Below are 56,599 nucleotides of genomic sequence, written 5' to 3'. Positions count from 1 at the left end.
GCGCTGTATGTGTATTTGGAACAATTTGATTTATACGAGCGAAAGAAAGGAGGGATCACGATGCGGAGTGTGATCGATTATATCGAAAAGAAAGCTTATTTGAAATTTGAGAAAAAGGACAAGGAGTACAACCGGCAGCTAGAGGAAAAAGACCGTCAGTTAGAGGAAAAGGACCAGCAACTTGGTCAAATGACTTCAACTCTTGTCGTCTTAGCCCAACAGAAAATGGTTTCGGAAGAACTAACGGCCGAACAGGCATGCGATGCTCTTGGATATTCGGATGCCATTCGCAAGCTTGTGCTTCCATACCTTGTCAGCTGATCAAAGATGGATTTTATGAAAGTGGAAGGGTGGATGCTTCCACTTTCAATGCGTTTGAGAAGGGAGGGAATGCGATGCGATGGACTTTTTCGTGGGCCGGCCTTGTCTTTTTGGCAATGCTGATCGTGCCCAATTTGCTGTGGACAAAAGTTCGTCCAAAAGGATACGACCAACTGGAACAGCAGGAAAACCGCGTTCTTGTCGCGCTGGAACGAATCGGACAAGTCGCGATGAGTGCTTGCGCGCTTTTTGAAAACAAGTCGCCCCGTTCCTGGCTGTGGCTAGTCGTCGTGTTTGGATGCATGGGCTTGTATGAGCGGTACTGGATCCGCTATTTTCGAAGTCACCACACGCTACAAGACTTCTATCGGGATCTGGGGATGATCCCGATACCCGGCGCCGTTTTGCCAGTCGCGGCGGGTTTCAGCCTGGCGGTATATGGACGCAATCCGTTTTTGTTGGGAGCGACAGTGATCTTCGGCATCGGACATGTCGGAATCCATTGGAGGCATCGACAGGAAAGAAAATAACAAGCATCAAAAAAAGATTGTGTGGATTTCTTTAAACACACAATCTTTTCCTTTATTATGGCTATCGCTTTTTATTCATCGCCCTCAGCTTCACAATCAGAACGATTTCCACGACAGCCAGTCCGATCGAAATAAAAACAGGCTAGCGCCGGATCGTGAATCCAAGCAGAGCGGCGATGAAGATGAGCAAATAGACGAGGACTTGTTCATTCCGTTTCACTTATTTCTCTTTTTTCTGCCGCTCTTTGGCGGTCACGATCAAATCCCTGATGTCAAAAGGCGTCGTGTCTTCCTCCACTTCGTACACGTTGACAAACGGCACGTCCTCCCTGGTACGAAGCGGAAATTCCGACTTGGCCGTCACGTCGTTCCAGTCGCATTCGATCTTGCCGATATACATGTTCGGCACCCCCTTCCGGCTTTCCAGCGGAGTGATTGGCCGGTCGTTGCACACATAAAGCAATTCGTAGCCGCGCCGGAACGTTTCATACTCGTCTTTGGCGTCGACAAGCCTCATCACGCCTTTGGCGATGACACTGCGATAGTCGTGCCGGTGGCCTTTGTACGGCCGGTCCGGAAAATCGTTGAACGCGCTGAACTCCAGGCAGACGCGCGGGTCCTTGCGCAGCAAATCCACTTTTTTGCCGCGCTTCATGCAGTGCACGTACACGAGCAGCTTCTCGTTTTTGATCTCGAAGCCGTAGTTGACCGGCACGACGTATGGATAGCCGTCCTCGTCGTTCATCGCGATGTTCACGTGCTGAAACTGCTTCAGCATTTCCTCAATCAAGACCGGGTCGAATACTTCCCGTTCAAAATGGATCATTTTTTCGTTCCTTTCTTTTTCCTTGGTTTCTTTTCCGGCAAGTCGTTCCACATGCCCGCCAGCAAAGCTGCGACGCGCTCCTTGTTGTCAAAGTCGTCGAAGACGTGCATCAGCTGTTTCGAGCCTTCGTACGGATAGTCGAGCGGTTCGCCCTGGAGCATGGCATCCGATGTCGGCGTGCGCTTAAGCAAACATTGCTCGTCGCACAAGTCGCCGATGAGCTTGTCGTTAAGATACAGGCAGTACTCGCCCATCATCGACCGCACCCGGACGGCTCCCGCGATGGAAAACGACTCGATCACATAGTCGCAAAACGCTTTGGATGTCGCCATTGTATTCCCTCTCTTTCTTTTTCCATTGTATCAAAATCTCACTCTTTCGTTGCAATGAAAAACAAAAAGGGGTATGATGCAAATGTTGATAAATCAACTTTAAAGGAGGGCGAGTATGATCACCCGATTTGAACGCTTCACACTGATCCTTTTCGAAATCATGAAATACTGGAACAAGATCGCTAGCGACATTATGAAAGGCGAGGGACTCAAAGGCACCCACGCCTTGTACATTATCACGCTGTCCCGCTTTCCGGATGGCGTCACCGCCGCCAGGCTCAAGGACATTTGCCAAAAAGACAAAGCCGAGATTTCCCGGTCGCTTGCCACGCTTGAAGCCAAAGGGTTCGTCCACAAAGCCGGCCGCTACAACGCCCAGGTCAGGCTGACCGAAAGCGGCCAGGCGCTCGCCAGGCGGCTCAACACGATCGCGCACAAAGCCGTCGACCAGGCGGGATCCGCTTTGGACGAGGACGAGCGCGAAATCATGTACAAGTGCCTTGGCTCGATTGCCGCCAACCTGCATTCCATCAGCAAGGAGGACCTCACCCGATGAACCCGATTCAAAAAGGCGCGTGCCGCCTCGTCCAGCAGGCGTTCCACATCGCGATGCCGATCCTGCCGTACCGCGATCCGGAATGCTTTTCCTCGCTCAAGGACGCCGAAAAGCTGTTTAACGCATGGAGCGGGCGAACGGTTCTTGTCGTGACTGATCCGTTGTTAGCGAAAAGCGCGATGGCCGCCACGCTCATCGACGCGCTGTTTTGTCAAAACGTGTCGTGCGTGCTGTACGACAAAACGCAAGCCAATCCGAAAGTGTCTGACGTCGAAGCGGCGCTCGAACTGTACCATCAGTACGACTGCTCGGCGCTCATCGCCCTGGGCGGCGGCTCGAGCATCGACTGCGCCAAAGCTATCGGCGCGCGCGTCGCGTTTCCAAACAAGCCGTTGTCCAAACTCAAAGGATTGCTGAAAGTATACAAATCCATACCGCCGCTTGTTGCCATCCCGACGACCGCCGGCACCGGCAGCGAGGTGACGCTGGCCGCGGTCATCACCGACGAGCGAACGCATCACAAATACACGATCAACTCGTTTACGCTTATTCCAAAATATGCCATTCTCGATCCTGAGCTGACGCGCACTTTGCCGCCGCATTTGAGCGCGACGACCGGCATGGATGCGCTGTGCCACGCCGTCGAGGCGTACATCGGCCGCTCCAACATGAGCAAGACGCGACAGTACGCCAAAGAGGCGGTGCGATTGATTTTTGAAAACATTGAGCGGGTGTACGCGGATGGAAACGACATGGTCGCCTGTGAGCACATGCTGCGCGCCTCGTTTTTGGCCGGCAAGGCGTTCACGCGCGCGTATGTCGGCTATATTCACGCCATCGCCCACGCCTTAGGCGGCCAGTACAATATTCCCCACGGGTTGGCCAACGCCATCATCATGCCGTACATGCTCGAACGCTATGGGCAAAGCGTCCATAAGCCGCTACACGAGCTGGCGGTGTGCGCCGGATTGAGCACGCCATTGGAAAGCGACGCGCTCGGCGCCGAAAGGTTCATCCAGGCGATTCGCTGGCTCAACGTGACGATGGGCATCCCGGCCACGATCGGGCAGATCCAGGAAGAGGATATCCCGACGATGGCCCGTCACGCGGCCAGGGAAGCCAATCCGCTTTACCCGGTGCCGTCGCTTTTGGACGAAGGCGAGCTGGAAGCGATGTTTTACCGATTGAAAAATTTGGAAGTCCGCCAAAAAGAGCGGGCCTGGACCCAGCCAATTCCGGCTTATCGGCCGCGCTCCTCGGTTTAATCGCGTGCCTGCCGCCGGCTCACCACGCCACATAAGGAATGTCCCTCATTTCCGGCGTGGGGCGGCATGTACAAGACGAGGTGCAGGAAGCCTTTCGACAGCTTCTTGACGGATAGCCAGTTGGATGAGAAATCGTTGTTTCGCGGTTTCTCTTTTTTTGTTGACTCTCCTGTTGGGGGAGGGACTACAATGAGGATGCTTAAGCGAAAGAGGTGCCTTATGATTTCCATTGGAAAATTTTCAAAGACATGCCACGTCAGCGTGAAGACGTTGCGGCTATACGACCAGCTCGGCTTGCTGAAGCCTGTGTACATCGACGAAAACACAGGGTATCGCTACTACGAGCCCGATCAGCTGGACACGATGATCGCGATACAGCGCTACAAGCGCTTCGGCTTCACGCTGGACGAAATCAAAACGATGCTCGATCGTCCCGCCAAGGAAAACGTAGACACGTTGCTCGTCAAACAAGCCGCGCTCCTCGTGCAAAAGCGGGAGCTGGAAATGGCTTTGCGCGATCTTCACATTTTGATCGAGCGTCTGGAAAGGAAAGAGGAAATGCCACAAAACACATTTGAAAACTACACAATCGACGAGCTGGAGCAAAAACCGCTTCCAGTATACGGGCTTCGCAAAACAATGGGGATCGGCGACTTTGGAACCGCCTATTCCGAAATCTTCGAGAAGCTGTACCAAAACGGCGTCAAGGACTTTGGCTTGACTGGATCCCGCTATTTCGACCAGGAGTTCGACGAAGGGGCCAGCGACATCGAAGTGTTTGTCGAAGTCGATCCGGCTCTGGCCAACGACACGATCGAAGGCGGCACGATGATCCACACGACGCACAAAGGGCCGTATTCCGGCTTGCCGGAAGCGTACGCCGCCATCGTGAAATGGATGGAGGAAAACGGATACGAGCAGGCGGGCGCGCCCTACGAGCTGTACACGAAGTGCGGCGTGAACCGCTATCCGTTGGATCAGTGGGAGACGGACATTTATTTCCCGGCTCGAAAAAAAGGCGAATAGGAAAACGAAACAAAGGAACGGATTGAAAAATCGGTTCCTTTTTTTAGGGGGCGTCGGGTATAATAAAAAAACAGGAGGAATGGATAAAATGGATAAAACAATCACATTGGTCGCCACCGATCTCGATGGCACCTTGTTGAACAATAAAAAACAAGTCACGCCGGCGACAAGAGCGGCGATGAAGCAGCTCAAAAACCACGGGATCCTGTTCGGCATCGCGTCCGGACGACCCGTCGAGTCGGGGCAGATCCTCGTCAAGGACTGGGGGCTTGAATCGGACATCTCGTTTTTGATCGGGATGAACGGGGGCGTCATTTACGATATGCGCACCGGACAAAAGGAGCAGTTCCATCTCATGGATGGCGAGCTCATTTTGGAAATCATGGACCACTTCAAGGACATGGACGTGATTTTCCAGGTCATGGTCGGCAACGACCGCTACGTGAACAAGTCGACCGAGGAAACAAGGGCGCACGCCAAACTGTTCGGAGAAAACGAGATCCTCGTCGATTTGAAAGAATTCGTCAAAGGACGGAAAGTGAACAAGCTCATTTTGTACATGGATCCATCGTACATGGACGCGGTGAAGGCGCGGGCCGCGACGTTCTCGAATCCGAAGTACACGAGCTTTGCGACCGCGAACAACTTGTACGAGTATGTCGATCCTGCCATCAACAAAGGCTTTGGCATTCAGAAGATTTGCGAGCATTTCGGCATCACGCCGGACCACGTCGTGGCGTTCGGTGACGCGAGCAACGATAAGGAAATGATCGAGTATGTCGGCTGCGGGGTGGCGATGCAAAACGCCAGCGACGACATCAAGGCGGTGGCCGACGTCGTATCCGAGTACACCAACGAGCAGGACGCCCTGGCGCACTTTGTCAACGACTGCATTTTACCGGCCAATCCGGACCGATTGGAGCGTGACGCGAATGTCAAAATGGGATGACGTGTACATCGGCTTGTGCCAGACGATTTTAAGCGAGGGGCGCGAAGTCGCCAACCGGACCGGCGTCAACACGATTAAGATCCCGACGTTCCACTTCACGCTGGACGTAGGCGAGGAGTTTCCGATCCTGACGACCAAGCAGCTGTTCATACGGCAGGCCGTGCTCGAAATGCTTTGGATCTACCAGGCGCAATCCAACGAGGTGACGTGGCTGCAAGAGCGCAACGTGCACATCTGGGACAAGTGGATGATCGACGCCAACGGAGACTGGCGCGACGAAAACACGGGCGCGGTGCTCAAGCATTTCGACCCGTCCATGGCGGGCACGATCGGCACGGCGTACGGCTACATCGTGCGCAAGTACAAGCTCATCGACAAGCTGATCGACTCGCTCAAAAACGACCCTGAGGACCGGCGACGCGTCGTGTCGCTTTGGCAGGATGCCGAGCTGGATACGGCCGTGTTGCCAAGTTGTGTTTGGAGCTCGGAATGGGACGTGACGGACGGCAAGATCAACGTGCTCGTCCACCAGCGCAGCTGTGACGTGCCGCTCGGCCTGCCGTTCAACGTGACGCAGTACGCGGTGCTGCTGTGCATGATCGCGCAAGTGACCGGCTACAAGCCCGGAACGCTGTCGTGGTCGATCAAGGACGCCCACATCTACGTCAACCAGGTGGACGGCGTTCGCGAGCAAATCGCCCGCTACGAGGCGAAAGGCTCGCTGCCGGCGCCAAAACTGTGGCTCAATCCGGACGTAACGGACTTTTACGATTTCGATTCGAGCGCGAAATGCGCGGATGTCAAGCTGGAAGGCTACGAGCATATGGGCAAGATCTCGTTTGCCCTGACACAGTGAGGTGATCCGATGAAATTGATCGAGATCGCGGCGATCGGGCAAAACCGGGAGCTTGGAAAAGGTAACGCGATGATTTGGCATTTGCCGGCGGATTTGAAGTTTTTCCGCCAGCAGACGCAGGGACACGCGATCGTCATGGGGCGAAAAACGTTCGAGTCGCTGCCCAAAAAGCTGCCGGGCCGCCACCATATCGTCATTTCGTCGACGATGCCCGCCAGCGAGGATGTCGAGGTGTTCGAAAGCCTGGACGCGTTTTTCGACGCCTACAAGCACCACGACCAGACGGTGTACGTGATCGGGGGCGGCATGCTGTATGGAGAGCTGCTGCCGTATTGCGACGAGCTCGTCCTGACGCACGTCGAGGCGGCCGATCCGCAGGCGGAAGTGTTTTTTCCGGCGTTCGACCTGGATGATTTTGTGGTCGAGCCGATTGACGAAGGTGTGGATGGCGGTCTGGCGACGCGCCACGTGCGGTATATCCGCAAAAAATAAGAAAAAAAAGGGAGGGAAATACGATGGGAAACATGACAAAGGAAATGTACGAACAACGGATGGAGCAGGAAAAGGCGAAACGGGAAATCGTAAAAAGCGATCCGAACCGGCTGCGCTTTCACTTGCAGCCGCCGGTGGGCTGGCTCAACGATCCCAACGGGCTGTGCCAGGTGGATGGCGTGTACCACATTTACTACCAGTACTCGCCATTCGAACCGCTGGGCGGCACGAAGCTGTGGGGTCACTACACGACGAAGGATTTCGTTCATTTCAAGGACCACGAGCCGTTTTTGTACGCGGACTGGCGCTATGACGAGCGCGGGGTGTACAGCGGATCCGCGTTTGTGGAAGATGGTATGATCCACTTCTTTTACACGGGCAACGTGAAGCTGTTCGACCGGGACGACTATGACTACTGCAACAACGGCCGGGAACAAAACACGATCCATATGACGAGCAAAGACGGTTTTTCGCACACCGAAAAGGAGCTGGTCATGACGAACAGCGACTATCCGGCGGACATGTCGACCCACGTACGCGATCCGAAGATTTTCAAAAAGGATGGCGCGTACTACATGGTGCTGGGGGCCCGGGACGTCGACAGCCACGGGCTGCTGCTGATGTATCGTTCCACCGATTTGAAAGACTGGACGTTGTTTGACCGGCTGACGATGCCGGACTTTGGCTATATGTGGGAGTGTCCGGATTTGTTCGAGCTGGACGGCGAGCTGTTTCTCGTGTTCTCGCCGCAAGGTTTGGAAGCCAAAGGCTGGGACAACCGCAACGTGTACCAGACGGGCTATTGCCGGCTGGACTACGATTTCGACACGAAGGAATACGCGTTTTCGCTGTTCCAGGAGCTCGACCGGGGCTTTGACTACTACGCGCCACAAAGCTTTTTGGACGAGCAAGGACGCCGCATTCAGTTTGGCTGGATGGGTATGGGGGACGCGCCGTACACGAACGCACCGACCATCGAGCGTGGATGGCAGCACGCGCTGACGCTACCAAGAGAGCTGCGCGCCAAAGACGGACATTTGTACCAAACGCCAATCGTGGAAATCGAGCAGCTTCGCCAGGAGAAATACGAGTCCTCAATCGCGGATTTCGCGGATCCGGGCTTTGGAAAAAGCTACGAAATGATCGTGACGTTTGCGCAAAGCGCGCCGTTTTCAATCACGGTGGACGACGAGGCGACGTTGGCCTACGACGGCAGCGTGCTGCGGCTGATGATGAACGAAGGCGGCTATGGACGCGACGAGCGCGGCATCGAGATCGACGCGGTGAAAAATATCCGCCTGTTCAAAGACACGTCCTCGCTGGAAATTTTCGTGAACGACGGCTGGACGGTGTTCTCTTCGCGGGTTTATTCAACAGGAGAGCCAAGCGTGCGCATCGAGGCGCAAGGCGAGGGAACCGTGACGATGTATGCGCTTGACTCGATTGAGATGGAAAATGCGTAGCGAGCTGGCGGAGTTTCAGGAATATGTCGGCCGCTATGATTTGACAGACGACAAGGTCCGGTTGAAAGTCGTGCACACGATGAAAGTGTGCGCGTTGATGGACGAGCTGGCCCAATCGCTTGGACTTAGCGAACGGGAGAGAGATATCGCGTATGTGACCGCACTCTTTCACGACATTGGCCGGTTCGAGCAGCTGCGCCGGTATGGCACGTTTGTCGACTATCAAAGCGTGGACCATGCCGATCTGGGCGTGCAAATCCTCAAAGAGGAAGGGTTGCTGGATGGCTTTGGCGACGAGGAGAAGGAGCGGATCCTGACGGCGATCGCCCTCCACAACAAGTACGAGCTGCCCATGCTGGACGAGAAGACCCTGTTGCTGGCGCGCATGATTCGGGACGCGGACAAGTGCGACATCTTCCGGGTGTTCGCTTCGAAAGATTTGACGAGCGCGACGTCGACGACGCTTTCCTCGGTGCAAGACGAGGTGGTGTCGGCTGAAATCGAGCGGATGCTTTTCGAGCACCGGTGCGTGGAAAAGGAAAAGCGCAAGACCGGACTGGACGTGTGGATGACGTTTTTGGGCTTTTTCTTCGATATGAATTTTTCGGAAACGATCCGGATCGCAAAAAAACAAGGATACTACCGCCAGCCGTTTGATGGCGTGGCGTTCACGAGGGCGCAGGAGCAAATCGACCGGATTTTGGCGGAAGTGGAGCGCTATATTGACGAGCGGCTGCAAGAAAACGTTTAAAAAAAGAAAGTAAAAGCAAAAAGACGCGAAAACGTCTTTTTTTAACTCATATATTTTTGGATGAATTGCTTGATTTTTCGTTCGTAGTTTTTCGGGTCGAGATAGTACGACTGGGCGTGATCGGCCTGGGGAACGAACAGCTGGTCTTTGGGCTGCGGACAGGCGGCGTAGAGGCGCTCGGCCATCGAGAATGGAACGAGCGTGTCTTTCATGCCGTGGATAAAAAGCATGGGCACTTTGGCGTGCGCCACTTCCTCGATTGGCTGAATCGTGGACAGGCTGGCGTGCTCGTGCGTGAAGAACAGGGCGGCGATCCAAGGATAGAGCGCTTTGGATAAATGCGCCATGCCTAACGTATGTTCGAACTCGGTTTTCGCGCTGGCGTAGCCGCAGTCCTCCACGATGAATTTGACATTGTCCGGCGCGGTCGCGGCCAGGGACATGACGATTGCGGCGCCCATGGACATGCCGTGCAGGACGATGGCGCACTCGTCGCCAAAGTGCTCGACGATCCAATGGATCCAGTCCAGGGTGTCTTCGGTTTCCTCCAGACCGAATGTGATGGTGTGGCCGTCGCTGGCGCCATGGGCCTGGTGGTCGAGCAGGATCACATTGAAGCCTTGTTCCAAATAAAACGGTACGAAGGCGCAAAACTCGTGGAAGCCGTCGGTCCGGTAGCCGTGGGCGCAAAGGACATAGCGCTTGCTTGGAACGGAGGCCGGGAACAGCGTGGCATGCAGGTGCCGGCCGCTCGCGCTGCAACGGTGGAGCGGCTGCTGGTCGAGATCTTCGAGCGCTTCGAGTTTTTGTTTTTTGAACTGCTCGATGCGTTTGAAGTAGGGATTGGGCATTTGCTCGTCTTTGAACGATAGCGGCTTGGCGTCGCGTTCGAAGATGAACCGGTACACTTTTTCATTGAGGACGGCGCATCCCGCGGCGAGGGCGCCAAGCGAGGCGAGCAGGATTCGTTTTTTTGTTTTGTTTTTCATGCTTCCATTGTAATCCGCGGGAATAAAAAAAAGAAGCGCTGAGCTTCTGGTGTATGAAATCGGTGGTTCGGTATCCTTAACGAAGAGGAGGTTTACCAACCAACACGTAAACGTAATTGCTATTGTTGTTCATCTTTCTTTCCTCCATTGACTTTTTACACCTTCAATATATCACCCAAATCTTTAAAATCAAGACCTTTGAAACACTTTTTTTGACTTTCTACATGTACTCAACATATGTACAAATATGGTGAACAAATTGATTTATGTTTACAAAATGAGTACAAATATGTGAAAAAAGAAAGAAAAATCGAAAATAAATTGTTTAAGATTTTCATGAAGATCGCTGGAAGAAAAGAAAGAAAATGGAAGGAATTTTTTCTGTTTCAGAACTTTCTTCTCACGCGGATTGCGTAAATTGCTTGAAAAAAACGATACTTTTTTTTCCTGACATATTGGGAATTTCCTTTAAATCGTATATAATGAAAGGGATTTAAAAATATTTTTTAGAAAGTAGAGTGAATTGATTATGAATAAGAATCGGAAACGTTTCGCGACAATCCTTCTTTCATGTCAAGTAACCGCTATGGTCATTCCGAGCACGACGGCGTTCGCACATACTTTGGAGGGCGATGAAACGCCCCCGGTTGTGACGCAGTCGAACGATCCGAACGGGCAGACGCCGGAAAACGAAATCGTCGTTGAGCCGGCGGATTCGATGCCGCCGGAGATTCCGCCAGCCACGGAGGGGACGGGACCGGCTACGCCTCCATCCGAACCGGAGGAACCCCCTGCGGATCCAGTCGATCCGACGCCAAACCCGGAGCAACCCGCACCGGACGAGCCAGCAGAACCGACACCCGATCCGGAACCGGACGAGCCGGAAACGCCGGAGGAGTCCAAGCCGGACCAATCCAAACCGGCGCAGACCCCGGACAAACCGGCGCTGGATACGATCAAGCCGTCGGAACCGGTGGTGAAGGAGGAACCGAAAGCGGAGGCGCCAAAAACAGAGCGGCCGGTTGTCGAGATGGTGAAGCCAACGATCGCGTACGAGGAGAAAAAGACGGAAAGTTTGACGACGTCGTTCGCGGATAAAGGCTACGCGGGCAATTTGAAAAAGGCGATGAAGCTGGATGATTTTAAAACAGCGAATTTGACAAGCTTTTTAGGCAATGGAAACCCGTTCATGGTCGGGCAGTGCACGTGGTTCGCATGGGCGCGTTTTTACCAGGTGTACGGTTTTGATTCGGGCGCGCGCGGCAACGGAAAGACGAACGCGTTCGAGATCGTCGCGGCGCATGGCGACAAGTTTGAATTGAGCAGCACGCCGGCGGCGGGCGCCACATTCAGCATGGAGCGCAACACCCTCATGCCACAGTATGGCCATGTTGGCTTTGTCGAAGCGTTTGATGGAGAATACGTTTGGATCTCGGAAGGAAATGTCATGTTCAATGGACGTGGCGGCAACATCTGGGTCCACAAAGTGCGCTGGAGCGATTTCAGAGCCGCGTATCCGGATATCGTATTCGCCATTCCGAAAAAGGGCGTGTGCGACCTCGAGGAAAGCCAAAGCGAGACCCAAACCAAACTGGTGAAGACCAAACCGGAAAATGAAAAGAAGAAAATCACGCTGAAACGCGCGGTACGGAAAAAATATCCGCCGCGCCGCACACCGATGATGGAGTAAGCGAACAGTCGACCTGCGGGTCGGCTTTTTTGTTAGAGAAACCAATGGATATGATTTCAAACAATAAATTTTTTTCATTTTTAAAAACGAATAAAAACAAGGAATTAAAAAATACAAAAAATGTAAGTATATATGATATAAAAAAGTGAAAAAACCGCAATTTTTGTTAATGGATGCGTTGCTATTTTTTTGCCAACCGAGTATAGTGGATGTATTGACGAGAGGATCTTGTCAAAGTGGGAAAGGACAATGATTCTTCCCGCAGTCACACAGTACATTTGAATTTTAGAAAGGTAGATGAAGAACATGAACATGAAAAAATTAGCAGGCGCTTGCTTGGCAGCCACGATGCTGTTCAGCGCCGCTCCAGTATTCGCAGCAGACAACAGCTCGACTGCAGGTGATGTAGACAAATCGCCAACGTTGACTTATCCAGCTGACAAAGCGCCAAGCGCTTCGACAGATGCGAAAGTAGACGGAAAAGATGTTGAAATCGTAAAAGAAAACCTGGATGAAGCAACTTTGAAAGAAGTTGACACGAACGAAAAAGTTCTTGGTATCCTTGCAGACGCAGGTTACAAAGCCCCAGCAGGTGCAACGGTCGTTGTAGCAGGTGCTGAATACGACGCGCAGGTTGACGGAAAAGATGTAACTTTGAAAGAAAAAGTTGAAATCGCCTTCAACATGGCAGGAACTGAATTCAAAGCCGGCGAGCCAGTATTTGTAATGCACAAAATGGCAAACGGTGAATGGGAAGTCATCGCTTCTTATGTAAACTCGAAAGGCGAAGTCGTTGTTGAACTCAATGGTCTTTCTCCTGTTGTTATCGCGAAAGTGATGAGCAATGGCGAAGTTGTAAAAGTTGACTACGAAGCACCAGCTGCTGGCACAACAACAAAGACTTCGACAAAAACAGTTAAAAAATCTCCTAACACGGGATTCTAAGATTTAAATTTAGATCACAAAAGCTTAAGTATTAAATGTGTACTTGTGTGAATGTCTAGGCATGAAGAAGGCCGGAGGGCAGCGTGCTTGCTGTTCTCCGGCCTTTTCACTGATAAAAGGAGGGGAAGCACATGGTTCGTGTGAAAAAAATCATAATCGGGATCCTGGCTGTTTTGGTTCTTCTCAATCTGGCGGTCGTGGGCGGATTGTGGTACTTGCGTTCGAAAGGAAGCGAGAGCATCCGCAGCGAGAACCAGACGAATCGGGAAGGCTATTATGTCAACTATCAAGGGAAAGAATACAAATACAATGACGACATGATCAACATTTTACTGCTGGGGATTGATAAAAAGGGAAATATCGAAGACGAGGTGCAAGGTATTCAAGGGTTGGCGGACACGATCATTTTGGTAAGTCTGGATACGACCAACAACAACCTCTACATGACGGCGATTCCGCGGGACACGATGGTCGAGATCCGGCAAACCGACGTGGAAGGCAATTTCGTGCAGACGACGCAGGACAAGCTCACCTTGCAGTACGGCTATGGCAAGGACGCCAGAGAAAGCAACGAGCTGATGGCGAAAACGGTATCCAACTTGATGCGCAACCTGCCAATACAGCGGTACTGCACGATCAACCTCGACGCGATTCCGATTTTGAACGATACGATTGGCGGTGTGGACGTGACGGCGCTGGAAACGGTGCAAACATCGTCGGGAACGGTGTATTTTACCGAAGGGGAGCTGGTGCACTTGATGGGCGACGACGCCCGCAAATACATTCAGATTCGGGACGTCAACCAAATCGGCAGCGCCATGGGGCGGCTGAACCGCCAAAAGCAATACATCAACGCGTTTTATTCCCAGGCGGTGCAGGCGGTCAAAAAAGACTTGGGCCTGCCGCTTGGTTTATACAACGCGCTTCAGCCCTACATGTACACGAATTTGACGCTCGAAGACGTGACATATTTGGGAACCGAAATGCTGAACATGCATTTCAATCCGGAACAGCTGACGCAAATTCCAGGCGAAGCCGTTTTCGATGAAAACTACCATGGCGGCCGCACGGTGTTTCGCGTGGACGAAGACGGGTTGCAAAAATGGATCATGGACACGTATTATACAGAAGTGACTCCGGAAGAGGAAGAACAGTAAGAAAAGGAAACGAGAGGTAGAAAATGATGAGAATGAAAAAAAGGCTGCGGTTTTTGACTTTGGGACTCATGGCGTTCGCGCTGGTGCTGTCCGGCTGCTCGAGCTCGAAAGAAAAAGAAGTTGGAAAAGCCCAGGAAGAATATTCGGAAGTGCAAAAAAGCGTGGTGGCCGACGCCGACGATCCAATGGCGAAAACAATCGACTTCGCCGAGCTGGATGAAATCAATCCGGACGTGATTGGCTGGATTTACATTCCAAACACATCCGTCGATTACCCCATCATGCAAAGCGAGGACGACGCGAAATACTTGACGACGACGTTGCGCGGCGAAACGAACGAGACGGGTTCGATTTACACTGAAAAGTACAACGCGAAAGATTTTAGCGATCCAGTGACTGTTATGTACGGCCATACCGTGTTCTCGGACGATCAGTCGTACGACGCGATGTTCTCTGACTTGCAAAAATACAAAGACGAGGCGTTCTTGCAGGAAAACCCGTACATTTACGTATACACGCCTTCCAAAACGATCCAATACCAAATCTTCTCTTGCGTGACCTTCGATGACCGCTACATTTTGGGAAACTACCAGTTCAACGATCCGACCGATTTCCAAAACTATGTCGACGAGCTGCGTAGCACGCCGGGGGCGATCACAAACCGGGATTTGAATATCGCACAAGACGACAAGGTGCTCACGCTTTCGACGTGTGTTGGCGTGGGGTCGGATCAACGCTGGCTTGTCAACGCGATCGAAGTGGAGGAAGTCGCGCGCTAGGCCAAAGAAAAGCTCGGTTTTCATCGAGCTTTTTTAACTTTCAGTCTTTATTTCGCCGAAGTATGATGGTAGAATAAAGTGCGATACGTTGAAAATATTAAGTTTGTGGATCTGGAAGGGATTTATGCGCACAGAAAAGAGAAGGGAAGGAATCTATGCCAAACAGATATAAGAAAAACACTTCGTTAAGACGGGCCAGCATGATGGCAGCCCAGCCGGTATATCAGGAACCCGTGGAAGATTCGGATGAGATCACGATCGACTTGCATGAGTTGTGGACGATGCTTCGCAAGCACGCGATGCTGCTCGTCGTTTTGACGGTTTTATGCGGTGTGCTTGGAGGAGTCGGCACAAAACTGCTCATTCCCAAGACGTATTCTTCTTCGGCTTCCATCTTTTTGACACCAATGGTTTCCGATGCCGGATACGTCGATGTCAACTCGATGAACTCCAATGAAAAGCTCATCAACAACGTAATGACGCTGATCAAGCAAAACAATATCATGTCGCGGGTAGCCAAAGACACAGGACTTGGCTCCTCGCAGGAGGCGGCCGACGCGCTAAGCGTCACGAACACGGCCAACACGACGCTTGTCACGATCACCGCGGTGACCGAGGACGCCAGATTGTCGAAAAACATCGTGTCTTCGACCGTGAACACGTTCATCGAGCTGATGAAGGACACGCTCAATGTTCGAAACATTGAAATCGTCGACCAGCCGAAGCTCTCCTTCGTGCCGGTCGGACCGCATGTGAAGCGCAACGCGCTCATCGGCGCCGTATTGGGATTTGGATTGGGATGCTTGTACGTCGTTCTCCAGGTCGTGATGGACAAGCGCCTCAAAAACAAAGAGGAAGCGGAGAAGTACTTAGGCATTCCGGTACTTTGCCAGCTTCCGGATCTCGATGCCTAGCTTTATCGACATGCACTCGCATGTCGCCTGGGGCATTGACGACGGCATGCCGGATCGGGACGACGCCAACGCGTCGCTTCGCGCGGCCGCCCAGGACGGGCTGGTCGCCATTTGCTCCACGCCGCACTTTGTCGGCGGACAGCTTGACGATTCGCTTGTCGAAGCCATTTTCGCCCGTCAAAAACAGCTCGCCGCTCTGGCGGACTCGTACGGCATCAAAATTTATTCGGGCGGGGAAATGTTCATGAACGAGTCGTTCATCCGCCTGCTTGACGAGGGCTGGTACCAAACTCTGAACAACTCGTGCTATTTGTTGTGCGAATTCGATGTCCAGCGCGATATCCACACGATTAGCGCGTACAACGATTACTTGTATGAAATTGAAGTGCGCGGCATGATCCCGGTCATCGCGCACGTCGAACGCTACTTCCACGAAGGGCTGGACATGGACATTATCGAAGACTGGAAAAATAAAGGCTATGTCTTCCAGATCAACCGGACCTCGCTGCAAGGACTGCATGGATCGACCATTCAAAACAACGCGTGGACATTGCTCGAAAACGGATACGCGCATCTGGTGTGCACCGACACCCATCGGGCCAGCGGCCACCGGGTGGCGATTTTGTCCGATATCCACGAAACCGTCGTGGAGCGGGTTGGCGAGGCGTGGGCGACGGAGTTGTTCTACAACAACCCGCTGCGCATTTTGCTGAACCGGAAAGTGCACGATTTGGATCCGGATCAAAAAGTGGAGCCGCAAACGTCTTTTTTCAAAAAAAGCCGGACCTGGCTGCGGCGTTAATTGTGTATAAAGATGTCGAAAGAAAAAAAACGGCATCTTTTTTTGTGGACATTTTGTCCCTCGCTCCCGTATAATGAAATCCTCCACCCCCCTGGTGGAGAACGGGAATCTTAGAAAGGGGGAAAATGAAGGAATCCATTGAGCAGCTGCTCGTTTTCGCGCTTGACCATCACGCAAGCGACATTCACTTTTTAAAAACCCGTGATGATTTTTCCATGAAACTGCGCACGATCGACGGAATGCTTGAAATCCGTCAGGATCGTTGGGGTCCGGCCGTTTTGTCGTATTTGAAATACATCGCCGATTTCGACCTCGCCGCGCCCAAAGCGCCCCAGTCCGGGTCTTTTTCCATCGAAGTTCGCGGCGAACCAATTCACTGCCGCCTATCCGTCATTCACAATCAGGACAAAGAAACCGCCGTCCTTCGACTGCTATCCTGCCAGGTCGATTTGAAAATCGAACAATTAACATCCGATCCGCAAGCCATCGCGTTCATGCGCTCCTTATGCCGTCTTCGACAAGGGTTGTATTTGGCATGCGGGCCAACCAATTCCGGAAAAACGACCACCATCCACGCCATTCTCCATGAAATCGCCCGCGCGAACCGCCAAAAGATCGTCTCACTGGAAGATCCAGTCGAAATCGCGGACCCGCTGTATCTCCAGCTTCAAATCAACGAACAAGAAGGCTTCGGCTACGAAAAAGGTATCGAAGAGCTCATGCGCCACGATCCCGACATCTTGTATATTGGCGAGATTCGCAACGCGTACTGCGCGAAAAAACTCGTGAACGCCGCGCTGAGCGGACACATGGTCGTGTCCACGCTGCACGCGGGCACGATTCGGGAAGCCGTGATCCGCCTGCTCGATTTCGGGGTCGAGCCATTTGAACTGGCCGGCATTTTGAGCGGCATGTTCGCTTCCCGGCTGTATAAAAAACCCGACGGCTCAAAGGAGTGTGTATATGAAATTGCCGAGCGGAAAGAAATATTCCACATCATCCAAACAAAGGCGTATTCGCCAAACCACGCGACGCTGGCTCAAAAAATTGAACGAGCCCTTGCCCGCCATTCGATCGAGGACGAGCAGGCGCGCGTCGACTTATTCGATCTCCAAAGATGAGATCGATATGTTCGTCACCTTGGGAGCGCACGGAACGCCGATCAAAAAACGCGTCCGTCTTTCGTTTCGGGCGGCCGACGCGCTGCTCGAACGCCTCGATCGCGGGGAAGACCTGCTCGAGATTTTATGCCAGGGCGACGAACCGTATTTTTCCATTTTACGTTTGCTGGCGCCTTCCTTGTCGCTCGCAAACGCCCATCGCGTCGCGCTCGAGTACGACGGCCACGCCCAAAAAGCGTTTCGCTCTTTTGGACGGCGATGCGCCTATTCGATTTTCGTCTTTTTATTTTCCTTCGCGATGATTTACTTTTTTTCTCAACTGATTTATCCCCAAATGGCCGCCTACGCCCAAGATTTCGGGACGGCGCTTTCCTTGCTGAAATTTTTTATGAACGTCTTGCTGGCGGGGCTGGCAGGCTTCTTCGCGTTTCTTGGCTACGTGTTTTTGCTGCCGGCGCAAGAATGGATCGAACGCCGTCTTCGCACGCGATCCTGGATGAAAAAATGGGTTTCGCTGCAAATGGCCACGTTGCTTAGACCGCTAATGAAGGCGCGCCTGTCCACCAAAGACGCGTTTTACGTGTTGGCCCGGCTGGAAAACGACAGCCGGATCGCGTACTACGCCCGCCAAATCGTCGACCGGCTGGAAAGCGGCCAGACGCTGCTGGAGGCGATGGACGCGCTCGATCCGGATTTGCTGACGTTTGTCGAGCTTGGCATGGAAAGCATGGATATGGAGGCGATGCTGGGCTTGTATTTGCGGCGAAGCGAGAAGCGGATGAAAAAGCTCGAAGACGACGGGGTGCGCCTGCTTCAGCTGCTTTCGTACAGCTGTGTCGGGATTCTCGTCTTTGTGGCGTACGAAATCCTGCTCTCGCCGCTGAATGTGTTGTATACGATTTGAGGTGAAACGATGAAAACACAAACGAAACCAACGAATCCGAAAAACGGATTCACTTTGCTTGAAATGCTCGTGGTCATGCTAATTATCGCGATCATTCTGCTTTTGACGCTGCCCAATTTGCAGCAAAAGGAAAAGATCATCCGCGCCAAAGGGTGCGGCGCGCTTGTCGAGGTCGTCAACTCGGCCATTCTGCTTTACGAAATCGACCAGGAACGCACGCCCGGCTCTATCGAGGAGCTGATCAGCCAGGGCTATTTGAAGGAAGGGCAAAACGCGTGTCCGAATGGATCGGCGGTGACCATCGTCCATGGCGAAGCCGTCGCCCAATAACGCGTTCACGATGACGGAAACGCTCATGGTGCTGCTACTTGTGGGGCTGCTTTCGACCATCGCCTTGCCGCGCTACGACGCGACAGAGCTGGCGGCCCGGCAAATCAAGGCGCTTTGTTTGCAGGCCCAGATGCATGCCTACGCCAGCAAGGAAACGATCACGGTCGAGATTGGCGTGGACAGCGCGCGATTTGGCGACACGCGCTACGATTTTCCGGAAAAAATGGCGTGCACACCGCTGGCGTTTTCCTACAACGGCAACGGCAATATTTCGAAAGGGGGTTCGACGACATGCCTTGGTTCGCGAAGCGAGCGGCGCATCGTGTTCCAGCTGGGAATGGGACGCGTTCGGATCGAATGAATGGGGTGCTGCTTCAGGACGCGCTGCTGGCGCTGCTCATTTTGTCCATCTTGTGCGCTTTGCTCAACCAGGGTATGCGGGTTTATGAAAAAGCGAGTCAAATCGGCATCGAAGCCATCGACACGCAATGGTTTTACGATGATGGAGGCGCTGTTGGCGCTGCTGGTTGTGAGCGTCTGCCTGCAAGTGGGGACGGCGTATTTGCGGGTGGCGCAAAAGCTTGTCGCCGAGCCGGTCGACACCCAGCGCGAATTCATGATTTTGCAGCTGCGACATTTTGTGGCCCAGGCCACGACGCTCGAGGTGGAAAGCGAGCGGATCGAGCTGGTGGTGCGCCACGAGCGGTTTACGATCGAGCAGGATGGAAGCCGGCTCGTGAAGCGGGGCGGCTATGAGATTTTGGACGAGCAAGTGGAAACGGTTCGCTTTTGTGAAGAAGGGGAAGCCGTTTTCGTGGAAATCGACGGGCGCCGCTTCCAAATCGCGTAACGGCTACGCCAGCCAGACAATGCTTGTACTCTTTTTGTTTTCGCTCATGCTGCTGTCGCTTTTGTCGGTGTACAGCGTGCAGCGTGCCGGCTTGTACGCGGCGATGCGCCAGTCCACGCTCGATCTAAGCTGCCTCTCACACGTGAAGGCGATGATTGAAAACAACGCGGTGGTGCGCCAATGCGGCTATGGCGACGACCTTCTCGTTTTGCACAAGGAGGTGTGGATCGACGGGACCCGGGTCGAGCTGGACGACGAGCAGACGTATGTGGCATGTCGCTATGAACGGCTTGATGGCGTTCCAATCGTGATCCGTTTCTTTTACTCGGATCAGGCGATTGTGTCCATCGAGCCGCAGACGCCAATCTAGACTTGACGGTATCCTGAAAAAATGCTATTTTGTTTCTAACGCATAGAACCGGAGCAGTAGGTGTTTCCATCATGTCCAGAGAGTGGCCGGGCGGTGGAAGGCCACGTTGAGAAAACGCCGAACTCGCCGGGGAGTGGATAGAAAAACTATCCGTACGCTCTGCGATAAAGAGCAGCAAAGCGCCCGCGCGAGCGGGAAGTAAGGTGGTACCGCGTGAATGAACGTCCTTATAGGTTAAGGGCGTTTTTTATTTGAGAGAGAGGAGAAAACAAGATGTACGATCATCAAAGCGTGGAAAAGAAATGGCAAAAAGTGTGGGAGGACGAGAAGACGTTCAAAACCGACACGACCGACTTTTCCAAACCGAAATACTACGTGCTGGACATGTTCCCGTATCCGTCCGGAAACGGCTTGCATGTCGGCCATCCGGAAGGCTACACGGCTACAGATATCATCGCCCGCAAAAAGCGGATGGAGGGATTCAACGTGCTGCATCCGATGGGGTTCGACTCGTTTGGCTTGCCGGCCGAGCAGTTCGCCATCCAGACGGGCAACCATCCGTCGATTTTCACGAATAAAAACATCGACCATTTCCGGGACCAGATCAAGATGCTTGGCTTTAGCTACGACTGGGACCGGGAGATCGCGACAAGCGACCCGTCCTACTACAAGTGGACGCAGTGGATTTTCATCCAGCTGTACAACGCCGGCCTGGCGTACGTGGACGAGATCCCGGTCAACTGGTGTCCGGAACTGAAAGCGGTGCTCGCCAACGAGGAAGTCATCGACGGCAAGAGCGAGCGCGGCGGCTATCCGGTCATTCGCAAGCCGATGCGCCAGTGGGTGCTGAAGATTACGGACTACGCGGAGCGTCTGCTGGAGGATTTGGAGCTGGTGGACTGGCCGGAATCGACAAAGGAGATGCAGCGCAACTGGATCGGCAAGTCGCAGGGAGCCAATGTCGTGTTCAAAATCGACGGACACGACGCGGAGTTCACCGTGTTCACGACGCGTTGCGACACGTTGTTTGGCGCGACGTACTGTGTCATGGCGCCGGAACATCCGTTTGTCGATCAAATCACGACGCCGGAGCAAAAAGAGGCAGTGGACGCCTACAAGGCGGTTTGCCAGACGAAATCCGATTTGGAGCGGACGGATTTGAACAAGGACAAAACGGGCGTGTTCACAGGCGCGTACGCGATCAATCCGGTCAATGGCAAGAAGATCCCGATTTGGATTTCGGATTACGTTTTGGCAAGCTATGGAACGGGCGCGATCATGGCGGTGCCGGCCCACGACACGCGCGACTACGCGTTCGCGAAAAAATTCGGTTTGCCGATCATTCCGGTGCTGGAAGGCGGGGATGTCGAGAACGAGGCGTACACCCAGGACGGGGTACACATCAACTCGGACTGGCTGAACGGACTGGACAAGCAGGAGGCGATTACAAAAATGATTGCCTGGCTGGAGGAAAACAAAGTTGGCGAGGCGAAGACGACGTACAAGCTGCGGGACTGGCTGTTTTCGCGTCAGCGCTACTGGGGCGAGCCGATTCCGATTATCCATATGGAAGATGGCACGATGCGGACGGTGGATATCGAGGAGCTGCCGCTGGAGCTGCCGGCGACAGAAGATTTCAAACCGGCCGACTCGGGGGAGAGCCCGCTGGCGAACTGCCCGGATTTCCTGCATGTGGAAATTGATGGCGTGAAGGGCGTTCGGGAAACGAACACGATGCCGCAATGGGCGGGAAGCTGCTGGTACTACTTGCGCTATATCGACCCGAAAAACGACGAGTGCATCGGCGATCCGAAACTGCTGGAGCACTGGCTACCGGTCGATTTGTATGTGGGTGGCGCGGAGCATGCGGTATTGCATTTGCTGTATTCGCGCTTCTGGCACAAGGTATTGTACGATCAAGGCATTTTGCCAACGCCTGAACCGTTCCAGAAACTGTTCCACCAGGGTATGATTTTGGGCGAGAATGGCGAGAAGATGTCGAAATCGCGCGGTAACGTCGTCAATCCGGACGATATCGTTGTATCCCATGGCGCGGACACGCTGCGGGTGTACGAGATGTTCATGGGACCGCTGGAGGCGGGACTGCCTTGGTCGGATCAAGGCATCGACGGTACGCGCAAGTGGCTGGAGCGTGTGTGGCGTCTGTTTACGCAGGTTGCGCAAATCACGGACGAGAACGACCATAAGCTGGATCGGGTGTACAACGCGACGGTCAAGAAGGTGGGCAGCGATATCGACACGCTAAATTTCAACACGGCGATTTCGCAGATGATGATTTTCGTGAACGACTGCTATAAGACGAAGACGATTTATCGTCCATACGCGGAAGGATTTATCAAGATGTTCGCTTGCTTCGCGCCGCATCTGGGCGAGGAGCTGTGGCAGACTGTTTGTCACAAAGACAAGACGCTCGCGTACGAGCCATGGCCGACGTACGACGAAAACGCTCTGAAGCAGGACAAGGTGACGGTTGTCGTTCAGGTGAACGGCAAGATGCGCGGCAAGATGGAAGTCGCGGCCGACACGGACGAGGAAACGTTGAAGCAGGACGCGTGCGCTCTGGAATCCGTTCAGCGCTTTTTGGAGGGCAAGACGATTCGCAAGATCATTGTCGTCAAAGGCAAGGTTGTCAATATCGTCGCGAATTAAGCGGTAAAAATACGATTTCAAAGAGGAGTTCAATTTGGGAACTTCTCTTTTTTTTGTCCCTTATTTACCCATATTTTTTGGAATAAGGTCTGGAAATTGGCGAAAAAAGTTTTTAAAATGTAAATTGGGAAGGAGATTATGAACATGATGAAACAGCAACCCCACAAAACTGTGAAAAACCATGAGCGTAAAGTCATTCAAGGCATTGGACGAAAATTCCTGGCCTCTTCTCTTTGCGCCCTTTTGAGTGTTTCGAACGGCTTGAACTGGCCGGTTTTGGCAACGGAAGCCGAAACGGATCCGGAAGTCGTCGAGCAGCAGCTGATGGAGGACGAAACCGAAATCGTTTCCGAAGAAGAAAATCCGACTGTCGGAAACGAGCAAGGACTTTGCGTCCATCATCCTTGGCACGACGCCCAATGCGGGACCGATCCGTGCCAATACCGCTGCGTTCCTTGCTTGCAGGAGGATATCGCGGAAATCATCGCCATCCTCACCGAGGAAAGCGCCGAAGAAGATCCGCTGCAAGCGGTCTACACGCGTATAGAACATGCCTACGACACGTACGTGGCGCTCAACGAGGATGAGCTCGCCCAGCTGGAAGAGGACGAGTACGCCTTCATGGAAGCGGTTTTAAGACAGGAGGAGTCTATAATTCAGTCTTTGGATGCGCTTGACCAGCAAGTCGATGAAAACGGACAAGCCGAAGCGCAAACCCTGACGCAGCTTTATCAAGAGGTGGCCGCGGCGTATGGCGCGTTCATGGAGGAGAAAGCCGGACAGGAAACGAAACCGGAAGAAGAACAAGATCCAGTGGAAGAAGGCGAACAGCCTAAAAAAGTCATTACAATGGACGATGACAACAAGGATACTTCTCAAAAGGAAAACGAGAAGGAGTCCGGCATCGCAGAGGGAGATGAAGCGCCGGATTCCACAACGCCGGATGCGACCGAGAAGAAAATGAAAATCGCCGCGGTTTCGATCAAGGACAGCACAGGTGCTGTTCAGTCGCTTGTAAGCGAGGATCAGGAAACAAAGAATGAATTTACAATGAAATACGACCGGCAGGTGACTTTGCATTTCGAAGTGGAGAGCGAGCTGAATCTGAAAAATAAAAAAGTGTCCATTACGATTCCGGATGGAATGACTGTGGTTGAATTTCCGCAAGCGGAAAAAAATGGATTTGTGGAAGATGTAACGCCAGAAAGTCTGGAGGAATTAAACAGCGAAAAAAATTTTGGAGCCTATCGACCAAAATCAGGAACGATCACGTATTCCTTAAAGGAAACGGCCCAGAACACGAGTTTTAACATTATCCTCGCCTTTGATACGACGTTGTGGAATAAGCAGTGGATTAAAGACAAGGATGGAACGAATCAAAAACCTGTAATCTCTGATGCAGTTAAAATTCAAACGTATAGCGTTGAGGGAGAAACAAAAACCGAATATGATACATTTTCTGCTGTTGGAACCTTAACAGAGGATGATAAGTTGGGGACGGGCCCATTTTTAAATGCTGTAGTACCATCTTCTAAGTATTTGATGGCGGAGAGCACGGAACCGTTTAAATTGGTGGATATTCGGTATCGACCAGATCGGTTTCAATTTAGTTTTGGAAGCTACTACGAAAGTTTTAGCATGACGATGCCATTACCGAAAAATAATGAAAAAAACACATATGCCAAACTGCATCACATTCAATCGGATAGCGGAGCGTGGAATCTGGATGATTTAGGTAAAGACGAGAACACTGAGAAGTACGAGGTTGCATATAATACAACGGATAATAAAGTTACTGTAACCTGGAAAAATTTATACATCCAGGCGGATGATTATATTACCCCATATTTTGTTTGGGATAACGGAGAAGAAGCTAAAAATGGTGAAAAAGTAAGTTGGAACGGAAATATTGCAACGAGCTATAAGGACTGGAAAAATGTAGATGAATGGAAGTGTAATTCACTCTCAGTTAATCGGACCTGTGAGGTTGCTACAGCCGGACCTGTGGTAGTGAATGGAAAATCGCGTCCTCAAGGGATTGCCGCTCAGTCTGGAAATATAGATGGCGTTTTATATTATTTCGGGAAAATCGACATTGATGGAAACGGTTTAACCGATAGTGATTCGATGAACCTAGAATATTCTTATGACAATACGGATTTTGTAGGGGTGACGGTTCAGAAGATACCAGTTCCAGACAACGCAACAATTTCCGATGTTTCCTATACAATCAAAGGAAGCGATACTTCGACTCCCGTAGATGCCAATACATTGGAACATAAGGATGGATATGTTTTGTTGCGAGCTCCTGAAGGAGTCTATTTTACAAGCATAACCGCGACGGTAAGCAACTATCCTAAAGATTTTACGAGTAAGATTATTGCGCGCCTGGATGACATGGCGAGTTCAAGAAGCTCCACATTTGGAAAAATATTGAAACCAGGAGCTTATAATAACGATAATTTTTGCACATTGAAAGTAACCCCTGCCTCATCCGCTACAGCCGAAAACTCAGAAAGTGGAACACAAAAAGGGGAATCTAAGTCTTTTTCTTTAAATATAACGAATGTGACCGAAGAATCAGAGATGACTATAATAGATAAAAGTATTCCCTTAGGAATGGTCAATGCGGTGGATCCTAAGACGAATGAGAAACTACCTGTTTTGGATAAAGTTCTTTGTACAGCGGGAGAAGAGGTTGAGTTTAATGGTGTGGCCATGGCTTCTGCGTATCCTTATACAAAATATTCAATTATAACGGATCCGGAAATTATTATTCGGCTGCCGGAGAAGATTTCTATTGAAAATCTTCGACTCTATCAACAGAAAGGTAGTGCCGCGGATTATGTCTTATTTGAGAGTTCCGCGGTTGAAACCGGGAAAATCAACCAAACAGAGATTAAAGAAGGAGATTATAATTTTATTAAGCCATCAGAGAGCCAACAAAATGCGGATGCCGAGGCATTTAAAGAGTATAAAATTACTTTTAAAAATCCTACGAAGTTAGGTTGGTTTGCTGAGGATGATCTAACGCAGTACCAATTGGGAATTTCCTTTACACTGAATATTGCGCACGACGCGGATGCGATGGCGCTAGATATGCGGGAATGTATATTGGTAAAGTCTCAGGGAAAAGAAATTTACTTCGATACCGGAATGTCTAGCTGTGAAAATAGTGTTGTTGAAGTAAATGGTGAGAAATATGGAACTTTTAATAACAACACGACGAGCGGAACGAAACTGTCGATCGTCGCGGCGCGTCTTGGTCTTGATTTCACCTTTGGCGCGCGAGTGGCCGAGAAAGGGTCAGCTCTTGAATTTGATCCAACAAAGTATTCGAATTTTGAGCAGAATAAGGAAAAGGTCTACTTGAAAGATGAAAACCATGTGATCGACATGCTGTTTACCTTGGACAACAATACAGGAAGAGAATTTAGTGAAGCTGAAGCAAGAGCATTTTACTACTTTATTCCGGTGCCAAAGGCAGGAGATTTCTGGGATAGTCATATGCAAAACCGGCTGTTTGAGTTTGATATGAATTTGACTCGAGCTCCATCTTTAGACGGAGTGTCGCAAGGAAATGTTGTGGTGACTTACGCGACCGATATTGATTCAAAAGCAGAATCTAATGACTTGAAGTATTACAATAAAAAAGAGAACTATATAACAGAAAATCAATTATTAGAAGGTTGTACAACCGAAGCAGAGAAAGCGGCACAATGGAAAAAAGTGAAAATGATCCGAATTGCCGCAAAAGACGATGTGAAAAAAATATCCGAAGATGCGTATTTGGCAGTTAATATGCGTTTAGAACCGACATTCACAAAGGATCAGGACCATTTTGACGAAATGGCTGATTTGGTCGGCAGTGAAATCAACTTCGGTCCTTGTGGCGTTTCTCCTTACTCGGTCGGTGCGGCGCACAATCAGGGCCACAACCCTCTGCCTCGCATCCAAGTTGAATTTCAAACCGGTGTTATTGAAGGAAAAGTTTTTATTGATAATAATTATAATGGTATTTTTGACGAGGGTGTTGACGAGCTTTATAAAGAAAACAACGTAATGGTGAAAGCACAACACCAAAACGCGACGGTGGCCGATTCGGCTGAAACCCAGGAGCTTCAGACTGAAAATGGCGTGTTCAAATTCAGTCGGCGAAGAGCCGATACGTATGATGTGCTGATTACGAACCCGGGAAGTCCGAATGCTTCCAGTGAAAATCCATTACGATTCTCTCTGCCTGCGAATGGAAAATTTTCGTCTGCTGACCAGGGAAAAACCGCAACTGCCACGTTTGTTTTGGATAAGAACAAAACCCCGAATGATATTTCTGCGGCGCAAAAGCTTACCATCGGGCTTCAAAAGCCGCATACAGTAACGTTTAAAACGGAGAATGCGACGTTAAGTGAATCTTCAAGAAACGTTTGGCATGATGAGCAATTGGGTACAGTTCCGTTAGTTTCAGTTAATGAGGGATACCGGTTTACAGGCTGGAATGTGGATGGAGAAGATAAATTATATTCCAAGGATGAACTAAAGGCGTATAAGGTATCAAAAGATACAACCATTACGGCGGTTATCGAAAAACTTTATACGCTGACGTATGATGGAAATGGAAATACATATGGTACAGTCCCATCGCCTACGCAGCATATTGCCGGAGAGCAAGTCAAACCAGATTATACGGGAACAAATCAGTTGACGAAAGGGGGGGATACGATCTTTGCCGGTTGGAGTACAGAGTCAATTCCTCAAATCCTTACAGAAGATGACTCAGAGATAGCTAAAAAGAAAATCATCACAACCGATGTGCATACAATGCCGGAAAAGAACGTGACTCTGTTTGCCGTGTATGCCTACGATAAGAACAAGAACGGGAACCCGGATTATTACGATGACGCGGTCCGTGTCCGGTATCACGAAAACAACGATGAAATGGAAGATATTCTTTGTCCACATCATCATGTAGTGGGGGAAACAGTAGAACTTTCTGAAAATGGAACTGTGTCAGGAAACAAAGTAGAACATGATGCGTCTCAAAGTTCTATGGATTCGGAAGTAAAAACACATACATTTGAGAAGACGAGTCATATTTTCATCGGCTGGAGTACGGCCGCAATGCCGGATGTGATTGTATCGAAGGAACAGTATAACGAACTGAAAGACAGCATCAGGACTACAATCACAATGCTTCCAAAAGAAGCTGATGCAAAGGAAGGTTATACGGGTCCATACGCGGATGAAGACGGAAATACGAATGTCTACGCGGTATGGGCGGCTGACCGTAACAAAAACGGAAAACCGGATTACGAGGAAGAGCGTACGTTGACGTATGACGGAAATGCAATGAAAGGTGAAGTGACTTCTGTACCGGCTCCTGTCACAAAAACAACGGACAACAAGCCTCTGATTCCGAACGATGAAGTCCCATTAAGCACGACAACTCCGACACATTCTCCGGTGAAGAAAAATGATTCCGATCCTGAAGAGACAAATGTGATCTTTATTGGATGGACATCGGCGCCAACGACCATTATTTTTAGTCGTGAAAATACGGCTCCGGAAACAATAAAAGAAGTGACGATTGGCAATACGGACGCGACGGTTTATGCGGCTTGGGGATACGATGAAAATGAGGATGGGACAGCGGATGTTCTAGAGACGTATTTCTTAACTTATAATCTGAATGGTGGACATGGAACTCCTCCAAGTAAAGAAACTGGAATTCAAAAAGGAGCGATCGTTCTTATTAGCGAAGAAACTAAGTTTACCCGAGCGGAAAAAGAAGTCTTTGTTGGTTGGAGCTTAAAACAACACCAGGAGGCGTTTACTGCGGCTCAGGGAAATTCGATCAATGAAATCTTGATTTCCGGAAAAGAAATCCGGATGGGAACGAAAGATATTACTCTATACGCGGTTTGGGCCAAAGACAGCAACGCCAACGGCAAGCCGGATTATAAGGAGCTGGTGAAACTGATTTACAACGGCAATCCGCAATCGCAAGGCACGGTAAACAAATCGCTGCTCGACAGTGTGCACATTCCGGGAGATACGGTTTCGTTGAAAATGTCACCAAAACCGACGCATTCCAATGTCGATGGCAAACGGGTCGTGTTTATGGGCTGGACAAGAAATCCATCAACGAAAATATATGAACCAAAGGATTCGGTGGAAAATCTGAATTTGGCCTCGCAAGTCACGTTTGACAAGGATAAGAATCATGATATTACCGTCTACGCGGCCTGGGGCTACGATTTGGATGCCGAAGGAGAAACAGGGTATGGCGTGGCGGACGTCATGGAACGGTATACGCTTCGATACGATCTCAATGGCGGAAAAGGAACCTTGCCAAGTTCCCGAAACGATTTGAAGAAAAATCAAAAGGTCGATGTCGCAAGCGGAAGCTTTACCCGCGAGGCGTTGGAAACTTTCATCGGATGGAGTATGACACGCTATCCGGCAGCCGTTTCAAAGACCCCGGAGGATCTTTTGAAACCAGGCTCTTCCATTGCAGTCAACGCCCATACGACGATTTACGCGGTTTGGGCGGATGATAAAAATGGAAATGGAACGCCGGATGGCGAGGACGAGGCGCTGCACGTGACGTACCATTCGAATACCGAACAAGAGAAGGCGGAAAACTGTACGCATCACCATGTGGCCGGAGAAACATGCGCGTTATCGGCCACTGCGCAAGCGCTTGGCTTTGCCAAAGAAAACGCCGTATGGATTGGCTGGAGCAAGACCAGAACCGATTTGATCACGACCGCAGCCGGGGAAAAGAAAGCGGAGCTGGTGGATCAATTCACCTTGCAAGAAACCGGAAACGACGTGTATGCGGTGTGGGCTGCCGATAAAAATAAAAACGGAACGCCGGATTATGAAGAGGATGGATACCAGATTCTTTACAACGCCAACAACGAAAGCGGTTTGGTCGTTCAATGCGGGCATCATCATGTGAACGGGGAAATCGTAAAGCTGTATACGCCAAAAGAAAATCTTTTCGGCAGCGAGAAGGACATTCCGGCGACCGCGCCTTACACGTTCACGATGGACAACGCGGTTTTAATGGGCTGGAGCCAGACTCCGGTAAATTCCATCATCCAAACCGAGGAGGAGTTCGCGAAAGTACCAGTGGTGGAAAACGTGCCGGTCAAAGATTCGCATGTCCAAGTGTACGCGGTGTGGGCGGTGGACAAAAACAACAACGCCATCCCGGACTGGAAGGAAAAAAACGCGGTATATCCGCTAAACTATGATCCAAACACTTCGGAAAGCGTGGAGAACATGCCGGAGCTATCCCAGCATTTAGCCGGGGAGAAAGTGAAGCTGAACGAAAAAATCCCGACAAGAGAAGAAAGGAACGGGATCCAGATTTTATTTGCGGGCTGGAGTGAAACGCAAAGCACAAACGTGCTCATGGCGGGCTCCAAAGCGCCAGAGTTTGTGTCGATGGATTTGTTCGTCATGCCGGCAAAAGCGACGACCTTGTATGCGATTTGGGCGGAAGATCGCAACGGCAATGGCATCGCCGATTATTTGGAACGCTCGTTCCGGCTGGAATATGACGCCAACCCGATTCAGGATAAAGTGCAAAACATGCCGAAAAACAGCGAGCATCAAGTGCCAGGCGAACTGGTCGCTCTGCAAGGAAGGCCAACCCACGAGCCGGTCGAAAGCAAGGCGGTCGTCTTCCTTGGCTGGACGCTGGAGCCGACCCGGAACATTTACGAAGCGAAAGACCGCATGCCGCAAACCATACAAACGATTCGGTTCGGAAGCGAGAATGTGAAAGTTTACGCGGCCTGGGGCTATGACTCGAACGAGGATGGCACCGCCGATGTGCTGGACACTTATTCCGTGACGTACGATTTAAATGGCGGCCTGGGAACGGCGCCGCAGGAAACTGCACACAAGGCGGGCGAAAAATTTCCAATGCGCCACAGCGCGGATTTGACAAAACAAGACGCGGTTTTTGCGGGCTGGAGCGTCCGGAAGATATCCGGAGTTTTGGATGAAAACGCAGATACGAAAACGATCGAATCCATTATTACGGCAGACGAGTACGAGATGCCCGCCCAAGCGGTGACGTTTTACGCGGTTTGGGCCAAAGACGCCAACGCCAACGGGAAACCGGATTATGCCGACAACGCGGTACACGTACGCTACCACTCCAACAACGGCGAAAATGTGGATGTGATTTGTCCACACCACCATGTGGTTGGCGCCAACGCCAAGCTTTCCACGACGGCGAATACGATTTGGGGATCCCTCGTTTCCCATGGCGAAAAAGTTGCCGGCAAGATAGAAGCGCACGCTTTCAAGAAAGACAACGCGGTGTTTGTCGGCTGGAGCACGCGGGCGTTCCCGGCCGACATCAAAACGCAAAAGGAATACGACGCGCTTCAAGCGGAAATCTTTACCGAAATGGAAATGAAACGGACAGGCAATGACGTCTACGCCGTATGGGCCGTCGATTTGGATGGCGACAAAGTTCCGGATTACGAAAAAGAATATTTGGTGACGTATGCCGGCAACGGGCAGAGCGCGGGCCATGTCCCGCCATCCGCCAACTATCAAGAAGGTGACGTATTCCCGATTGCGTACACGTCCGACCTTCAAAAAGAAGGCGCGATCTTTGCGGGCTGGAGTGAAAACCAAATCGAAACGATTTTGAAAGCGGACACCGAACAAGCGCTGATCCGTTCGATCGTGACGCAGGATACGTACACGATGCCCAACCGGAATGTGACGTTTTACGCGGTGTGGGCCGAAGACAAAAATGGCGATCTCGTTCCCGATTATGCCGAACACGCGGTTCAAGTCCGTTATCACGCCAACCTTGGCCAATCGGAAGAAGCCGTGATTTGTCCGCATCATCATATTGTCGGCACCGACTCGGAATTGTCGTCAGCTGCCGAACATTTGTATGGGCGAACGGAAACGGACGAAACGATCAAAAACCACAGCTTTCAAAAGGAAAACGCCGTCTTTATTGGCTGGAGCAAACAGCCGGTTTCCCAAGACATTCAAACGATGGCGGAATTAAAAACGCTGACTTTGTTGTCGAAAGTGACCATGCAAGCCGACGGCAACGACGTGTACGCCGTATGGGCCGCCGACACCAATCAAAATGGCGTCCCGGACTATCAGGAGCAAATTCATCTGCTCTACGATGCCAATGGCGGCCATCCGGACTCTGTGCCGGTCGACACGACGAACTACTTTGCCGGAACGAATGTTCAACTCGCAAACAAGCCGGTTCCAGCGCACGACGACATCGACGGGGTTCCTGTGCGATTCATCGGCTGGACGAAAGAACAGGCGCAAGCCATCTTCAAACGCGGCGACGAAGCGCCAACAACGATCGACGCGATTCGTCTGGATCGCCAGAACGTAACCGTCTTCGCGGCCTGGGGCTACGATGAAAACAAAGACGGCACGGCCGACGTGCTCGAAACGTACACGCTTTCCTACGATTTGAACGAAGGGCGCGGGAAAGCGCCCCAGACACAGAAAGGGATGCGAAAGGGCGAGGAAATCGACTTGCCGCAAACAAGGGAATACACCCGGAACGCAAACGAGGTTTTCGCCGGCTGGAGCTGGACGGTCCGGCCAGACGCGCTAACCGCCGCCGACAAAGAGGAAGCCGAACGACTAATCGTGCGCAAAGCGACGATGCCCGCTAAAAACAGCACGCTCTACGCCGTGTGGGCCAACGATCGAAACGGTAACGACATCGCCGACTATCTGGAACGCCCGCTCGCCCTTGTCTTTGAGCCAAACGCGCAGGCCGGTGGAACCGTTTGGCGCCTGCCGGCAAAAGAAACCGGACATATCCTTGGAGAAACGGTTTCGCTCAGCCAAGCCAAACCGGTCCACGATCCAGTCAAAAAGAAAGCGGTTGTCTTCGTCGGCTGGACCCGCAAGCCGGTCGAAATGATCTTGAGCCGGCTGGACACGCCGCCTGAAACAATCGACAAAGTGACGTTTGGCAGCCAGGATCTTCGCGTCTTTGCGGCTTGGGGCTACGACGAAGACGGCGATGGTATGGCCGACGTGCTCAACCGGTACGCGTTGCGATACGACGCCAATGGCGGAACCGGCCAAGTTCCTGCCGCGCAAGACCATCGTCAGGGCGACACGTTCGCCCTCGCCTATCCAGCCGATTTGACGAAAAAGAACGCGATCTTCGCCGGCTGGAGCGAGAGCAAAATCACAGCCGTCCTCGATGAAAACGCCGACAAGGAAACTTTATCGAAAATTATTCAGGACGCCGAACGGACGATGCCGGCCAAATCCCTTACGCTCTATGCCGTCTGGGCGCGCGACGCCAACGGCAACGGCAAGCCGGACTACGCCGACGATGCGGTTCCAGTGCGCTACCACTCCAACAACGCGCAAAGCATGGACATTGTCTGCGCCCACCATCACGTGGCCGGCGCCACCGTCAAGCTCTCTTCAAGCGCTGTCGACTTGTATGGCCGGCGGACCGCGCACAACGGCGAAGCCAAAGGCGAAGTCGGACGATACACCTTCACGAAGGATAAAGCCGTCTTTATCGGCTGGAGCGCGAAGGCGTTCCCGAAAGACATTGAAACCCAGGCGCAATACGACCAACGCAAAGAAGACATTTTCACGGAAATGGAAATGAAAAAGAAAGGCAACGACGTCTACGCGGTATGGGCTCTCGATTCCAACGACGACGGCAAACCGGACTATCAGGACCGGTACGCGCTCGTCTATGACGGCAACGGCAAGACGTCCGGCACGCTGCCAGCCGTCATTGAATACGGCGCGGGCACGATCGTTCCAGTCGCTCAAGTCGAAAACTGGAAAAAAGGCGACGCCGTCTTTGCCGGCTGGAGCGAAACGCCAGTCGATCAAATTTTGGACGACGATCCGGATCCGGACTTGTACGCGTCGATTTTGATGACCTACGAGTACACGATGCCAAAGCATGACGTCACCTTGTACGCGGTATGGGCGCACGATACGAACCATGACGGCACGCCGGATTTCGCGCAGCGCGCCGTGCACGTCCGCTACCATTCGAACAACGAGCAAAACATTGAGCTGGAATGCGTTCACCACCACATCGTCGGCATGCAAGCCTCCTTGTCCAGAACCGCCAGGGATTTGTACGGACACGCCCAAACCAAAACGCGGTCCGCCGCGGGGTTACAGCACTATTCGTTTACCAAAGACAGCGCGGTGTTCATCGGCTGGAGCTTGAAGCCGGTCGACCACGTCATCGCGACGAGCGACCAATACGAAACGATTGAAAAGACGTTGTTGTCCGAAATGAAAATGAAAGAGCAGGACAACGACGTGTACGCGGTGTGGGCGCAAGATCGCAACCGGAACGGCGTACCGGATTATGCGGAAACCGTCCGCGTCCGCTATCACGCCAACGCCAACACCGATGCGGTGCAAAACATACCAAGCGACGACGCTTTCCACATTCCGGGCGACACGCTTAAGCTTGCAGGAAATCCAACCCACCAAAACGTGGCGGGCAAAGCCGTCGTCCTGCTGGGCTGGCTGCGCGAGCCGCACGCGATCTTTACGCGCGACGACCAGGATCCAACCGACGATCTCGTGCAGGAAATCACGTTTGGGCGCGACGATATCGACGTCTATGCGGCCTGGGGCTACGATGAAAACGGCGATGGCAAAGCCGATGTGCTCGACACGTACACCTTGGCTTACGACGCCAACGGCGGCACGGGCTTTGTACCGCGTCCGCAAGCCGGCATGGCGAAAGGAGAGCGCGTTTCGCTTCCAAAAGAGGCGGATTTGACCCGCGCCGACGACGAGGTATGGATTGGCTGGAGCTTAAAGCCGTACGAGGCCGCGTTCAGCGCGACCGAAGGCAGCCAGGCGCAAACCGCGCTTCTTGCCGCTGATTCGTTCACGATGCCTTCCGCCAACCAAACGCTTTACGCTGTCTGGGCGCAAGACCAAAACCAAAACGGCGTCGCCGACTTTGAGGAGATGGTCCATGTCCGCTACGCGAAAAACGCGGCCGAAGGCGGCAGCGTCCATGGCATGCCGTCCGCAAGCATCCACTTGCCAGGCGACGTCGCGGCGCTCAGCCTGAAAACGCCAACGTATACCGACAACGACGGCCGGCGAGTTCTCTTCCTTGGCTGGACGCGCGAAGCCCACGCGATCTACACCCGCCAGGATCCGGATCCGACGTCTGCGCTTCTGCGCGAAATCGAACTGGGAAAACGCGATGTCACCGTTTATGCGGCCTGGGGCTACGACGCCAACAAAGACGGCAAAGCCGACGTGTTCGAAACGTATTCGCTCACGTACGACTTGAACGGCGGCACAGGCCGCGTGCCGGCGCCGCAAACCAACGTCGGCAAAGGAACGATTCTCGCTTTGACGAAAGAAAAGAACTTTACCCGCCATGAGGGCGAGACATTCGCCGGATGGAGCCGGCAAAAGCTGGAACAAGCGGTCGACGATGGTCAAAGCGTCGGGCTGGAAGGAAAAGAGCTGGAAATGGGCGCGGAGGACGTGATGCTGTACGCGGTATGGAAACGCGATCCAAACGTGATCATCCGCTACACGGTTTCCTACGACTTGAATGGCGGCCAAAACGTCGCCAGCGCAAGCTACGCACCAGAAACGATGCCGGCAGGAACCGTGTATCGCGTTCAAGCCGCGCCGGCGCGCCAAGGCTACGCTTTTACCGGCTGGAAGACAAACGACGGAAAAATCGTGCAGCCATTCGATTCGCTCACGATTACTGGCAACATCCAGCTGACAGCCCAATGGCGCAAGGAAGGCGGCAGCGCCCAAGCGGGCCGGACGCCGTCATCCAGAAAGCCGTCCGCGCGCGCCGCGCACTCGACCGATACCGGACAAACCACGCGTCGCGCGTTGTGGATGACGCTGCTTGGCGCTTCCGGTCTTGTTGCGGCCTGCTTGGCGTATCGAAAAAAACAAAAACGGAAATAATCGAGAATGATTCGAAACAACCAGAACGAACGGCAGGAATCCATCCGGATCCTGTCGTTTTTTTCTGTTTGGAGCATTCCAAAATCGCTTTGAACCGGCGGCCGGTATAATGAAAATCGAGGTGATAGAAATGAACGGAAAAAAAGGATTGGTTCTTGGAGGCGGCGGCGCCCGCGGCAGCTACGAAGTCGGCGTGTGCATGGCGCTCAAAGAACTTGGGTATACGTTTGACGTGGTGACTGGCGTCAGCATTGGCGCGCTGATCGGCGCCATCGTCGTGCAGGATGGCGTGGACCGGCTTGTGCCGTGGATCTCGAACATGCGCCAGTCCTCGTTGTCGAACAACTTGTTTGTCTATCCCAATCAGTACAACGCGAAATCGTTCATCCGGCGGGATTTCAACGAGTTTTTAGAGCAATTCATGAAGGGGGGGCCGGACGTGTCCGGTCTGCAAAACGAGTATTTAAAAATCTTCGACTATGACGCGTTTCAAAACGCGCCCGTCGACTTTGCGTGCTTGTCGTTCAATCTCAACCAAAACAAGCTGGTCGCTTTTGAGAAAAAGGACATGGGGCCGGAAGACTTCGTTCCCAAGCTGTTTTCGAGCACGGCGTATTTTCCGGCGTACCAGCTTATTCGAATCGGGGAGGACTACTATGCCGATGGCGGCTATGAACAAACGCTGCCCGTCGACCAGTGCGTGAAAATGGGCGCAGAGGATCTTGTTGTCGTCGACTTAGCCGAACCGGGAGAGAAGGTCGCGAAAATCAGCACGCCCCACATCCGCATTCGTCCGCTGATGAAGTTGCACTCGGTGTTGGACTTCGAAGCCAAGGACATGGTTCCTGAAATGCGGGAAGGGTATTTTGAAACGCTTAAATATCTCGACCAGGCGCCCGGTTACTTGTACACGTTTTTCGAAGAGGACTGGAAGCTGATGCAGCGGGTGGAGAAAGCGTGCTTGAAGCTGCTTTTGCGCGAAGGACGCATTGGTATGCTGACCCAGTTCAACGACGCGATGGAAATGGTGTACGACTACTTTTTGCATTTCCAGCCGCAGCCGCTCAAAAACAAATACAGCGACGATTACATTGTCGGCCGTCTGCTTGAGGTGCTCGGCATTTTGTGCAACATTCCCATGGAGCGCCAGTATCATTTCAAAGATTTCCTGCGTCTGATTCTGGCCCACTTCAACCATTTTTACGAGGATCCCAACAAAGTCGAGTACCCGTGGCGCTTCGAGGCGATGGAACGAAAAGGCGTCCAGGACTATGTCGTGTTTTTCCATTCGGCGCTTTTGTATTTCCATGGCAGCCTGCCGCCGGCGTTCGACTGCATGAAGGAAAAATTCGCCCCGTGCTTTTATGTCGCCCAGGCGTGGCGCGTCATGGAAACGACGCAGATCCTTCTTGAACTTTAGCGGTTTTTGGATATAATGGATTTAATGCTGTGAAGAGACAGAGTACATGGGCGCCGATCGCGCAGAGAGAAACTGGCTGGTGAAAAGTTTCGGACCGGTCCATGGAATACACCTCGGAGCTTCGATACGACGTATACCTGCGTTAAAGGTTCGAGAGCCTGTTTCAAACAGGAAAAAAGGTGGTACCGCGTTTATGACGTCCTTTTACGAGGACGTTTTTTATTTTGGAGGAGAAGGAAACTATGAATTTATTTGACGAATTGAAATGGCGGGGGTTGATCGACAACGTGACTTCGCCCGAAATCGAAGACGAAATCAACAACGGCGAGCTGACGTTTTACATCGGCACGGATCCGACGGCGGACAGCTTGCACATTGGACACTATTCCTCGCTGCTCATGGCCAAGCGCCTGCAACAGCATGGACACCATCCCATCATGCTGGTCGGCGGGGCGACCGGATTCATCGGCGATCCGAAAGCGACCGGCGAGCGCAACATGCTCACCCCTGAAGTGCTGCAAGCCAACTACGACGCCCTCCACCGGCAAATTAACGCGCTATGGGGCTTCGACATGGTCAACAACCTCGACTGGACCAAGGATATTTCCATCATCGACTTTTTGCGCGACTATGGAAAGCACTTCAACGTCAACTACATGATCAACAAGGAAACGGTCAAGAAAAGACTGGACTCGGGCATCAGCTACACCGAGTTTTCATACATGATTTTGCAGTCGCTCGACTTTTTGCATTTGTATCAGGAAAAAAACTGCCGTATGCAAATCGGGGGGCAGGATCAGTGGGGCAACATCACGTCCGGTCTGGAGCTCATTCGTAAAAAATGCGGCAACGACGTGAAATGCTTTGGATTGACGATGCCGCTCATCACCAAGGCGGACGGAACGAAGTTTGGCAAAAGCGAAACCGGCACCGTGTGGCTGGACGCGAAAAAAACGTCGCCTTACGAGCTGTACCAGTTTTTGTTCAACACGGAAGACGACAAAGTCATTGAATATTTGAAAAAGCTGACGTTCCTGTCCGTCGAGCAAATCGAGGAGCTCGAACGCTCCTTGCGCGAGGAACCGCACAAGCGCAACGCCCAAAAGGCGCTCGCCAGCGAAGTGGTGCGCGACTTGCACAAAGAGGAAGGACTTCAGGCGGCGCTTTCCATCACGCAGGCGCTCTTTAGCGGCAAGCTGAGCGAGCTGGACGAAAGCATGCGCAAGGACGCCATCATGAACATGGAAAAACTGAGCGCGCCGGCCGGTCTGACGCTGCTCGACTTGCTCGTCGACACGAAAATCGCCGCCAGCAAGCGGGAAGGACGCGAGTGGATCAAAGGAAACTCGATCGCGGTCAACGGCGTGAAAGTCACCGATCCCGACACGCGCATGACGCAAGAGCAGGCGTACATCGACAACGATTTAATTATCCGCCGCGGCAAGAAACGCTATTACTGCGTCGCTTTGGAAGGATAGCCAGTCAAACGGGAAGCCGGGTCTTTCCGTTTTTTTGTGTTTTCTTCACGACGCTGCGAGGAAGCGGTGGTATACTTTTATTGAGGTGATGTTCATGTGGATCCTGATCATCCTGCTTATCGTGGCCGCGACGGCAGGGCTTTTGTTTTTGATCGGCCATGTGTTTTACAGCGTGTGCCTGTACATGAAAAACGACAAACAGTATATCACCGGACCGATCGTGATGGACAAGCGCACCCAGAAATATGAAAAAATCTTTTTGACTTACGGCCCGCAGGATGTGTACTTGACGAACCGCCAGGGATTGCGGCTGCATGGCATCGAAGTGGACCAGCACGCCAGCAAATGGGCGATTCTCATGCACGGGTACATGGGCCGCAACGGCGAGCTTGTCGATGTCGCCGACTTCTTTTTGGAAGAAGGCTACAATGTCCTGTCCCTTTCGCAGCGCGCCCACAACAAAAGCGAAGGCAAGGCGGTCAGCATGGGATATTACGAGAGCGACGACCTCGTGGACTGGATCCGGTACGTCGTGCAAAAAGATCCAAACTGCTCCATCGTGCTGTATGGCGTGTCCATGGGGGCCGCTACCGTGATGATGAGCCTGGCTAAAAACCTGCCCGCCAACGTCAAGGCGTGCATCGAGGACTGCGGCTACACGAGCGCGTGGGACGAATTCTCGTACCAACTAAAAAAGATGGCGCATTTGCCACCTTTTCCAGTTGTTCATGTCGCGAGTCTGATTACGAAACTGCGCGGCGGTTTTCGGTTCAAAGACGCCGATCCGCTTGGCGCGGTGCACCGTTCGCACATTCCGACGCTGTTCATTCACGGAACGAAAGACGAGTTCGTTCCAACGCATATGGTGTTCAAGTTGTACCATTTCGCCCATTATCCCAAACAGCTGCTGCTCATCGAGGGCGGGGAGCACGCCATCGCCCGCTATCAAGATCCCGCGCTGTATTTTTCCACGCTTCGCGAGTGGATTCACACGTATGTGTGATTCTTGCCTTGCCACGTGTCCCATTCGACCATCCGCTGATCAATCGCGTTGAGAACGATGGTCTTTTTTAATGTCCATTCCGGCGCGATAAGCTCGCTTTGAATCGCGTCGCCGGTCAGCCGCTCCACGATCATGTCGGCAGGCAGGCATTCCAGCTGGCGCACGACGACATCGACATACGCCTGGCGGCTGAGCAGCGCAAAGGGATGATGGACGAAGTCGGCGCCCATCTTCGAGTTTTTGACGATATGCAGCATATGGATCTTGATGGCGTCGGGACGGGCCGCCGCCACCTGTCTGGCGCTTTCCAGCATGTCATCCTCGCTCTCGCCGGGAAGGGAGTTGATGAGATGGACACACGTTTTGATCGGTGTGCGTTTTAACCGTTCGATCCATTGAAAAACGATGGCGGAATCGTGGGCGCGGTTGAGCGCGTCCATCGTTTTGTCGTGGACGCTTTGCAAGCCCAGCTCGATCCACACTTCTTTTTGTTTGGCTCGTTCGGCCAAATAGGCGACGATTTCCTCGCTTAAACAATCGGCCCGGGTCGCGATACACACGCCTTGCACGTCGTCGCGCGCAAAAAACGGGTCGTAAATCGCCTGCAATGTTTCCAGCGGCGCGTACGTGTTCGTGTACGACTGGAAATACGCGAAGCCAAGGCAGTCCGGCCATTTTTGCCGCATCCGCCCCAGCCCTTCCTCGTACTGTCTGGACAGCGTGTCGAAGAAGGCGGGAATGGAGTCGCCCGAGCCAAGAGACGAGCAAAAGGCGCATCCGCCCACGCTTTTGGTTCCGTCGCGGTTAGGACAGGTGAACCCGGCGTTCAGCGGGACTTTCGCGACTTTTTTTCCGTACTTCTTTCGAAAATAGTGGTCGATCGTATAGTAGCGCTTATTCGTGTGGGAATACGGAAACGGATTGGTTTTGACTTGATTCGGTTTTCTCATAGCGAGCGGCCGATGACGTGGGCGATCGCTTTGCCTTTGGCGATCAAATCGTTGAACTTGGCCGGCTTCAAGCTTTGCGCCCCGTCGGACCACGCGTTTTCCGGATCGTCGTGCACTTCGATGATCAAACCGTCGGCTCCCGCGGCGATCGCGGCCAGCGAAAGCGACTCGATCAGTTTATAGTCGCCTGCCGCGTGGGACGGGTCGATGATGATTGGCAAATGGGTGCGCTCTTTAATGATCGGAATGACGGCGAGATCAAGCGTGTTGCGGGTGTACGTTTCAAAGGTTCGAATGCCGCGCTCGCAGAAGATGACGTTCGGATTGCCTTCGGCCATGATGTATTCGGCGGCCATGATCCACTCCTCGATCGTGTTGCACAAGCCGCGCTTGAGAAGGACCGGCTTTTTGGTGCGGCCTACCGCCTTGAGCAAGTCGAAGTTTTGCATGTTGCGGGCGCCGATTTGGATAATATCGACGTATTGGACGAATTCATCGAGCTTGTCGATGGACATGAGCTCGGATACGACAGGCAGACTGGTCGCCTCTTTGGCTTTGACTAAATCGAGAACGCCCTCGGTTCCCAGCCCCTGGAAGGCGTACGGGGAAGTTCTTGGCTTGTAGGCACCTCCGCGCAGCATGTCGGCGCCCGCCTCTTTGACTTCCTTGGCGATGCGCACGATTTGTTCTTCGCTTTCTACCGAGCAGGGTCCGCCGATAAGGACGATTTTTTTGCCGCCAATCAAAATGCCGTCCACGTTCACGATCGTGTCTTCGGGATGGAACATGCGGTTGGCGAGCTTGTACGGCTGGGCGACGCGCTGGACGTTCGTGACGATCGGATTGGCCTGGATGTTTTTCTCGTCGACTTTGGATGTGTCGCCAACAAGGCCGAACACGTTGTAGTTGGCGCCCTGGATGAACGTGACTTGCAGGTCCTGGCTTTCGAAACGGCGCAGCAGCTTGTCGACTTCGGCCTGAGGCGCGGATTTTTTCAATGTGATAATCATAACTTTCCTCCTTGATATGAATCTGAAAAGAAAAAGGCATTCCATTGCGGGAAATGCCTTTTTGGAACACCTGCTGAAAAATCAAACGGCGAAGGTTTGATGCTGCGGGTGTTAGTGGATAAATCGAAAGGATTTTGTCGGATTCATGGGTTCAGTGTATCGAAATTTTCATTTTTTTTCAAGCGCTTTTGAAAACGGAAACCGACGTATCGCAAAAAACGTGTGGCGAAAATGGATGAAAAAGTGTCTTTTACGCATGAAAGCGCTTAAAGTTTCGCCAATACCGGAACATTGTGGTAAAATACAAGTAACCAAAGGATCGTTGGATCCTATACAAGGAGGTATTGAGTATGAAAGTCAATATTGTTGGAAAAAACATCACAGTGACGGAGGCGATCGCGGAAAAGATCAAGAAAAAGCTGACCGTACTCAACAAGTACTTCATCATCGACGATGACGATACGGCCAATGTTTTGATTCGTACATACCCTACAAAACAAAAAATTGAAATTACGATTCCGACGCGGTTCGCGATTTTGCGGGCCGAAGTAAGCGACGACGATTTGTATCGCGCGATCGACCGGGCCATTGACAAGCTGGAGGATCAGGTTCGCCGGCAAAAGACGCGCATCACGAAAAAGAACTCGCATCCGCTTTCGGAAGCGTTCCTCGATCTGGAACTGTTCGACGAGGAGGAAGTGAGCGACGACGAGATCGTCCGGACCAAATCCATTGTTCCTGAATTGATGTCGCTTGACGAGGCCATCACGAAGATGGAGCTGCTCGACCATGATTTCTTCATTTACACCGACGACGAGACGAACAAGATCGCGGTCGTGTACCGCCGCCACGATGGAGGTTATGGTTTGATCGAAACCGAATAAGCAAAAGCCCGATTCGGGCTTTTTATTTTTTTTTAGATTTTTAGTTTTTTAATTTCCCGAGTTGTGATATAGTCATATGTGCAATGCGTGCATTGCGGATTTCCAGTGAAGAAGAGTTTACATAATCAAAAAATGAGACACGCGAATGGTCTGGAGAATAGGTTTTAATTCCTTTCCTTCGAAAAAACTGTGTTATAATTATGTACGATAAGGAGGTTTATCACATGGGATTTATAGATAAAGTCAAAGAATTTGTTGCTCCGATTGATGAGAGTGAAGAAGAAAACTCTGTATACGAAACTCAAACGGTACGCAAAAGCGAAGTTGACGTAGAACCTCAAAGCCAGTATGAAAGACCTAAAAACCGTTCGAACGCATCCACTTTAAATCCAAATACAAAGATGGTTTTGTTTGAACCAAGAAGTTTTGGAGAAGCGGAAGAAGTTGGTCTTCGTCTTAAAGAGGGGCGCGCGGTCGTTGTGAATCTACATAAATTGGATCGTGAATACGCACAGCGCACGATTGATTTCCTGACCGGTGTCGTATTCGCGCTGGATGGCAAGATCCAGAAAATCGGACAAAACGTTATTTTGTGCTCACCGCAGCAGATTGGCGTTTCCGGACAGATCTCCCTGGGTGATCCAGACGATCTAGACGAAGCGTAATCCGCCAAGTCCATTGGCACTTTACCGTCCAGCCGGGCGGCTTTTTTTTGGAATGGAGGCAAAAAATGATCAGACAAGGACATGAATGGTTTATCGCGAAAATCAAGGATATGACCGCGCTGTGTCAGCGTCGCCAGCAGCCGGTTACGACCGGGTTTCTCACCCTGGCCGAGCAGGAAATCGTCAAGACGCTCGCCGGAAACCAGCTGACGCTTCAAATGAATGGCGGCTATGAGGACGCGGAACGCAAAATCGCGCGGCTTTCCCCGTATCCGTGCCAGGCGCCAAACGTATGCGTTTTGACGGCGCGCTACGATGGGCGCTTTGGCAAGGCGCTGACCCACAAGGATATTTTGGGCGCGCTCATGCACTTGGGCATCGAGCGGGAAACGATCGGGGATTTGCTGGTGATGGAAGAGCGGCTGTACATTTTTTGTACCGAGGGGATGGCGGACTACATCGCCTCGTCTTTGACGCAAATCGGCCGGCACAGCGTTTCCTTTTCGGAAGGGGAGGTCGGCGAGCCATTGCGCATCATGCGCGAGCAAATCACGGTCAACGTGGCGGGACTGCGGCTCGATGCCGTCGTGGCGGCCTTAGCCCATTGCTCGAGAGCGAAAGCGAAAGCGATGCTCAAGCAGGGACTTGTGAAAGTCAACGATGTTGTGCTTGATGAAAACAGGCAGATGTGTAATAATGACTTTGTTTCTATCCGCAAAATCGGACGGTTCCGCTTTCTCGACGTGGTCAGCACGACAAGAAAAGACCGGTTCGTGCTGCGGTTTGAAAAGTATATGTAGGCAATGAGAAAGACGCGTCGTCTGCCGCCGACCATGATCAGAGAGCGCTCGCACCGGTGAGAGAGCGTGATGGAACAGGCAGGGGGTATCCCTTTCGAGCTGGCATGCCGAACGAAAAGTAGGTTTGCCCGGAACAGGCCGTTACCCTGTCGAGTGCCCGGAGCTTCCGGGAACCTTGGTGGTACCGCGTGATTGACGTCCTTGGAACAGGACGTCTTTTTTTTGTTGAACAGGAGGGAGAACACATGGATTACAAAGACACATTGCATATGCCGAAAACCGGCTTTGAAATGCGTGGAAATCTCACGAAGAAAGAACCGAAATACCAAAAACGCTGGCAGGAGGAGCAGTTGTACGACAAGATGCTGGCGCGCCGCGAAGACGCGAAGCCGTTCGTGCTGCATGACGGCCCTCCATACGCCAACGGAGACATTCACCTGGGACACGCCTTGAACAAGATTTTGAAGGATGTCATCAACAAGTCGAAGTTCATGGAAGGCTACAAGGTACCTTACATTCCAGGATGGGACACGCATGGCCTGCCAATCGAGACAGCGGTCACGAAGCTGGGGTACGACCGCAAGAAAATGGACATCGCGGCGTTCCGAAAAGTATGCTACGACTACGCGATGGAGCAAGTCGAAAAACAAAAAGCGGGCTTTTTGTCGCTTGGAAGCATCGGGGACTACGACCATCCATACATTACCTTGACGAAAGATTTTGAAGCGGAACAAATCCGGATCTTTGGAAAGATGGCGATGGAGGGCCTTATTTATAAAGGGCTGAAGCCGGTATACTGGTCGCCATCAAGCGAATCGGCGCTGGCCGAGGCGGAAGTCGAATACAAAGACATCAAGTCGCCGACCATTTTTGTGAAATTCCAAGTCAAAGACGGCAAAGGCGTGCTGGATACGGATACGCATTTCGTCATCTGGACGACGACGCCTTGGACCATTCCGGGCAACAAAGCCATCGCCCTGCATCCAAACATGGAGTACGCCCTGGTCGATACCGACCACGGCAAGCTGGTCGTGCTTCGCGAACTGGTGGAAGATCTCATGCCAAAATTCGGCGTGGAGCAATACCAAATCACGCAAACGTTCCAGGGCAAGGAACTGGAGCTCATCACGACGACGCATCCGCTCTATCCGGAAAAGGAAAGCCTGGTCGTGCTCGCGGACTATGTGACGGCCGACGCCGGAACAGGCTGCGTCCATACGGCACCGGCGTTTGGTGTAGACGACTTTAACACCGGCATGCGGTACGGACTGGCCATGGATGTCAACGTCGACGAGCAAGGAAAGCTGATGGCGGGAACAGGCGCCAATTTGGAAGGCTTGTATGTGGAGGACGCTAACAAAGTCGTCACCCAGACATTGGACGAGCTGGGCGCGCTGCTCAATTTGACGTTTATCACGCACTCCTATCCGCATGACTGGCGGACGAAAAAACCAATCATTTTCCGGGCGACGACGCAATGGTTCGCTTCGATCGACAAAATTCGCGACCAGCTCCTTGAGCAGATCCACTCGATTTCGTGGGTTCCGGCGTGGGGAGAGGGTCGCATGCACAACATGATTGCCGACCGTGGCGACTGGTGCATTTCCCGGCAGCGTCTGTGGGGCGTTCCGATTCCGATTTTCTATGGCGAGGACGACACGCCGATCATGGATCAAAACGTGTTCGACCACGTGGCAGACTTGTTCGCCGAGTTTGGCTCGAATGTGTGGTTTGAGAAAGACGCCGACGAGCTGCTGCCGGCTGGCTACACGAACGAGCATTCGCCAAACGGCATCTTCCGCAAGGAAACGGACACGATGGATGTCTGGTTTGATTCGGGATCGTCGCATACCGGCGCGATGATCGGGCGCGGTCTTGGCTATCCGGCTGATTTGTATTTTGAAGGATCGGATCAGTACCGCGGCTGGTTCAACTCGTCGCTCATCGTCGGAACGGCTGTGTATGGGCAGGCGCCATACAAGCAGGTGCTTTCGCATGGCTTCGTCATGGACGAAAAAGGCGTCAAGATGTCCAAATCGCAATGGAACGCGGTGGCGCCAGGCGAGATCACGAAAAAGTTCGGCGCGGATATTTTGCGTCTGTGGGCGACGAGCGTCGACTACCAGGCCGATTGCTCGATGGGACAAAACATCTTGAAACAGGTGGCGGAAAACTATCGGAAAGTGCGCAACACGTTCCGCTTCCTCATGGCCAACCTGGATAACAACACCTTCACGAAAGCCGATCTTGTACCAACCGGCGAACTGAGCCCGCTGAACACGTATGTGCTTGTGAAGCTCAACCGCGTGGCACAGGAGTGCATCAAGGCGTATGACGAGTACCGGTTCGCGGACGTTGTCAGCCAGTTGACGAATTTCATGACCAACGAGTTGTCCGCCTACTATTTGGATTACACGAAAGACATTTTATACATTTTAAATGTGGACGATTCGCAGCGTCGGCAGGTGCAAACCGTTTTGTATTTGTGCCTCGATGTGCTGACAAGACTGTGGGCGCCGATTCTTTGCCATACGACTGAGGAAGTCAACGACTTCATGCATTTCGACGACGAGTCGATTCACTTGAGCTCGTTTGCGAGCGTGGATCTCGATGTCGATGCCAACCGCCTCGTCGAACAAATGGGCAAGCTGCTGGCAGTGCGCAAAGACGTGCTGAAAGCGCTCGAAATCGCCAGAGCGGACGGCTTGATCAAAAAATCGCTGGAAGCTTCGATTCGTTTGTTTGTCAGCGACGAAATCAGAGCGCTGTTTGAAGAAATCGTGCCAAATCCGGCGCAGTGGCTGATCGTGTCCGGCGTTGAATTTGTCGAGGAGCCGTTGACGGCTTTCGACGTGTGCGGCGTGGAAGTAGAGAAGGCGAAAGGCCATGTGTGCCCTCGCTGCTGGAACTACACGGAAAGCGAACACGAAGACGGATTGTGCGACCGATGCGCGCAAATTTTAAATCTCGAATAAAAAAAAGAGCAAGATTTTCGGATCTTGCTTTTGGTGTTATACTAAAAAGACAAAGAAAGGGAGGATTTTGAGTATGAGTGGCTTTTTTGGGGTTGCCTCAAAAGAAAGTTGTGTACTGGATTTGTTTTTTGGCATCGACTATCATTCGCATTTAGGAACGCGCCGCGCCGGCATGGCGGTATGGGGGGCAAACGGCTTTTCCCGCGCGATCCACAATATCGAGAACACGCCGTTTCGGACGAAATTCGACAAGGATCTCGACAGCTTTGAAGGAAAGATCGGGATCGGCTGCATTTCCGACTACGAATCCCAGCCCTTGCTGCTGCATTCCCATCTGGGCAGCTTCGCGATCACGACGGTTGGCCGAATCAACAATCTGGAAGGCTTGAAAGCGCATTGCTTTGAAAAAGGAATGACGCATTTTCAGGAAATGAGCGTGGGCGGCGTCAACCCGACCGAGCTGATCGGCGCGTTGATCAACCAGAAAAACTCGATTGTGGAAGGCTTGAAATCGGTGCAGGATTTGGTGGACGGCAGTATGAGCGTTTTGCTGATGAACAAAGACGGCATTTACGCGATGCGCGACAAAGCGGGAAGAACGCCGGTGATTGTCGGTCAAAAGGACAACGGATATTGCGTGACATTTGAGAGCAGCGCGTTTTTGAATTTGGGCTACACCCATATGAAAGACCTTGGACCGGGGGAAATCGACTTGATCACGCCAAAGGAAGTGCAAGTGCTGCAAAAGCCGTATACGCAAAAAAAAGTGTGTTCCTTCCTGTGGGTGTATTACGGGTATCCGACTTCGACCTATGAAGGGGTCAACGTGGAAACGATGCGCAACCGCTGCGGAAAAATTTTGGCCGCCCGCGACGATGTGGAGGTCGACAGCGTGGCCGGCGTTCCCGACTCGGGAATCGCGCACGCGATTGGCTACTCGAATGTGACCGGCATCCCGTTTTCAAGACCGTTTATTAAATACACGCCGACGTGGCCGCGTTCGTTTATGCCGACCAGCCAGGCGCAGCGCAACATGATCGCGAAGATGAAGCTCATTCCCGTGGCGGATTTAATCAAGGATAAAAAACTGCTGCTTATCGACGATTCCATCGTCCGGGGAACGCAGCTGGGCGAAACGACCGAGTTTCTTTATGAAAGCGGCGCGAAAGAGGTGCACGTCCGGCCGGCGTGCCCGCCGATTATGTTTGGCTGCAAGTATTTGAATTTTTCCCGTTCCAATTCGGAGCGCGAGCTCATTACCCGCCGGGTGATCGAAGAGATGGAAGGGGAGGACGTTTCGGTGGAAACGTTGCGGACGTACGCGGATCCCGACAGTCCGGAATACGCGACGATGTGCGAGAAAATCCGCGAGAAGCTCAATTTCACTTCCTTGCGCTATCATCGTCTGGACGATATGATCGAGTCGATCGGAATCGACGAGTGCGAGTTGTGCACGTATTGCTGGAACGGCAAGGAATAAATTAATAAAAAAGCTTTCCATGGACAGGGATTGTCGTGGAAAGCTTTTTTTCAGGAATGACGAAGAGCAAAAAACGCTTTGGCCGGCAGCGCGGCTTTCAGGTCCTCAAGCGTTGGCAGGGAAGGCTCCTTCTCGCCTTTTTGAACGAGTGGAACGCCTTCGTTGTATAAATACTGAATGTATTCGATTGCCTGGTATGGATCGGGAAGCAAGAGGAGAAACCGTCCCATTCGGATGCGGGAAGGTTCCCAGACGTATTGGTCGTTTTCCTTTTTGTACTTCAGGCTAAGCTGATAATAGGAAGGAAACACTTTTTGATCTTCCAGCGTGAGCTGACCGGATCTAGGCGGTTCGACGCCGAATTTTTCCTTGAACATTTTTTCTTTTTGCTGCTGTCGGGAATTCTTTTGATGCTTTTTCCAAAACACGAATCCGATCGCGGCCACGCAGACGACGATCAAAACCTCTAAAACAATAACAATGGTGTTTTTCATGGAATACCTCCTTTTTTAGGATGAGAAAATTATAAGACTATTTTCTGAAAAAATCATCCCTAATTTTGAAAGAGTAAGATAAAATTTTCTATTTACTTGAGTAAAGTAAATTGCCGACAGCCTCAACGAAATAGGACTTTCCTATAAGTATAATTGATTTTTTGGGTTGCGTGCCTGGTTTTACATCTTGAAATCTTTGATCCATGAACCAAAGGAAACAATGTTGTAGCCTTGATACACGAGAAGTCCCTGCATGCCGATTTCCACGGCCTGGAATTCGAAGACGCTGACTTCGAAAGAAAGGGGCTTGCCGTCCGCCATAAAATCAAGTTCATACATATCCATTGGATTTTCGAGTCCCTCGACCGCGTTGTAGGAGGAAACTCTTTTGTTGACGAGTGTCGCTTCGACACGAATGGTTTCTGCTTTTTTCATGGGATCATTATACGGCAGGAGAAAAGAATTTAAAAATATGGTGCTTTCGGGATTGACTTCGGCCGCGGGGTTTGATATTATAGTCCTGCACTTGCGGAGATGGCGAAATTGGTAGACGCGCTAGCTTCAGGCGCTAGTGAGGCAACTCATGTGGGTTCGAGTCCCGTTCTCCGCACCATGTGTAAATTCAGCCCTTGAATAAAGGGCTTTTTTTTATGCGTCTGACAAAAAAAGATGCCGGCCGACATCTTTTTTTTATTTTTTTCTTTGACCGTCATCGTCCAGCTTTCGAAGCACGGTGTTGAGCTTGCCTTCCAGCGAGGCGATGTTGGGCACGTCGATCCGGCCGTACTGGTTGCGAATAGCGTATGCCGGCGCGGGAATCATCGTCGTGTCGGCCGGAACGTCCTTGATGATGATGGAGCCCGCGCCAATCCGGCAGCCGTGGTGAAGCACGATATTGCCAATGATTTTCGACCCGGCGCCGATGACGACATCGCTTTCGATGGTCGGATGACGTTTTCCGGTGACTTTGCCTGTGGCGCCAAGCGTCACGCCTTGATAAATCATGACCCGGTCGTGAATGACGCACGTTTCGCCAATGACGACTCCGCTGCCGTGGTCGATAAACACTTTTTCGCCAATCGTGGCGCCGGGATGGATGTCGATTCCGGTTTTTTGCTGGGCGCGCAGCGAGAGGATCCGGGCAAGCGCCGGATGCCTGGGATAAAGCTTATGGGTGAAATACCAGGTCTTTAACGCCCGGAATCCTGGCATGAACCAAATTTCAAGGGTGGAAGAAAGCGAGGGATCGTTGTGTTTGATCCATTCGATTTCCTGTTTAATAAACTGAATAAATTGCATAGCGTCACCTTCTCGGGTTTATTGTTCCTTATTTTGGACGCGACCACAAATGAAAAGCATTTTCGGCACAAAAAAAGAGATCTCGCGATCTCTTCGGGCTTACATTGTCAGTTTGAGCGCGTCCTTCAATCCCGGCGTGCAGTAAATATTGTACTGCGGGGTCTTGAAATCCGGCTCCAAACCGGGAACGGACTGCTCCTTGTCGGTAATCCATACCGCTTGCAACGCGTTGTCTTCGCAAAATTTCATGCCGTCTTCCACACGCATGCAAAACAGGGTCGTGCTCATGGCGTCCGCCCATGCCGACTGGTCGGCGTCGGCAATGACCGTCACGCTGCGCATGAACGCCGCCGGATAGCCGGTCGTCGGGTCGATAATGTGGGAATAGCGTTTGCCATCCACTTCCATATAACGCTGATAGTCGCCGCTTGTCACCATCACGACCGGGCGCCGGGTGACAAACTGGACGACGCTTGGCGACTGGTCGGGCGACTGGATGCCAATAACCCAGTCTTTGCCGTCGGGCTTCTCACCCAGCAGCACAACGTTTCCGCCAGCGTTGATGTAGCCGTTGTCCAGACCCGCCTCGTGCAGGCGCTTGGCGCACACACCCGCCGTATATCCTTTCGCGATCGCGCCTAGATCCAGTTTCAAGTTCGGATCGGTGAAGGCGACGGTGTTTTTGTCGTGGTCGATTGCCAGCGCGGCGATGCCTTCGTGCTGGCGGGCGGCCTGGATGTCGGCGTCCTTTGGCACATAGGGGGTGTCGGCTTCTCTGGCGTCATGCCAAAGCGTGAGCACTTTGCCTTCGCTGATATCGAATCGCTCGTCCATTTCGCCGGCCCGTATCGCCATGTCGAGACATTCGATCATCGCTTTGGGTACTTCGACGGGGTGGTCGTACGCTTCCTGATTCAAGGTGTAGACGTTGTTGACGCCCTCGTATTCATCATATTGGTCGAAAATCTTGTTGTAGTCGACAAATGTCGATTTCAGGATGGATTCGTATTTTTCAAATTCAGCCTCGGTGCACGTGGCTTGAAATGTGATTGGCGTGTCGAAACCTAAATCCGTATACGTTTCGTTGAACGTCTGGACGGCCGATTTAGGACGATAAGTGGTCGAGGCGACCAGCGCGATAACAAGCACCAGAAACGCGATCGAGCCAAAGATCCAGTATTTCGTATTTGTGTTCTTCTTTTCCATACATTCTATTATACCCGCAAACGCGGAATTCGACAGGGAAATCCATGGAGATTTTCCGGTTTTGTCCAAAGGGGGAACACGCGAGGGAAAGAGAGACAACGCGAGGGAATTTGTTCAGATAATTATTTGATGGAATTCTTTAGATAAAGTTAAAAAACTGTTTTTGTGAATAGTTTAGCATACGTCATTGAATCTTTCAAGAAAATAGAATAGAATTATCCATGTATAACAAATGGAGGTAAAGGGAAAAATATGTCACTTTTTCTAGGAAAAATGTGTCAACACATCCCTGGTCATAAGGCCGAGACCGAACATGAAAAAGTTCTGGAAATCATGCCCGCGAAGGAAGTCTACATTCCTTTAGTCGCAGGCAACAATACTGATTTTGAAGTCTTGGTTCACGAAGGTGACCAGGTATTTGTTGGTACAAAGCTGGCACAGACAAAATCCGGTTTTGTCGTTCCGATTTATTCAAGCGTTTCCGGCGTGTTTACCGGGATCGCCAAACGGATGCACTCGTCGCTGCGTCCGCAACCGCATATGGTCATTCAAGTGGATCATAAACAAACCGCAATCCAGGCGTTTGCGCCGATTCGATACGAAAACGCGTCCCGGGAGGAACTGGTGGAGTTTACGAAAAACGCCGGTTTGGTCGGCTTGGGCGGCGCTGGATTTCCCACGTATGTCAAATACTTGAAGCCAAACGGCATTGACACCGTGCTCATCAACGGCGTCGAATGCGAGCCGTACATCACGGCGGACTATAAAATGATGATGGACGATCCGAAGCATCTTGTGACCGGCGCGCTCATCATGAAGAAAATGGCGGAAGCGCAGCGTGTGATCATCTGTATTAAAAAGACGCACCCGGATTTGATTTCCGTGGTGAAACAGGCGGCTGAAAACACCGGCGTGGAAGTGCGCGAGGTGCCGGACGTTTATCCAATGGGATGGGAGCGCGTGCTTGTCCGCGAAGTGCTGCACAAAGAGTACGGCAACCTGCCAGCCGAGGCCGGATGCATCGTGAACAACGCCGGCACCGCGATCGAGCTGGCCCGCATGATGGAGCATGGCGAGGCGATCGCCAATAAAATCGTGACGGTTTCGGGCGCGGGTGTCAAAGATCCAATGAACGTCAGCGTGCCAGTCGGCATGCCGGTCAAGGAAATTTTCGAACATACAGGATTCAAGCTGGACTCCGTTCGATTGATCGCGGGCGGTCCGATGATGGGAAAAGCCATTCCAAACGACATGTTCGTCATCGACCGGGCGATGAACGCCTTGACGATTCTTGACAATCCGGCGGACAACGCCATCGCGTGTCTGCGATGCGGCAGCTGTTCCGACCACTGTCCGGCCGGACTCCAGCCGGTTCGAATCGCCATGGCGATGAAGGAAGGCAACATCGAGGAGATGGAGCGCCGGCAGGCGATGAGCTGCATCGAGTGCGGCTTGTGCACGTATGTGTGCCCGTCCAAAATCGACGTGACGGAAAATGTACGCAAAGCGAAACGGGCGTTGGCTTTGCAGAAAAAGAAATAGGGGGCCATGAAAACATATGAAGTTTAATTTTCACGTAAGCCCGAATATCAAAGGAAAACAATCGACACAACACATCATGCGCGATTTGACCATCGGACTGATGATCATTTTCGCCTGCGCTTGCGCGTATTACGCCACAGCGTACGGTATGGAGTATTTGCTGCAGGCGGTGCTTTTGCTTGTCTGCTCGCTCGTGACGACGCTGGTGTGCGAAGTGATTTTCGCCAAAGCGACCAAACAGCCAATCAAGCCGTTTCTGGCGCACTCGTTTGGATGGGTGACGGCGATCATTTTGACGCTGATGTGCCCAATCACGATCACGCCGTACGCGTTGATCATCGCGACGGTGTTCGCGATCGTTGTCGGCCGTCTTCTTTTTGGTGGATTCGGACAAAATATCTTTAATCCGGCCGGTGTTGGCCGGGCGGTGATTTTCGCCGCGTTCACAGGCGCGACGACCGATCTTGTGACTTCGGCGACGCCAACCGCGCTGATCGCGGGCGACTACCATTGGCTGCCGGCCACGCCGGAAGTGCTGGAAAGCTTTTTGGAGCAGTTTGGCGGCTTCGGGTCGGTGGCGATGGGAACCTACGCCGGCGCGATGGGAGAAACCTTCACGATCGCGATTTTGCTCGTTGGATTGGTGCTGGCGCTTCGCCACGTTATCGACTGGCGCGTGCCGGTCGTGTATTTGGGCGGCATCGCGGTGATGACCGCGGTGATCGCGCTCATGGCCGGACTGGAATCGTACAACGGCATTCCGGCGTTCCTGTGGTATCCGGCGCTTCATTTGGTGACGGGCGGCGTCGTGTTCGGGGCCGTGTTCATGCTGACGGATCCGGTAACGAATCCGACAAGCGCGGCGGGCCGTGTGCTCTTTGCGCTGGGCGCGGCGATCCTGACGGTGTTGTTCCGAATGAAGGCCAACTTGCCGGAAGGCTGCCTGTACTCGATTTTGCTGATGAACATGTTCACGCCGATGATCGAGTCGGCACTGGACGGCAACCAGCTCAAGATTCGCAAAAAAGTGTATATTTCGTTCGCCTGCTTCTGTTTATGCGCGTTGGGCGTTTCGTTCTTCGCGGCGCAGACGATCGAGCCAGTCACGACATTGAAAACCTCGTCCAGCGCGACGGCGTACGTCGTGCCTGAAACGACGGAAGGGGAGGCCGCGCTATGAAACAAATCCTGCATTTGACTTTGTTTTTGGCGATCGTATCCGCGCTGGCGGGCGGCGCTTTGGCGTTTGCGAACCAAATGACCGCGCCGGTCATCCAGGCCAACAACGAACGGGCCGAAAAACAAGTGCTGCTTGAAATGTATCCGGACGCCAACGTCGATGAATTCGAAATCATGGACGTGACGACGGACAATCCAAGCATCAATAAAATTTATTCGTTTGAAAACAACTATATTTTCAATATGAGCGTTTCCGGCTACAAAGACGGGACGACATTCCTTGTCGCGATCGACAAAAATGATTTGAAAGTGACGGCCTTCAAGGCGATTTCCAACGGCGACACGAAAGGCATTGGTTCCAAGATCATGGAATCGGCGTTCGCAGAAGGCGTTGTCGGCAAAGAGGCAGCTGGTCCGATCGACACGATTTCGGGCGCGACCGTGACTTCGACACCAGTCGTCGACGGCATTCATCAGGCAGCCGATATTGCGGCTGGATTAGAATAGGGGGACTATCATGAACCGATTTGAAAATTTTAAAGCCGGTTTGATCAAAGACAACCCTGTATTCTCCTTGTACCTTGGTATTTGTTCGACGCTGGCCATCACGACAACCGTCAACAACGCGATTGGTATGGGAGCGGCAGTCATTATGGTTTTGATCTTATCCAACGTGATTATTTCGGCGATTCGAAAAATCGTGCCGGATGAGATCCGCATTCCGGTGTATATCGTGATTATCGCGACGCTCGTTAAGATCATCCAAATGCTGATCGAGGCCTACGCGCCGGCGTTGAACACGAGTCTGGGCGTCTTCATTCCGCTCATTGTCGTAAACTGTATTATTCTCGGGCGGGCGGAAGCGTTCGCCAGCAAACATGGCATCGCGGATTCCGCGCTGGATGGATTGGGAATGGGACTTGGCTACACGCTGGCTGTCGTGGCCATGTCGTTCATTCGTGAAGTGCTCGCGACTGGCGTTCTCAATTTAGTCAATCCGTTCAACGAGGCGCAAGTCTGGCTCAACGTGCGGCTGATTCCGGAAGCGTATACGATTTCGCTGTTCAATTCGCCGGTAGGTGCGTTTATCACCTTCGCGATTTTGGCAGCGCTCGTTGGCGCGTACAAAAAACACGCTGATGAAAAAGCGGCACAGGCCGGGGAGGTAAAGTAGAACTATGGGTGAATTGGTTACTTTGTTGGTGACAAGCGTTTTGATCAACAACGTCGTGCTCAACCAGTTTCTTGGAATGTGCCCGTTCATGGGTGTTTCAAGAAAGAAGAGCTCGGCAATCGGCATGGGCGTGGCCGTTATGTTCGTTATCGTCGTGGCTGCGCTGGTCACATATGGCCTGTACTATTTGGTACTTGTTCCGCTCCAGCTGCAATTCATGGATTTGATCACGTTCATTCTCGTCATTGCATCACTTGTGCAGCTGACGGAAATGTTTATTAAAAAGACAAGTCCGGCGCTGTACAAATCGCTCGGTGTTTACTTGCCGCTGATCACAACCAACTGCGTCGTGCTCAACGTGTGCCTTGTGAACATTTCGAACAGCTACAACTTCGCGCAGATGCTCGTATACTCGATTGGAACGCCGCTTGGCTTCGCGATCGTGCTGTACATCTTCTCGACGATTCGCGAGCGTCTGGATATCGCCAACGTTCCGGCGCCATTGAAAGGAAATCCAATCGCGTTGATCGTGGCCGCGATCATGGCGATGGCGTTCAGCGGATTTGCCGGTATCGTTTAATGCCGATTCAAACGATTCTTGGCGCGATCATTTTATTCGGCGGACTCGTTGGCGTCTATATCGTCTTGTTTTTGATGAACAAGCGGACGCCCCTGCCGCCTGGATGTGAAAATTTAAAAGCGGATTGCGATGGATGCAAGGACTATTCCTGCATGAACAATCCCAATCATGATAAGACAAAAGGAGGATCCTGAGTATGGTCAGTGCGATTTTGATGATGCTTGTCCTTGGCGCTTTGCTTGGATGCGGTCTGGCTTTGGCGAGCAAGTTTCTGCATGTGGAAGCCGATCCGCGCGTAGACTGGGTGACGGCCGCCCTTCCAAATTACAACTGCGGCGGCTGCGGCTACGCGGGCTGCGGCGCGTTGGCGGAAGCGATGGTTGGCGGCGACGTGACCGACTTCAAATGCAAGCCGTGCAAAGCGGACAAAAAAGCGGAAATCATCGAATACTTGAAAAGCACGCCCGGACCGGATGGCAGCACCATTACGATCAAGGGATAAAAAAAAACGGGGAAACCCGCAATGTCATTTAGTTAAGAAATGGCTTAACCATCTGGAGATTAATTTCCAGATGGTTTTTTTTGAAATGTGCACGA

Annotated in this window: 48 protein-coding genes, 1 tRNA gene and 2 other annotated features; of the genes, 40 read left to right on the top strand and 9 right to left on the bottom strand. The window is 52.1% G+C overall.

Translation table 11 applies throughout. The features are described 5' to 3' along the window. Both ABNS49_RS10895 and ABNS49_RS10890 read left to right on the top strand, forming a co-directional pair. On the top strand, positions 1-321 hold a 321-nt coding region (locus ABNS49_RS10895; protein ID WP_348688185.1), incomplete at its 5' end, for a hypothetical protein. 74 nt (positions 322-395) lie between these two features. Further along, positions 396-851 (top strand): hypothetical protein, encoded by a 456-nt coding sequence (locus ABNS49_RS10890; protein WP_135980597.1) that lies wholly within the window; start codon positions 396-398, stop codon positions 849-851. 220 nt (positions 852-1,071) lie between these two features. Here ABNS49_RS10890 and ABNS49_RS10885 read toward each other — a convergent pair whose 3' ends face one another. Both ABNS49_RS10885 and ABNS49_RS10880 read right to left on the bottom strand, forming a co-directional pair. Continuing rightward, positions 1,072-1,677, bottom strand: coding sequence for a pyridoxamine 5'-phosphate oxidase family protein (locus tag ABNS49_RS10885; protein ID WP_135980596.1), 606 nt, complete (start codon positions 1,675-1,677; stop codon positions 1,072-1,074). Beyond that, on the bottom strand, positions 1,674-2,009 hold the full coding sequence (locus ABNS49_RS10880) for a TfoX/Sxy family protein (RefSeq protein ID WP_135980595.1): 336 nt from the start codon (positions 2,007-2,009) through the stop codon (positions 1,674-1,676). Before ABNS49_RS10880 ends, ABNS49_RS10885 begins: the two co-directional genes overlap by 4 nt. A gap of 115 nt (positions 2,010-2,124) precedes the next feature. Here ABNS49_RS10880 and ABNS49_RS10875 point away from each other — a divergent pair, with 115 nt between their 5' ends. From ABNS49_RS10875 to ABNS49_RS10840, 8 genes are all read left to right on the top strand, one after another. Then, on the top strand, positions 2,125-2,565 hold the full coding sequence (locus tag ABNS49_RS10875; RefSeq protein WP_135980594.1) for a MarR family transcriptional regulator: 441 nt from the start codon (positions 2,125-2,127) through the stop codon (positions 2,563-2,565). Beyond that, a complete protein-coding gene (locus ABNS49_RS10870; RefSeq protein WP_288343231.1) occupies positions 2,562-3,830 on the top strand; it encodes an iron-containing alcohol dehydrogenase in 1,269 nt (422 codons plus the stop codon). Before ABNS49_RS10875 ends, ABNS49_RS10870 begins: the two co-directional genes overlap by 4 nt. 219 nt (positions 3,831-4,049) lie before the next feature. Next, on the top strand, positions 4,050-4,856 hold the full coding sequence (locus ABNS49_RS10865) for a MerR family transcriptional regulator (protein ID WP_168353607.1): 807 nt from the start codon (positions 4,050-4,052) through the stop codon (positions 4,854-4,856). A gap of 88 nt (positions 4,857-4,944) precedes the next feature. Then, positions 4,945-5,805, top strand: a complete 861-nt coding sequence (locus ABNS49_RS10860) for a Cof-type HAD-IIB family hydrolase (RefSeq protein ID WP_277820825.1) — start codon at positions 4,945-4,947, stop codon at positions 5,803-5,805. Beyond that, positions 5,789-6,661: a thymidylate synthase gene (gene thyA, locus ABNS49_RS10855; protein ID WP_135980590.1), complete on the top strand. Its 873-nt coding sequence runs from the start codon at positions 5,789-5,791 to the stop codon at positions 6,659-6,661. Before ABNS49_RS10860 ends, thyA begins: the two co-directional genes overlap by 17 nt. Positions 6,662-6,670: 9 nt before the next feature. Next, complete coding sequence (locus ABNS49_RS10850; RefSeq protein WP_135980589.1) at positions 6,671-7,153, top strand: dihydrofolate reductase; 483 nt, start codon at positions 6,671-6,673, stop codon at positions 7,151-7,153. Positions 7,154-7,176: 23 nt separating this feature from the next. Beyond that, entirely contained in the window at positions 7,177-8,616 is a 1,440-nt protein-coding gene (locus tag ABNS49_RS10845) for a glycoside hydrolase family 32 protein (RefSeq protein ID WP_135980588.1), read from the top strand. After that, entirely contained in the window at positions 8,609-9,367 is a 759-nt protein-coding gene (locus ABNS49_RS10840; protein ID WP_168353606.1) for an HD domain-containing protein, read from the top strand. Before ABNS49_RS10845 ends, ABNS49_RS10840 begins: the two co-directional genes overlap by 8 nt. 41 nt (positions 9,368-9,408) lie before the next feature. On the opposite strand, the gene ABNS49_RS10835 is transcribed toward ABNS49_RS10840, so the two are convergent. Beyond that, positions 9,409-10,356, bottom strand: coding sequence for an alpha/beta hydrolase (locus ABNS49_RS10835; protein ID WP_135980586.1), 948 nt, complete (start codon positions 10,354-10,356; stop codon positions 9,409-9,411). Positions 10,357-10,885: 529 nt separating this feature from the next. On the opposite strand from ABNS49_RS10835, the gene ABNS49_RS10830 reads away from it, so the two are divergent. From ABNS49_RS10830 to ABNS49_RS10750, 17 genes are all read left to right on the top strand, one after another. Then, positions 10,886-12,046: a CHAP domain-containing protein gene (locus tag ABNS49_RS10830; RefSeq protein WP_277820824.1), complete on the top strand. Its 1,161-nt coding sequence runs from the start codon at positions 10,886-10,888 to the stop codon at positions 12,044-12,046. Positions 12,047-12,358: 312 nt separating this feature from the next. After that, complete coding sequence (locus ABNS49_RS10825) at positions 12,359-12,991, top strand: hypothetical protein (RefSeq protein WP_135980584.1); 633 nt, start codon at positions 12,359-12,361, stop codon at positions 12,989-12,991. A 131-nt stretch (positions 12,992-13,122) separates the two neighbouring features. Beyond that, positions 13,123-14,148, top strand: coding sequence for an LCP family protein (locus ABNS49_RS10820; RefSeq protein WP_135980583.1), 1,026 nt, complete (start codon positions 13,123-13,125; stop codon positions 14,146-14,148). Between the two features lie 23 nt (positions 14,149-14,171). Next, the gene (gene srtB, locus ABNS49_RS10815; protein WP_135980582.1) at positions 14,172-14,927 is read left to right on the top strand and encodes a class B sortase; all 756 of its coding nucleotides are present in this window, start codon (positions 14,172-14,174) and stop codon (positions 14,925-14,927) included. Positions 14,928-15,082: 155 nt separating this feature from the next. Then, entirely contained in the window at positions 15,083-15,841 is a 759-nt protein-coding gene (locus tag ABNS49_RS10810; protein ID WP_135980581.1) for a Wzz/FepE/Etk N-terminal domain-containing protein, read from the top strand. Beyond that, on the top strand, positions 15,834-16,643 hold the full coding sequence (locus ABNS49_RS10805; protein WP_135980580.1) for a CpsB/CapC family capsule biosynthesis tyrosine phosphatase: 810 nt from the start codon (positions 15,834-15,836) through the stop codon (positions 16,641-16,643). The genes ABNS49_RS10810 and ABNS49_RS10805 overlap by 8 nt, the downstream gene beginning before the upstream one ends. A 125-nt stretch (positions 16,644-16,768) precedes the next feature. Continuing rightward, positions 16,769-17,764, top strand: coding sequence for an ATPase, T2SS/T4P/T4SS family (locus ABNS49_RS10800; protein ID WP_135980579.1), 996 nt, complete (start codon positions 16,769-16,771; stop codon positions 17,762-17,764). A 7-nt stretch (positions 17,765-17,771) separates the two neighbouring features. Then, positions 17,772-18,668: a type II secretion system F family protein gene (locus ABNS49_RS10795; RefSeq protein ID WP_168353604.1), complete on the top strand. Its 897-nt coding sequence runs from the start codon at positions 17,772-17,774 to the stop codon at positions 18,666-18,668. A 9-nt stretch (positions 18,669-18,677) separates the two neighbouring features. Further along, positions 18,678-18,998 carry a competence type IV pilus major pilin ComGC gene (gene comGC / locus ABNS49_RS10790; RefSeq protein WP_135980577.1) on the top strand — a complete coding sequence of 107 codons (321 nt, stop codon included), beginning with the start codon at positions 18,678-18,680 and terminating at the stop codon, positions 18,996-18,998. Continuing rightward, entirely contained in the window at positions 18,976-19,359 is a 384-nt protein-coding gene (locus ABNS49_RS10785) for a prepilin-type N-terminal cleavage/methylation domain-containing protein (protein ID WP_135980576.1), read from the top strand. The genes comGC and ABNS49_RS10785 overlap by 23 nt, the downstream gene beginning before the upstream one ends. Positions 19,360-19,443: 84 nt before the next feature. Then, the gene (locus tag ABNS49_RS10780; RefSeq protein ID WP_135980575.1) at positions 19,444-19,848 is read left to right on the top strand and encodes a hypothetical protein; all 405 of its coding nucleotides are present in this window, start codon (positions 19,444-19,446) and stop codon (positions 19,846-19,848) included. Further along, on the top strand, positions 19,790-20,218 hold the full coding sequence (locus ABNS49_RS10775) for a hypothetical protein (protein ID WP_168353603.1): 429 nt from the start codon (positions 19,790-19,792) through the stop codon (positions 20,216-20,218). The genes ABNS49_RS10780 and ABNS49_RS10775 overlap by 59 nt, the downstream gene beginning before the upstream one ends. A 34-nt stretch (positions 20,219-20,252) precedes the next feature. Then, positions 20,253-20,450: a binding site (T-box leader), on the top strand. 41 nt (positions 20,451-20,491) lie between these two features. Further along, positions 20,492-22,888, top strand: a complete 2,397-nt coding sequence (gene leuS / locus ABNS49_RS10770) for a leucine--tRNA ligase (protein WP_135980573.1) — start codon at positions 20,492-20,494, stop codon at positions 22,886-22,888. A 144-nt stretch (positions 22,889-23,032) separates the two neighbouring features. After that, positions 23,033-35,863, top strand: coding sequence for an InlB B-repeat-containing protein (locus ABNS49_RS10765; RefSeq protein ID WP_305084919.1), 12,831 nt, complete (start codon positions 23,033-23,035; stop codon positions 35,861-35,863). A gap of 130 nt (positions 35,864-35,993) precedes the next feature. Beyond that, a complete protein-coding gene (locus tag ABNS49_RS10760; RefSeq protein WP_168353599.1) occupies positions 35,994-37,283 on the top strand; it encodes a patatin-like phospholipase family protein in 1,290 nt (429 codons plus the stop codon). Positions 37,284-37,303: 20 nt separating this feature from the next. Beyond that, positions 37,304-37,490: a binding site (T-box leader), on the top strand. A 35-nt stretch (positions 37,491-37,525) separates the two neighbouring features. Beyond that, entirely contained in the window at positions 37,526-38,761 is a 1,236-nt protein-coding gene (gene tyrS, locus ABNS49_RS10755) for a tyrosine--tRNA ligase (RefSeq protein ID WP_135980570.1), read from the top strand. Between the two features lie 88 nt (positions 38,762-38,849). Next, positions 38,850-39,764: an alpha/beta hydrolase gene (locus ABNS49_RS10750; protein WP_135980569.1), complete on the top strand. Its 915-nt coding sequence runs from the start codon at positions 38,850-38,852 to the stop codon at positions 39,762-39,764. Here ABNS49_RS10750 and ABNS49_RS10745 read toward each other — a convergent pair. Together ABNS49_RS10745 and aroF are read right to left on the bottom strand one after the other, a co-directional pair. Beyond that, positions 39,749-40,714 carry a TIGR01212 family radical SAM protein gene (locus ABNS49_RS10745; protein WP_135980568.1) on the bottom strand — a complete coding sequence of 322 codons (966 nt, stop codon included), beginning with the start codon at positions 40,712-40,714 and terminating at the stop codon, positions 39,749-39,751. The genes ABNS49_RS10750 and ABNS49_RS10745 overlap by 16 nt on opposite strands. After that, a complete protein-coding gene (gene aroF, locus ABNS49_RS10740) occupies positions 40,711-41,724 on the bottom strand; it encodes a 3-deoxy-7-phosphoheptulonate synthase (RefSeq protein ID WP_135980567.1) in 1,014 nt (337 codons plus the stop codon). The genes ABNS49_RS10745 and aroF overlap by 4 nt, the downstream gene beginning before the upstream one ends. Before the next feature lie 350 nt (positions 41,725-42,074). Between aroF and raiA the strand changes: the two genes are divergently transcribed. From raiA to ABNS49_RS10715, 5 genes are all read left to right on the top strand, one after another. Further along, a complete protein-coding gene (raiA, locus tag ABNS49_RS10735; RefSeq protein WP_135980566.1) occupies positions 42,075-42,608 on the top strand; it encodes a ribosome-associated translation inhibitor RaiA in 534 nt (177 codons plus the stop codon). A 224-nt stretch (positions 42,609-42,832) separates the two neighbouring features. Further along, a complete protein-coding gene (gene sepF / locus ABNS49_RS10730; protein WP_135980565.1) occupies positions 42,833-43,273 on the top strand; it encodes a cell division protein SepF in 441 nt (146 codons plus the stop codon). Between the two features lie 65 nt (positions 43,274-43,338). Then, positions 43,339-44,073: a YlmH/Sll1252 family protein gene (locus tag ABNS49_RS10725; RefSeq protein WP_135980564.1), complete on the top strand. Its 735-nt coding sequence runs from the start codon at positions 43,339-43,341 to the stop codon at positions 44,071-44,073. Positions 44,074-44,318: 245 nt separating this feature from the next. After that, a complete protein-coding gene (gene ileS, locus ABNS49_RS10720) occupies positions 44,319-47,048 on the top strand; it encodes an isoleucine--tRNA ligase (protein WP_135980563.1) in 2,730 nt (909 codons plus the stop codon). 73 nt (positions 47,049-47,121) lie between these two features. After that, the gene (locus tag ABNS49_RS10715; protein WP_135980562.1) at positions 47,122-48,528 is read left to right on the top strand and encodes an amidophosphoribosyltransferase; all 1,407 of its coding nucleotides are present in this window, start codon (positions 47,122-47,124) and stop codon (positions 48,526-48,528) included. Positions 48,529-48,578: 50 nt separating this feature from the next. On the opposite strand, the gene ABNS49_RS10710 is transcribed toward ABNS49_RS10715, so the two are convergent. Together ABNS49_RS10710 and ABNS49_RS10705 are read right to left on the bottom strand one after the other, a co-directional pair. Further along, positions 48,579-49,022 (bottom strand): hypothetical protein, encoded by a 444-nt coding sequence (locus ABNS49_RS10710; protein ID WP_135980561.1) that lies wholly within the window; start codon positions 49,020-49,022, stop codon positions 48,579-48,581. A 180-nt stretch (positions 49,023-49,202) separates the two neighbouring features. Further along, positions 49,203-49,457 (bottom strand): DUF2500 family protein, encoded by a 255-nt coding sequence (locus tag ABNS49_RS10705; protein WP_135980560.1) that lies wholly within the window; start codon positions 49,455-49,457, stop codon positions 49,203-49,205. A gap of 93 nt (positions 49,458-49,550) precedes the next feature. Here ABNS49_RS10705 and ABNS49_RS10700 point away from each other — a divergent pair. After that, positions 49,551-49,635: transfer RNA gene (locus ABNS49_RS10700), tRNA-Leu, on the top strand. 77 nt (positions 49,636-49,712) lie between these two features. On the opposite strand, the gene epsC is transcribed toward ABNS49_RS10700, so the two are convergent. Both epsC and ABNS49_RS10690 read right to left on the bottom strand, forming a co-directional pair. After that, positions 49,713-50,321 (bottom strand): serine O-acetyltransferase EpsC, encoded by a 609-nt coding sequence (gene epsC / locus ABNS49_RS10695; protein ID WP_135980559.1) that lies wholly within the window; start codon positions 50,319-50,321, stop codon positions 49,713-49,715. A gap of 99 nt (positions 50,322-50,420) precedes the next feature. Further along, positions 50,421-51,527, bottom strand: coding sequence for an FAD:protein FMN transferase (locus ABNS49_RS10690; RefSeq protein WP_135980558.1), 1,107 nt, complete (start codon positions 51,525-51,527; stop codon positions 50,421-50,423). Between the two features lie 252 nt (positions 51,528-51,779). Between ABNS49_RS10690 and ABNS49_RS10685 the strand changes: the two genes are divergently transcribed. The 7 genes from ABNS49_RS10685 to ABNS49_RS10655 are packed head-to-tail and all read left to right on the top strand — an operon-like array spanning position 51,780 to position 56,504. Continuing rightward, positions 51,780-53,069 (top strand): RnfABCDGE type electron transport complex subunit C, encoded by a 1,290-nt coding sequence (locus ABNS49_RS10685; RefSeq protein ID WP_135980557.1) that lies wholly within the window; start codon positions 51,780-51,782, stop codon positions 53,067-53,069. A gap of 16 nt (positions 53,070-53,085) precedes the next feature. Then, a complete protein-coding gene (locus ABNS49_RS10680) occupies positions 53,086-54,249 on the top strand; it encodes an RnfABCDGE type electron transport complex subunit D (RefSeq protein WP_135980556.1) in 1,164 nt (387 codons plus the stop codon). Further along, positions 54,246-54,755 carry an FMN-binding protein gene (locus ABNS49_RS10675; protein WP_135980555.1) on the top strand — a complete coding sequence of 170 codons (510 nt, stop codon included), beginning with the start codon at positions 54,246-54,248 and terminating at the stop codon, positions 54,753-54,755. The genes ABNS49_RS10680 and ABNS49_RS10675 overlap by 4 nt, the downstream gene beginning before the upstream one ends. Positions 54,756-54,765: 10 nt before the next feature. Continuing rightward, positions 54,766-55,422 (top strand): electron transport complex subunit E, encoded by a 657-nt coding sequence (locus ABNS49_RS10670; protein ID WP_135980554.1) that lies wholly within the window; start codon positions 54,766-54,768, stop codon positions 55,420-55,422. 4 nt (positions 55,423-55,426) lie between these two features. Continuing rightward, complete coding sequence (locus ABNS49_RS10665) at positions 55,427-56,002, top strand: RnfABCDGE type electron transport complex subunit A (protein ID WP_135980553.1); 576 nt, start codon at positions 55,427-55,429, stop codon at positions 56,000-56,002. Further along, entirely contained in the window at positions 56,002-56,196 is a 195-nt protein-coding gene (locus tag ABNS49_RS10660; protein WP_135980552.1) for a hypothetical protein, read from the top strand. Before ABNS49_RS10665 ends, ABNS49_RS10660 begins: the two co-directional genes overlap by 1 nt. Positions 56,197-56,198: 2 nt before the next feature. Then, on the top strand, positions 56,199-56,504 hold the full coding sequence (locus ABNS49_RS10655) for a (Fe-S)-binding protein (RefSeq protein WP_135980551.1): 306 nt from the start codon (positions 56,199-56,201) through the stop codon (positions 56,502-56,504). Positions 56,505-56,599: the final 95 nt, after the last annotated feature.

Source organism: uncultured Dubosiella sp. (genome assembly GCF_964018005.1).
Classification (GTDB): domain Bacteria; phylum Bacillota_I; class Bacilli_A; order Erysipelotrichales; family Erysipelotrichaceae; genus Dubosiella; species Dubosiella muris.
This window is presented reverse-complemented; position numbering and strand designations above follow the sequence as displayed.

Bases quoted from the DNA above. Each gene is read 5' to 3' on its own strand.
- ABNS49_RS10890 (WP_135980597.1), top strand. From the start codon at position 396: ATGCGATGGACTTTTTCGTGGGCCGGCCTTGTCTTTTTGGCAATGCTG.
- ABNS49_RS10885 (WP_135980596.1), bottom strand. From the start codon at position 1,677: ATGATCCATTTTGAACGGGAAGTATTCGACCCGGTCTTGATTGAGGAA.
- ABNS49_RS10880 (WP_135980595.1), bottom strand. From the start codon at position 2,009: ATGGCGACATCCAAAGCGTTTTGCGACTATGTGATCGAGTCGTTTTCC.
- ABNS49_RS10875 (WP_135980594.1), top strand. From the start codon at position 2,125: ATGATCACCCGATTTGAACGCTTCACACTGATCCTTTTCGAAATCATG.
- ABNS49_RS10870 (WP_288343231.1), top strand. From the start codon at position 2,562: ATGAACCCGATTCAAAAAGGCGCGTGCCGCCTCGTCCAGCAGGCGTTC.
- ABNS49_RS10865 (WP_168353607.1), top strand. From the start codon at position 4,050: ATGATTTCCATTGGAAAATTTTCAAAGACATGCCACGTCAGCGTGAAG.
- ABNS49_RS10860 (WP_277820825.1), top strand. From the start codon at position 4,945: ATGGATAAAACAATCACATTGGTCGCCACCGATCTCGATGGCACCTTG.
- thyA (WP_135980590.1), top strand. From the start codon at position 5,789: ATGTCAAAATGGGATGACGTGTACATCGGCTTGTGCCAGACGATTTTA.
- ABNS49_RS10850 (WP_135980589.1), top strand. From the start codon at position 6,671: ATGAAATTGATCGAGATCGCGGCGATCGGGCAAAACCGGGAGCTTGGA.
- ABNS49_RS10845 (WP_135980588.1), top strand. From the start codon at position 7,177: ATGGGAAACATGACAAAGGAAATGTACGAACAACGGATGGAGCAGGAA.
- ABNS49_RS10840 (WP_168353606.1), top strand. From the start codon at position 8,609: ATGCGTAGCGAGCTGGCGGAGTTTCAGGAATATGTCGGCCGCTATGAT.
- ABNS49_RS10835 (WP_135980586.1), bottom strand. From the start codon at position 10,356: ATGAAAAACAAAACAAAAAAACGAATCCTGCTCGCCTCGCTTGGCGCC.
- ABNS49_RS10830 (WP_277820824.1), top strand. From the start codon at position 10,886: ATGAATAAGAATCGGAAACGTTTCGCGACAATCCTTCTTTCATGTCAA.
- ABNS49_RS10825 (WP_135980584.1), top strand. From the start codon at position 12,359: ATGAAAAAATTAGCAGGCGCTTGCTTGGCAGCCACGATGCTGTTCAGC.
- ABNS49_RS10820 (WP_135980583.1), top strand. From the start codon at position 13,123: ATGGTTCGTGTGAAAAAAATCATAATCGGGATCCTGGCTGTTTTGGTT.
- srtB (WP_135980582.1), top strand. From the start codon at position 14,172: ATGATGAGAATGAAAAAAAGGCTGCGGTTTTTGACTTTGGGACTCATG.
- ABNS49_RS10810 (WP_135980581.1), top strand. From the start codon at position 15,083: ATGCCAAACAGATATAAGAAAAACACTTCGTTAAGACGGGCCAGCATG.
- ABNS49_RS10805 (WP_135980580.1), top strand. From the start codon at position 15,834: ATGCCTAGCTTTATCGACATGCACTCGCATGTCGCCTGGGGCATTGAC.
- ABNS49_RS10800 (WP_135980579.1), top strand. From the start codon at position 16,769: ATGAAGGAATCCATTGAGCAGCTGCTCGTTTTCGCGCTTGACCATCAC.
- ABNS49_RS10795 (WP_168353604.1), top strand. From the start codon at position 17,772: ATGTTCGTCACCTTGGGAGCGCACGGAACGCCGATCAAAAAACGCGTC.
- comGC (WP_135980577.1), top strand. From the start codon at position 18,678: ATGAAAACACAAACGAAACCAACGAATCCGAAAAACGGATTCACTTTG.
- ABNS49_RS10785 (WP_135980576.1), top strand. From the start codon at position 18,976: ATGGCGAAGCCGTCGCCCAATAACGCGTTCACGATGACGGAAACGCTC.
- ABNS49_RS10780 (WP_135980575.1), top strand. From the start codon at position 19,444: ATGAAAAAGCGAGTCAAATCGGCATCGAAGCCATCGACACGCAATGGT.
- leuS (WP_135980573.1), top strand. From the start codon at position 20,492: ATGTACGATCATCAAAGCGTGGAAAAGAAATGGCAAAAAGTGTGGGAG.
- ABNS49_RS10765 (WP_305084919.1), top strand. From the start codon at position 23,033: ATGATGAAACAGCAACCCCACAAAACTGTGAAAAACCATGAGCGTAAA.
- ABNS49_RS10760 (WP_168353599.1), top strand. From the start codon at position 35,994: ATGAACGGAAAAAAAGGATTGGTTCTTGGAGGCGGCGGCGCCCGCGGC.
- tyrS (WP_135980570.1), top strand. From the start codon at position 37,526: ATGAATTTATTTGACGAATTGAAATGGCGGGGGTTGATCGACAACGTG.
- ABNS49_RS10750 (WP_135980569.1), top strand. From the start codon at position 38,850: ATGTTCATGTGGATCCTGATCATCCTGCTTATCGTGGCCGCGACGGCA.
- ABNS49_RS10745 (WP_135980568.1), bottom strand. From the start codon at position 40,714: ATGAGAAAACCGAATCAAGTCAAAACCAATCCGTTTCCGTATTCCCAC.
- aroF (WP_135980567.1), bottom strand. From the start codon at position 41,724: ATGATTATCACATTGAAAAAATCCGCGCCTCAGGCCGAAGTCGACAAG.
- raiA (WP_135980566.1), top strand. From the start codon at position 42,075: ATGAAAGTCAATATTGTTGGAAAAAACATCACAGTGACGGAGGCGATC.
- sepF (WP_135980565.1), top strand. From the start codon at position 42,833: ATGGGATTTATAGATAAAGTCAAAGAATTTGTTGCTCCGATTGATGAG.
- ABNS49_RS10725 (WP_135980564.1), top strand. From the start codon at position 43,339: ATGATCAGACAAGGACATGAATGGTTTATCGCGAAAATCAAGGATATG.
- ileS (WP_135980563.1), top strand. From the start codon at position 44,319: ATGGATTACAAAGACACATTGCATATGCCGAAAACCGGCTTTGAAATG.
- ABNS49_RS10715 (WP_135980562.1), top strand. From the start codon at position 47,122: ATGAGTGGCTTTTTTGGGGTTGCCTCAAAAGAAAGTTGTGTACTGGAT.
- ABNS49_RS10710 (WP_135980561.1), bottom strand. From the start codon at position 49,022: ATGAAAAACACCATTGTTATTGTTTTAGAGGTTTTGATCGTCGTCTGC.
- ABNS49_RS10705 (WP_135980560.1), bottom strand. From the start codon at position 49,457: ATGAAAAAAGCAGAAACCATTCGTGTCGAAGCGACACTCGTCAACAAA.
- epsC (WP_135980559.1), bottom strand. From the start codon at position 50,321: ATGCAATTTATTCAGTTTATTAAACAGGAAATCGAATGGATCAAACAC.
- ABNS49_RS10690 (WP_135980558.1), bottom strand. From the start codon at position 51,527: ATGGAAAAGAAGAACACAAATACGAAATACTGGATCTTTGGCTCGATC.
- ABNS49_RS10685 (WP_135980557.1), top strand. From the start codon at position 51,780: ATGTCACTTTTTCTAGGAAAAATGTGTCAACACATCCCTGGTCATAAG.
- ABNS49_RS10680 (WP_135980556.1), top strand. From the start codon at position 53,086: ATGAAGTTTAATTTTCACGTAAGCCCGAATATCAAAGGAAAACAATCG.
- ABNS49_RS10675 (WP_135980555.1), top strand. From the start codon at position 54,246: ATGAAACAAATCCTGCATTTGACTTTGTTTTTGGCGATCGTATCCGCG.
- ABNS49_RS10670 (WP_135980554.1), top strand. From the start codon at position 54,766: ATGAACCGATTTGAAAATTTTAAAGCCGGTTTGATCAAAGACAACCCT.
- ABNS49_RS10665 (WP_135980553.1), top strand. From the start codon at position 55,427: ATGGGTGAATTGGTTACTTTGTTGGTGACAAGCGTTTTGATCAACAAC.
- ABNS49_RS10660 (WP_135980552.1), top strand. From the start codon at position 56,002: ATGCCGATTCAAACGATTCTTGGCGCGATCATTTTATTCGGCGGACTC.
- ABNS49_RS10655 (WP_135980551.1), top strand. From the start codon at position 56,199: ATGGTCAGTGCGATTTTGATGATGCTTGTCCTTGGCGCTTTGCTTGGA.